Genomic DNA, 55,963 nt, shown 5'->3' on the forward strand with positions numbered 1-55,963 from the left:
ACCGCGCTGGCCGTACGGCACCACTGGCGGCTTCTCGTCCCGCTCGGCCTGGTGGGCGTGGCGGGGTGCCAGACGTTCTACTTCGTGGCGGCCTCGCGTCTGCCGGTCGGGGTGGCGATCCTGCTGGAGTTCACCGGCCCGGTGCTCGTGGTCGGCTGGACGCGTTTCGTGCTGCGCACCCCCCTCCCGCGCTCGGCCGCGCTCGGGGTGGCGATCGCGCTGGCCGGGCTCACCTGCGTGGTCGAGGTCTGGTCGGGGCTGCGGCTGGACCTGCTCGGCGTGCTGGCCGGGCTCGCCGCGGCGGCCTGCCAGGCGGCGTTCTTCCTGCTCGCCGACCGGGCGAGCGGCCGGATCGACCCGCTGGTGATGACCGCCGGCGGGTTCGCGGTCGGGGCGGTGACCATGGCCCTGGTCGTCCCGCCGTGGCATGTCCCCTGGCACGTGATAGGGGGGAACGTGGCGTTCGGCGACCACACCGCGCCCGGCTGGCTCCTGCTCACGCTGCTGGTGCTGGTCAGCACCGTCATCGCGTACGTCGCCAGCGTGGCGGCCGTGCACCGGCTGTCGGCGCCGATCGCGGGCGCGGTGGGCTATGTGGAGGCGGTCGCCGCGTCGGTGTTCGCCTGGCTGACTCTGGGCGAGCACCTGTCCCCGGTCCAGATCGCGGGCGGAGTGATCGTGCTGGCCGGCGCGTTCGTCGCCCAGCGCTCGGTCGCCGCGCGCGAGCCGGTGCCCGGGGAGGTGCTCGTCGTCGAGCCCGCCGTCGTCACGCGTGCCGGCGGATGAACGTCCGGGTGCCGGCCGTCACGGCGGCCACCGCGAACGCCAGCGACACCACCACGCCGGCCGCGAGGGCGCCCGAGGCGTAGTGGCCGGCGAAGGCCGCGCGCAGTCCCTCGACCACGTAGCGGAAGGGCGTCGCGCGAGAGATCGCGTCCAGCCAGCCCGGCGCCGTCGACATCGGCAGCAGCGCCCCCGACAGCAGCAGCATCGGCACGATGAACGTACTGGCCATCGGCGCGAACATCTCCTGCCGCCGCAGCACGAGTGCGAAGGCGTACGACAGCGAGGCGAGGCTGACGGCCAGCGGCACCAGCAGCGCCACGCCGATGAGCAGCCCGGCCACCGGCACGCGGAAGCCGAAGGCGAACCCGAGCGCGACGACCAGGGCCGACTGGCCCAGCAGCACGACGACGTTGGTCAGGACCCGGCCCAGCAGCAGCGCGGTGCGGCCGGCCGGGGTGACCCGCTGCCGTTCGAGCACGCCGAAGCGCGCGTCGAAGACGATGCCGAACCCGGCCAGGCCCGCGCTGAGCAGGGCGAGCTGCATCAGCACGCCGGGGACGAACACCTGCCAGCTGTCCGGCCCGAGGTAGGCGCTCAGCAGCGGGCCGAACAATGCGAGGTTGAGGACGGGCTGGACCGCGCCGAAGACCAGGCCGGCCTTGCCGCCCATCGTCAGCCGTAGCTGGTGGCAGAAGATCAGCCAGATGTCACGCAGCACGGGAGCCCTCCCGGGCGGTGAGGGCCAGGAAGACGTCGTCGAGGGTCGGCCGGGTGAGCCGGATCGAGCGCGGCCGTACGCCCCCGGCGTCCAGGGCCCGGGTGAGCTCGAGGAGGATGCGGTCGCCGTGCTCGGCGGTGATGCGGAGCGTGTCGCCGCTGACCTGCACGTTCCGTACGGCGGTCAGGCCGGAAAGCGCGGCGCGGGCCTGGCCGGCGTCGCCGTCGATCTCCACGGTGACGATGTCGCCGGACAGCCTGCGCTTGAGGTCGTCGGGGGTGCCCTCACCGACGATCCGGCCCTGGTCGATGACGAGGATCCGGTCGCACAGCGCGTCCGCCTCGTCCAGGTAGTGCGTCGTCAGGAAGACCGCGGTGCCGTGCCCGTCGCGCAGCCGCCGGACGTCGCGCCAGACCTCGGCGCGGCTCTGCGGGTCCAGCCCGGTGGTCGGCTCGTCCAGGAAGAGCAGCTCCGGCGTGTGGACGATGCCCAGCGCGATGTCGAGACGGCGTTTCTGCCCGCCGGACAGCGTCCCGATCACGCGGTCGGTGAGGCCGAACCGCTCCAGCAGCGCGCGTGAGCGGGCCTCCGGGTCCGGCACCCGGTACAGCCGCGCCTGCAGGAGGAGCTCGCGCATCGCGGTGCAGGCGGGGTTGGTGCCGCCGCCCTGGGCGACGTAGCCGATCCGGCGCCGTACGGCGGCCGGGTCGCCGGTCAGGTCGCGGCCGGCGACGGTCGCCGTGCCGGCGGTGGGGTGGAGCAGGGTCGTGAGCATTCGCAGCGTCGTCGTCTTGCCCGCGCCGTTCGGGCCCAGGAAGCCGACGATCTCTCCCGCGTCAACGGTCAGGTCGACGCCGCGTACCGCCTCGGCGCCAGAAAAGGACTTGGCGAGGCCACGCGCCTCGATGACGTGTTCCATGCGGTCGACCCTGGCACATTTTTGGTGTCACTACAAATTTTAAGTGACACCAAGATGGATACGATCGACGGATGGCGGAGGAACTGAGCCTGCGCGAGCGCAAGAAGCGGGAGACCCGCGAGCGCATCGCGGACGTGGCCATGGGCCTGTTCATGCTGCGCGGCTTCGACCGGGTCACCGTCGCCGAGGTCGCCGACGCCGCCGGGGTGTCGGTCAACACGGTGTTCAACTACTTCCGTACCAAGGAGGACCTCTTCTTCGACCGGCAGGAGGCCGCCGTCGAGAGCCTCGGCCGCGTCGTGGCCGCCCGCGCCCCGGGCGAGTCGGCCGTCGAGGCGGTACGCCGCGACTTCGAGGCCGCGCTGGACCAGCGCGACTGGCGGTACGGCATCACCGGCGGCGCCCCGGACTTCTTCCGCATGGTGACCGAGAGCCCGGCCCTGTCGACCCGGATCCGCGAGATGGGCGCGCTGCGCGAGGAGTACCTCGCCCGCGTCCTCGCCGAGGAGACCGACGCCGGCCCCGACGACCCGACGCCACGGCTCGTCGCCGCCCAGCTCGTGGCGCTGACCCGTACGGTCTCAGAGGAGTTCCTGCGGCGCCGCCTGGCCGGAGAGCGCGTGGAGACCGCCGTCCCGGCGGCACGCGCCGCCGCCGGCCGCGCCTTCGACCTGCTCGAGTCCGGCGTCGGCGACTACGCGGTGAAGGCCACGTCCTCCCAGCCTTGACGGCGCGCGAACCCGGGTAGGTGCCTGGTAGGGGTCCGGGCGGCACGCCCGGAAAGGGGGGATCCGGTTGAGAGTCGTCGTCGATCTCACGCGCTGTCAGGGGTATGGCCAGTGCGTCTTCATGGCGCCCGAGGTCTTCGCCATGAGCGGCCGTGAGGCGCTCGCCTACGATCCCGACCCGCCCGAGGCGCTGCGCGAGCACGTCCTGCGGGCCGCGGCGGCCTGCCCGGTCCAGGCCCTGCACGTCGACCGCGTCTGCGCGCCGGACCCGGACCGCGCCCCCGGCCCGTACCCGGCCCAGGGCGATGACGGTTTCACCGGCCGCGTCGTCATCGTCGGTGCCTCCCTGGCGGGCCTGCGGGCCGCCGCGGTGCTGCGCCGGGAGGGGTTCACCGGCACGCTGACGATGATCGGCGACGAGCCGGGGGAGCCCTACGACCGGCCGCCGCTGTCCAAGCAGGTCCTCACCGGCCAGGTGGCCGCGAACGGCACCTCGCTGCCCCGGCTCGCCGACCTGGGCGCCGAATGGCTGTGCGGGGTGCCCGCCACCGGCCTCGACCTGGACCGCCGCCGGGTCATCCTCGCCGACGGCCGCGACGTCACCTTCGACCGCCTGCTCATCGCCACCGGCACCCGCGCCCGGCCCTGGCCCGACGCCGCGGAGGCCGCGCTCGACGGGGTCTTCACGCTCCGTACGGCCGAGGACGCCACGCGCCTGCGGCGGCGGCTCGCGTCCGGCACCGGCCGGGTCCTGGTCATCGGGGCCGGCTTCACCGGCTCGGAGATCGCCTCGGTCTGCCGGCAGCTCGGCCGCCCGGTGACCGTCGCCGAACGCGGCCCGGCGCCGCTGGTCGGCGCACTCGGCGGCGTGGTCGGCTCGGTGGCGGCCGACCTGCAGCGCGCGCACGGCGTGGACCTGCGCTGCGGCGTCAGCGTCACGGCCCTGGAAGGCGACCCCGAGGACGGCGGCCGGCTGCGGCGCGCCCGGTTGTCCGACGGCGACGTGCTCGAGGTCGACCTGGCCGTCGCCGCGCTCGGCGCGCTCCGCAACGTCGAGTGGCTGGAGGGCTCGGGCCTGGCGGCCGGGCCGTGGGGGGTCGCCTGCGACACGGGCTGCCGCGTCTTCGACATCAACGGCCTGGTCACCGACGACGTCTTCGCCGCGGGGGACGTGGCACGCCTGCCCCACCCGGTCTACGAATACCAGTTCCTGACCCTGGAGCACTGGGGGAGTGCCGTCGCCCAGGCCGAGGTCGCCGCGCACAACATGGTCAGCGGCCAGAGCCGCCGCTGGCCCCACCTGGCCCTGCCGGTCTTCTGGTCCAGCCAGTTCGGCATCGAGATCAAGTCCGTGGGCGTCCCGACGTTCGCCGACGAGGTGATGATCACCCAGGGTGCCGCCGAGGAGTTCCGGTTCGTCGCCGTGTACGGCTACCGCGGGCGGGTCACCGCCGCCGTCACCTTCGACCAGGGCACGTGGCTGGAGTTCTACCAGGGCCTGATCGAACAGGCCGCACCGTTCCCGCCGCGGTTCCGCACCGTCCACGGAGCCGGTGCGCCGTCACCGGTCCCGGCCGGGGTGCCCGACCGGGTCGCCGCCGGCCACGGCGCGACCGTCGTCGTGACCGGCCACGACCCGGCCGAACGCCGCGCCTCACTCGTGCACCGGCCCGTACGTCGCTGACCATGAAAGGAGGCCTCGCATGACCGAGAGCCACGCGTTCGGGCGGATTCTCGACCACGCCGGCCGCGCCGACCCGTACCCGCTGTACGCCGAGCTCCGCAAGACGCCCGTGGCGCCACAGGAGGACGGCAGCTACGTCGTCAGCACCTACCACGAGATCGTCGCGCTGCTGCACGACCCGCGCATCAGCTCGGACCGCCGCAACCTCGACGACCGCTTCGACGCCCGCGAGTTCGGCGCGCCCGGCCAGGAGCCAGCCTTCATCGCACTCGACCCGCCCGAGCACGACCGGCTGCGCGGGCTGGCGATGCGCCACTTCGGGCCGCCGGACGCACCGGACCGGCTCGAGCGGCTCCGCCCGGAGCTGGGCGCGATCGTGACCGGTCTGATCGACGCCCTCGCCGGTCAGCACCGCGCCGACCTGGTCGAGGCGGTCGCCTACCCGTTCCCGGTGGCGGTGATCTGCCGGCTGCTCGGCGTACCGCCCGGGGACGAGCCGCGGTTCCACGTGTGGTCCACCGAGATCGTCGACTCGGTCGGGCCCGGAGAGAACGACATGGCCTCGCGCCAGAGCCACCGGGAGCGGGCCGCCACCGCGCTCAACGGCTACCTGGCCGGCCTCGCCGAGGCCCGCCGCGGCGCCCCCGGTGATGACCTGCTGTCCGGCCTGCTCACCCGTGACCGCGACGGCGCGTGCATGTCGCCGGCCGAGGTGGTCAGCACCGCGACGCTGCTGCTGATCGCCGGGCACGAGACCACCGTCAACCTCATCGCCAACGGCGTCCTCACCCTGCTGCGCCACCCGGCCCTTCTGGAGCGGCTGCGCCGCGAACCGGGCCTGGTCGTGGGGGTGGTGGAGGAGCTCCTGCGGTACGAGCCGCCGGTGCACTTCCCGGCGACGCGGGTGGCGCTGGACGACATCACCATCGGCGAGGTCACGATCCCGCGCGGCGCGCCGATCGTGCTCGCGCTCGCCGCGGGCAACCGTGACCCGGACTACGTCCAAGCGCCCGAGCGCTTCGACCCGTGCCGCGAGGCCAACCAGCACCTGGGCTTCGGCGGCGGCCTGCACTACTGCTTCGGCGCGCCGCTGGCCCGGCTGGAGACCCAGATCGCATTGGGAGAGCTCGCACGGCGGCTGCGGAAGCCCCGGCTGGTCGCCGACCCGCCGCCGTACCGGCCGAGCTCCTCACTGCGCGGCCCCCGGCACCTGCTGGTCGACTTCGACGGCATCGGCCCCTGACGGATCACCCGCGCGCGAGCGTCCACGCGGTGATCGTGAAGGTCAGCGTGTACGACGACGTCAGCTTCACCAGCTTCAGCGCGTTGACCTGGTTGGGCCGGACCGTCACCAGGCAGATGTGCATGCCCTTCGCCAGATCGTCGAAGGACAGCTGGGTGATCGGTTGCCTGTCGATCGCCTTCAGGCAGGTGGCGGCGTCCGGCGTGGAGGAGACGACCGCGAAGGACGCGTCGTCGCCGGGGGTGAGAACCGGCCGCTCCCCGGGCAGGCGTACACCAGGTCATCGGTGTCCTCGCTGCCGAGGTCGACCTTGGGACCCGAGGCCGAGAGCGTCACGCCCCGATCCCAGTACGTGTCGCACCCCTCTCCCGGGACGGTGAACCGGGCGTCCTCGTAGACCACAGTGGGGGACCGGGAGGCCAGAGCCGACGCGCTCGGGGGCCGGCCCGAGTGTTCCTTGTCCGATACGGCGGCCAGAACGTAGACCAAGACGACGAGGGCGATGGCGATGGCGATGACCCCGGGCACCGGGACCCCGCGTCGCCAGGCGCGTTTCGGCGGCGGTGGCAGCCAAGGGGGCCGTGGCCAAGGGGGCGGCACGGGCCAGAAGACCCTCGTCGGGTACGTCGGAGGCGGGCCCGGCGGCGGAGGCGGCAGCGGGACGGCCGAAGCGGCGAACGACGCGAACGCGTCGGCGATGACCGGCGGCAGCCATGGGGCGATCCGCATCGTCTGCCCCGCGGTCTGGGCGCGGGCGAACTCCACGATCTCCTGCGGCGCCGGCCGTTCGCCGTCCTGCTTGGCGAGGCAGCGTTCGAGGAGATCGCGCAGAGCGTCGGGGCAGCCGCCGAGCTCCGGCGATTCGTTGATGATCCGGTAGAACAGCGCGTCCTGGTGACCCTCGCCGAAGGCGGTCCGCCCGGTCGCCGCGTACATCGTGAGCTGGCCGAGCGCGAAGACGTCGGTCCGCGACGTCACCGGCCGGCCGAGGATCTGCTCGGGCGCCATGTACGTCGGCGTGCCCACTCGTACGCCCGTCCGCGTCGCCGAGGTGGACTCGGCGGCGTGGGTGATCCCGAAGTCGATCACGCGCGGGCCGTCGTCGGCCAAGAGCACGTTCGCGGGCTTCAGGTCGCGGTGGACCAGACCGGCCGCGTGGATCGTGATGAGCGCCTCGGCGGCTCCGGCCAGCAACCGGCAGACCGTCGGAACCGGCAGCGGCCCGTGCTCGGCCACCGCCTCCTGTAACGACGGTCCCGGCACGTATGCGGTCGCCAGCCACGGCAGAGCCGCCTCGGCGTCGGAGTCCACGACCGGCGCGGTGTAGATGCCCTGCACCCGCTGGGCCGCCGCGACCTCCTGCCGGAACCTGCGCCGGAACTCGTCGTCCTCGGCGAACTCGGGCCGCAAGACCTTGATCGCGATCGCCCTGCCACCCGGGGTGAAGGACAGGTAGACCCGGCCCATCCCGCCCATGCCCAGCCTGGCGCGCAGGAGGTAACCAGAGATCATCGTCGGATCGTCCGCCGCGAGCGGGGAGAAACGGGCCAAGGCCCCTCCCAGAGTCGAACAACGCCCCCCTGATCCGCGAGCCTAACCCGGCGCCGGCCGACATCGCCCTTTCGGCCGCCAGACGGTGGTTTCGGCCTTTTCCGGAAGTGCTTTCGCGCAACCGGTTGCCAGGTCGCGGGGTTCTTCTGCGGACCTGTCCACGACATCCGGAGGATCCGTGTCACCCCCCTCGCATCGGCGGCGGCTCCTCGCCGTGCTGCTCATCGGCCAGTTCATGGCCAACATCGACGTCGCGATCGTCAACGTCGCCGGCCCCGCGATCCGGCACGGGCTGCACGCCTCCGGCGGCGCGCTGGAGTTCGTCGTCTCCGGTTACACGCTGGCCTACGCCGTGCTGCTGGTGACCGGCGCGCGGCTCGGCGACACCCGCGGCCACCGGCGCATGTTCCTGGCCGGGCTGGGCGGTTTCACGCTCGCCTCGCTGGCCTGCGGCCTGGCGCCGGAGGAGTACACACTGATCGTGGCCCGGATCCTCCAGGGCTCGGCGGCGGCGCTGATGGTGCCCCAGGTACTGTCCGGGATCCACGTGCACTTCTCCGGGCCGGCCCGCGCTCGCGCCCAGGCCATGCTCGTGCTCGCGCTGTCCGGCGGCGCGGTGGCCGGGCAGGTGCTCGGCGGCGTGCTCGTCAGTGCGGACCTGTTCGGCCTCGGCTGGCGGCCGGTCTTCCTCATCAACGTGCCGATCGGCGTCCTGCTGCTCGCCGCCGGGGCGCGGGTGCTGCCCGCCGACCGCGGCGGCGCGGCCAAGCGGCTCGACCTCGGCGGTGTGGCGCTGCTGTCGGCTGCGGTCCTGCTCGCCGTCGTGCCGCTGGTGTTCGGCCGGGACCTGCACTGGCCCGCCTGGACCTGGGTGAGCATGGCGGCGAGCGTGCCCGTGCTCGCGGCGTTCGTCGGCCGGCAGCGACGCGTCGCATCGCGCGGCGGCGACCCGCTGCTGAACCTGGACGTGCTCACCCGCCCCCTCGTACGGCGGACGATGACGGCGCACTTCGCCGCCACCGGCACGTACTTCTCGATGCTGTTCGTCGTGGCCGTCCACCTCCAGCAGGGCCTGGGTCGCAGCCCGCTGTACTCGGGGATGGCGCTGGTCTCGTGGGTGGCCGCGTTCGGTGTCGCCGGGCCGCTGTCCGCGCGGTTGCCGGCCATCCTGCGATGGCACGCCGCGCCGGTCGCGTACGTCATCCTCGCCGCGGCCTACCTCGCCCTCGGCCTGGCCGGGGCGGGCGGTACGGCGATGATCGTCCTGCTCGGCGTCGGCGGTTTCGGCCTTGGGATGGGGTTCACCGCGCAGCTCGGGCGGCTGACCTCGGCGCTGCCCGCGCGGTACGCGCCCGACGTCAGCGGCCTGGTCAACACGACCGCGCAACTGTCGGCCATGGTCGGCGTCGCGACGTTCGGCACGCTCTACCTGGCCATGGCGGGCCGGCCCGCGCACGCCTTCACCGTGGTCATGGCCGCCTTCGCCGCCACGGCGCTGGTCGCGGCCGTGTCCGCGCACGCCGCCGGCCGGGCGGTCGGCGCGGAGGTGGACGCCGGCCTGGCCGCCGTACCCGGAGAGACGGCCACGCCGGTCCGGTGACAGGCCCTAGCATGACCGAGATGTCCGACCTGACGCCTCCGGGCTGGTACGAGGACCCGTACGGCACGCCAGGCCTGATGCGCTGGTGGGACGGCCGGGAGTGGACGGAGGCGGCTCCGCCGGCGGGCCGCGGCGCGCTCCCGTGGCTGCTCGCCGCGGGTTCGGGCGTCCTCGTCATCGTGGCCGTCGTGGTCGCGACCCTGTTCGTCCTCCGCGACGAAGGAGGCGGCGGGGGCGAGCGCGGCACCTCCACCGTGCCGGTGCCGCCCTCGCCGGCGAACCGGTCGGCGGTCACCGGCACGGTCATCGACGCGTCGTCGGGCCTGTCCTACGCCCGGCTGGGCTCTCCGTGGACGGCCGCCGACAGCGGGTGGCTACGCCCGGACCTGTTCAGCGCGGGCGAGGTGTCGGTCGTGCAGTCGCCGTTCGAGCAGTACGCGAGTTTTAACGCGACCAGCCTGTCCGGCGTGCCGCGGACGGCCGAGAGCAGCGGCTACACCGGTCCGCGCGACCTGCCGGCCGTCGGGCGGCGCGTCACCGCCCGCATCCTCACCGAGCACTTCGCCATGGCCAAGACCCGGACGACGCTGTCCTCCGCGGCCCGTACGGTCGGCGGGCACCGGGCCTGGCTCGAACGGTTCCGGCTCGACTTCACCGAGGCCCGGTCGCGCGGCTGGAAGTTCACCGCCGACACGGTGGCGATCCTCATCGTCGACCGCGGCGACCGGCGGCTGGGGGAACTGTGGGTCTCGGTCCCCGACTCGTTCCCGGACCAGGGCGACCTCGACCAGGTGCTCGACTCGGTCACGGTGAGCTGACCGGCGCCCCGTCGATCGCGGGGCCGATGTTCCTGACCACGCCGGGCCAGCCGCCGCCCATGAAGCGGCGCGAGTACGCCTGGTAGGGGTCGTCCGGGTCGAAGCCGTCGTGTTCGAGGAACAGGCGGGTGCCCTCGCCCTCGGGTTCGAGGGTGAACGTCACCGTGGAGTCGAGCCCGCTCTCGTCGGAGGGCGCGGCGCACCAGCTGATCTTGAGCATGCGCTCGGGCTCGAAGCCGAGCACCTCGCTGTGCCCGGTGCCGCCGAAGCCCGCCTTCGGCAGCGGCGTGCCCTGGAAGAGGAAACGGTGCCCGACCTCGAGGCGGAAGTCGTTCGGCATGAGCCAGCGGGCCAGCAGGTCCGGCTCGGTCAGCGCACGCCACACCGCGGCGGGCGGGTGCGGCAGGAACTCATCGACGCGGATCGTCCTCGGGTCCTCGGTCACGGGTTCTCCTCATTCATCGGTACGGCCAGGCCGACGAATATAGGTAGGAGATCTCCTACCTGTCAATCGTAGGGAATCTCCTACCCGTATGCCCGATACGCGGTGACTGTGGCATGCTCCCGTTCATGTTCAGGCGGCTGATCGCGGGGATCCTCGCACCCGTCATCGTGCTCGTCGGCTTCTACCTGTGGGGCAACGGCCACCCGTACACGGTCACCCGGTCCGTGGAGATCGCGGCGTCCGCCGCGAAGGTGTGGGACGTGCTGACCGACCTGCCCGCCTACGACCACTGGAACCCCGAGATCACCTCCGCGGAGGGCCACCTGGCCAAGGACGCCACGCTGACCCTCCGCGTCCGCTCCGGCGGTGGCACCGACACCGTCCGCCCGTCCGTGACGATCGTGACGCCGGGCCGCGAGCTGCGCTGGCAGAGCCGGTTCCGCGACATCGGCCACCTGGCCGACGGCGAACAGCGGTTCACGATCGAGGCGGCCGGCCCCGACCGGGTGCGGTTCACCCAGGCCCAGACCTTCCGCGGCATCGCCGTGCCGTTCATGCACGGCACACTGGCGTCGAGCTGCTCCCGCTTCGACGCGATGAACGCCGCGCTGAAGACCCGCGCCGAGTCGAAGAAGGGCTAAAGGTCTAGCCGCCAGTCGTTGCAGCGCATGGCGTGCCCCGGCGGATACTCGAAGTCGCACTCACCCAGGAGGGAGAAGCCGAGCTTGCGGCAGATCGCGTTGGACGCGGGATGGCCGGCCGACGGATAGGCGTGGAGATAACGGTGCCGGCGCTCGGCGCGGGCGGCGGCGACCACGGCGACGCCGGCCGCGGTGGCCAGCCCCCGGCCCGCGAACTCCGGCAGGACGCTCCAGCCGGTCTCATAGACGGTCTCGCCGCGCCAGGCACGCTCCCAGTACCCGATGCTGCCCACGACCTCGCCGCCCGGGAGTGCGACGACCCGGAACATCACGCCGTCTTCCCCCGGGTCGAGATAGCGCCGGTGGCGCTTGAGGATCTGCTCCTCGGTCTCCGGCCCGCCGAGGTGCGTCATCATCTCGGGCGCGTTGAGGCGCCGCAGAAGGTCGAGATCGTCGTCGGACCAGGGCTCGATCCGTACCGGTGAGGCGGTCATGCCGGTATGCTACCGGCATACAAAAGTTTGTCGAGAGAAAACTTCGGAGTCCATGACCACCGACGCCCACCCCCCGATCGGGCCACGCCTGCGACGCGCCAGGCGGGAACGCCGGCTGACGATCGAGCAGCTCGCCAGGGCCACCGGGCTGACCAAGGGCTTCCTCTCCCAGGTGGAGCGCGACCGCGCCAACGTGTCCGTGGCCTCCCTGCTGAGGATCTGCGACGTACTCGGCGTCCGCGTCGGGGAGCTGTTCGACGACGAGCAGTTCGGCCTGGTCACGGCCGAGCAGAGAGCCGCGCTCCACTTCGGCGGGACCGGGGTACGCGACTTCCTCCTCACCCCGCGGTCGAACCGGCGCATCCAGGTCCTCCACTCGACCGTGGCGCCCGGCGGGAACAACGAAGAGGACGGCGAGCCCGCCTACCGGACCATCTCCGACGCGCAGTTCATCCACGTCACGAAGGGCGAGTTCGAGATCGCCCTCGACGGCGAGGTGTTCCGCCTGCGGGCCGGCGATTCGCTCACCTTCACGGGCCGCGAACGCAAGACCTGGCGCAACCCGTCGGCCGAGGACACCGAGCTGCTGTGGATGCTCACCCCCTCGCTGTTCTGACGCGGTCGCAAGCACCGCGAGGCCCTCCCCGGCCACACCGTCCTCGGACCAGGCCGAGCCCGAGTAAGACCGGTTCACCTCCTGACGGGTCGCCCGCCGCTGCGGGACTCGCGCGGCACTACCGGGGCGTGCTCGCCGGCGGCGCCGTGGTCCGGCCCTCGGCCGGAGCCGGCCGGTTTCGGAGAAGAAGCGCGATGACGCTTCGGACGGTGAGGAAGGTCACCGGACTCTCGCATGTCCTGCACGGCCAGGAGCTTCCGGTAGAGATCGGGGTTTCCCGCCGCGCGGGCCATGACACGGTCCATCGACCGCTGAGCGATGTGTGCCGTGATCCCCTGACGGTCGTCGACCCACGCCTCGTCGGTGCTGGTCGCCATCGTCCACGGTAGGCGGATGACTCTCGCGGCTCGGTTCTGGAACCGCAGGACGTGCTCCCCACGGTCCAGGGATCGGGCCAGCTCGAGTGCCTGCAAGGCCGCGACGGTTATTCCCTGTGCATAGACCGGGTTGAACACGCACACGGCGTCGCCGATTGCCGCGAGCCCTTCAGGCCATTCCTTGCACCGGTGGATGACTTTCCAGCGGTTTCCGAGATTGGCGAAGTGGTGGATCGGCCCGATCGGGTGGTGGCCGTGGATGAAGTCGGCGACCGCGCGCTGGGGGAGGCTTGCGGCGAACCGGGTGAACTCCTCTTCCCGCGGCGGGCATCCGTCGACGCCGAAGAGCGTGAGGATGCTCGTGTCGTTCTCCAGAAGGCCGAACGCGCCGCCCCGTCGTCTTCGGGGTGCGTGACAGTGGTTTCCCACGATCGCCAGATCGCCTTCCGGGCGCCCCGCGTACAGGCGCGAGGTGTAGGACATCCGCGGGTTCGCGGACAGCTCGCGTGGTGCTGGGATTCCTGCGTCGCCGATCCAGCGGACGAGTCGCGACGCTCGCCCGGAAGCGTCCATCACAAGGTCGGCCTCGATGCTGCGGGTCACGTCACCGGCCGTTCCGGTGACGCCTCGGACCTTCCTGCGATCGGCCCAGAGGAGGTCATCCACCCGGAACCCGTCGACGTAGTCCACGTTGTCGAGGGCCATGACCTGCTCTCGCAGCTGCTGGTCCAGGATCGGGCGGCTGAAGGACTGCACGCGGACGCCGCTTCGGACGGTCGGAGTCCAAAAGATGTGCTCCCATTCCTCATCACCGCGCAGGACCTGGTGGAGGCCGGTGAGAATCGGCTTACGGCCGCTGCACCGTCCGGTTCCAACCCGGGAGTCGTTTTCGGGAACGGTAGATAAAGACATGTGACACGAAAGGCTGAGGCGGCCGAATCGAGCCGACTTGACACCTCTTATCGTTGCAAGAGTCTGCACTCTGACCGCCTGTCGCGCAAGATCAAACTTGCAGAGCGCTTCCCGGCAACTGGTCAGTAAGGCCGTGACCAGTGAGCCTTTCCGTTATGCGTTCGCTTCGCGGATCTGTAGGACGCGGAGGCCGTGCGCGCCCGCTCAGTAGGTCAGGGTCGAACGCGACAACGGCGGCGAAGAGCGATAGAAAGGCACGCGGAACGAAAGGCCATTCGAGCGGGAAGGAGAACAGTTATTAAGATCAAGCTCCTCGACAAGAAGCAGACCACGGGTGTCGGCGGCGAGGGCCGGCAACCGTCCTCCCCGCCGCGCCATCGGACAAGGGAAGAGATGACCCTTGCGCCCTTTTAGTTCCCGTTCCGCGGCATACGTTCTCGTTCCACCACCGTAGGCGAACCCTCGGCGTCCTGGAGTCGTGCTCAAGGTAGATTCGTCGCGGACCGTGGAACATCGTGCGGCATCGGATCTGAGATCGATGGTCGGTGGAACGGAGACAACGACCGTGACTGACGCGTCCGCCACGTACGGGTCGCCTGATCGCACCGACGTACGGATCCTCCGCGGTGTGGTGCTGCCCCGGGTGACCTCCGCGGCCGCCGCCGAGCTGTTCTCCACCGGCGAGGTCCGCCCGACCGCCGCCCTCGAGGTGCTGGGCGATCCGGTCGTGGCCGAGCCGGAGCGCCCCCTCCCGGCGTGGGAGGCGCCGCGCCCGCCCTCTGCCAGGCGCGGCGGGCGCGCGCTCCTCGGGGCCGGCGCACTCGTCGGCGCCGCGATCGTCGTGGGGCTCCTCATCGTGTGGTTCCCCCACGATGAGCATCCGACCCAATCCGTGGCCAGGCCCGGGGCCGGCACGCTCCCACGCGTGACGCCCAGCGGCCCCACGGAGGCCACCACGACGCCCGGCCCGGTCTCGACCGGCGTACGCGAGCGGAAGGGCGCGGCCCCGGCGCCGACCACGTCCAGCCCGGCCGCGCACCGGAAGTTCTCGGTCGTGGCCGGCCCCGGGTGCACCGGCGGCGCCTACGCCCGGGTCGGGTACTACACCGACGGCAGGTCGGGCTGGCTCGCCGGGTCGCAGGGCTACGCCGCCGCGGGCTGTGACGGACGCTTCGACTCCCTGCCGATGTCGGGGACCACCACGGGCGACGACCCGGGCCTGTGGGCGCGGTGGACGTTCGACCCCGGGTCGCACCACCACTGCAAGGTCGCCGTCTTCACACCGGACAACGGCAGCAGGGTCTACGTCGGCGGGAGCCCCGCGCACTACTCCGTCCACCTCGTGAGCGGCGACACCGCGGTCACCGGATTCCACATCGACCAGCCGCACACCCTCGGACGATGGGTCACCGGCCGGTCGTTCACCGCGCCGAGCGCGTTCTACGTCCGCCTGGACAACACCGGCAAGGACTGGTCGGGCGACACCAAGACCTACGCCCACGTCGCCGCCGCCCAGGTCCACGTCGTCTGCACCTGACCCGGCCCCGGGGTCAGTGCACGGAGAAGCCGCCGTCGATGAAGATCGACTGGCCGGTGACGTACGACGACGCCGCGCTCGCGAGGAAGACCGCCGCGCCCGCGAAGTCGCCGGGCAGGCCGTTGCGGCCGATGAGCGTACGGGCCGCCATGGCGGCGTGGCGGTCCGCCGGGATGTGGGTGACCAGCGGCGTCACGACGAAGCCCGGCACCAGCGCGTTGCAGCAGACGCCGCGCGCCGACCACGCCTCGGCCTGGGAGCGGGTCAGCGCGACCAGGCCGCCCTTGGAGGCGCCGTACGCTCCGCTGTTGCCGAACGCGCGGAAGGACTGCTGGGAGGCGACGTTGATGATCCGCCCGTGACCGCGCTCGGCCATGCCGGGCCCGTACCGCTGGCCGAGCAGGAACGGCGCGTCGAGGTTGACCGCCATCGTCTGGTCCCAGGCCGGCTCGTCGAGCTCGTCCATGTGCGGGCGCAGGTTGATGCCCGCGCAGTTGACCAGGATGTCCGGCTCGCCGAACGGGCGCGCGGCCTCGTCGCCCGCGCGGTGCGCCTGCGCGCGCTCGCCCAGGTCGGCGACGACATACGCGGTGCGGTCGCCGAGCTCGGCGGCCGTCTCGCGCAGCCCGGCCTCGCGGCGGGCGATGAGGACGACGCTCGCCCCCGCTCCCGCGAGGGCGGCCGCGATGGCGCGGCCGATCCCGGAGCTGCCGCCGGTCACGACGGCGACCCGGCCGGTCAGCCCGAACGTCTCCTCGAGAAAGCCCGTCACGGGCGCACACGCTATCCCGTCGCGACTTCCGGCCGGGACGGTCGGACATAATTCGACGTCGGACACCGTCAGAGGGAGGCCGTGCTGGACACCGTCGTCGCCGAGGCCGTCTCGGTCGTGTCACTGCTGGCGGTGCTGGCCTTCGCGGTCGCCCGCCCGCGGCGGCTGCCGGAGGCGGTCGCGGCGGTCCCGGCCGCGGGCCTGGTCATCGCGATCGGCGCGGTGTCGCTCTCGGAGGCGTGGTCGCAGGTCAGGAGTCTGCTTCCGGTCGTCGGGTTCCTCGCGGCGATTCTGGTGCTGGCGCAGCTGTGCGACGACGAAGGGCTGTTCACCGCCGCCGGGGACCTGATGGCGCGCGCCTGCCGCGGCGATCCGCGGCGGCTCCTGGCCGGCGTGTTCGTGGTGGCCTCGCTGGTCACCGCGGCGCTGAGCCTGGACGCCACGGTCGTCCTGCTCACGCCGGTGGTGTTCGCCACGGCCGCGCGCTCGGGCGTGCGGCCGCGGCCGCACGTGTACGCCTGCACGCACCTGGCCAACGCGGCGTCGCTGCTGCTGCCGGTCTCGAACCTGACGAACCTGCTGGCGTTCTCCGCGAGCGGCCTGTCCTTCGCGCGGTTCGCCGCGCTGATGGCGCTGCCGTGGCTGGCCGCCGTCGCGGTGGAGTACATCGTCTTCCGCCTCTTCTTCCGTACCGACCTGGCGGCCCGCACCGGCGGCGTCGAGGCGGCGGCGCCCCCGGACGTGCCGGTGTTCACGCTGGTGGTGCTGGCGCTCACCCTCGCCGGGTTCGCGCTGGTCTCCCTGGCCGGGCTGAGCCCCGCGTGGGCTGCGCTGGGCGGCGCGGCCGTATTGGCCGTACGCGCGCTGTCGCGGCGGCGCACCACCGTACGCGGCGTCGTGAGCGCGGCCGGGCCGCTGTTCTGCGTGTTCGTGCTCGCGCTCGGCGTCGTGGTCAAGGCCGTGGTGGACAACGGGCTGGGCGACGCGGCCGGGCGGATCCTGCCGCACGGGTCGAGCCTGCTCGCGCTGCTGGCCGTGGCGGCGGTCGCGGCGGTCCTGGCCAACCTGATCAACAACCTGCCGGCCGTGCTGGCGCTGGTGCCGCTGGTCTCGGCGGGCGGGGCCGGCCCGGTGCTCGCCGCGCTGATCGGGGTGAACCTGGGGCCCAACCTGACTTATGTCGGGTCGCTGGCGACGCTGCTGTGGCGCCGGGTCCTGCACGAACGGGACGAGGAACCGGCGCTGGGCGACTTCACTCGCCTGGGCCTTGCGGCGGTTCCGGCGACATTGGTGGCCGCGACGGTGGCACTCTGGGCGATGCTGAAGGTGATCGGAGCCTGATCGGAGGCCGGGGCATGTCGGTGGTCATCTGGGTGACCGAGGGAACCTGGCAGGCCGCGGTGGACGCCGCGCGTACGCTCGGTCCGCCCGGCGCGGAGTTCACCCTGCTGCACGTCACCGGGGACGACGTGGCCGGGGCCGCGCGCGGGGCGTTCGCCGGGCTTCTGGGCCGGGGCCGCTCGGGCCGCGACCCGGGCGACCGGCTGGAAAAACTGGCCGAGACCGCCGCCGGAGAGCTCCTGGAGGCCGCCGCCGGCCGCCTGGGCCACCCGGCGGAGGTCGTACGGCGGCGCGGCCGGGTGGAGCAGGAGGTCGTACGCGCCGCCGAGGACGCGGAGCTGCTGATCTGCGCCCGCGACGGCGACCGCGAACGCCTCGGGCCGCGCAGCCTGGGCCATGCGACCCGCTTCGTCGTCGACCACGCCCCGTGCCCGGTCCTGGTGGTCTGGCCCCAGGAGCCCCCGGGCCTGGACTCCATGCCCCCGCCGCCCCCGCACCCGCCGCACTGACCGCGTGCGAGACAGACCCTAAGGCCGGAGCACGATCTTGCCGTGGGGGTGCCGGCGCTCCAGCTCGCGGAACGCGTCCCGTACCCGATCCAGCGGGTAGGTGCGGGCGATCGACACCTCGAGCTCCCCGCGCGCGGCGAGCCGGGCCAGTTCGCCGACCACGACCGCGCACGCCGCGGCACCCTCGCCGTCGGTCCGCGCGCCGACCTTGGCGGCGGCCTGCCAGTCGTGGATCGTGTCGATCCGCTGAGGCCGTACGCCGAGCTCCACCGCCAGGTCCACGTAGCCGTCGCCGGCCGTGTCGATGAACGCGTCGACGTTCCCGCCACAGGCTTGCCGGATTCGCCCGGCGACACCCTCCCCGTACGCGACCGGGACGACACCGTGATCCTTCAGCCAGGCGTGGTTCGGCTCACTCGCCAGCCCGATCACCGTGGCGCCGCGCCGCCGCGCGAGCTGTCCGGCGAGAGACCCGACGCCGCCCGCCGCACCGGACACGACGACCGTGTCGCCCGGTCCTGGGTCGACCGCGAACACGGTGGCGTACGCGGTCGTGCCGGCCACGTACAGCGACCCGGCCACGTCCCAGGGCAGCTCCTCCGGTCGGGGGGTCAGGTTCACGTCGTCGACCACGACGTACTCCGCGTGGCTCGCCCGGCCGTGGGTGAAGCCGAGGACCTCGTCGCCCACCGCGACGCCCCGTACCTCCGGGCCGACCTCCACCACGACGCCGGCCAGATCGCTGCCCTGCCCGGAGGGGAACGTCGCCGGCCAGCGCTCGTGCCGCGCGCCCTGCCGGATCATCGTCTCGCCCGGCTGGATCCCGGCCGCGCGGACCTCGACCAGCGCCTGCCCGGGGCCGGGCGCCGGGCGCTCCACCTCCTCCACCCGCAGGACGTCGATCCCGCCGTACTCGTGGAACCGCACTGCCTTCATCGCGTGATCACCCCGTTCGGATAGGCCTCGATGGCCACGCGTCGATCGTGCCGTTGCCTGCGGAGATTCGGGAGCGGAGCGTTCTGCCTAGGATCGGCGGTCCGAGGATGCGATCGGCGGACGGTGGTATCACTACCGGCATGGGGATGCACCGCGACGACCTCGCCGACTTCCTGCGCCGGTCCCGGGCCCGGCTGACTCCACGGGACGTCGGCCTGACCGAGGGGCCGAGGAGGCGTACGCCGGGACTGCGCCGCGAGGAGGTCGCGGTGCTCGCCGGGATGTCGGCCGACTACTACATGCGGCTGGAGCAGGCCAGGAGCCCGCAGCCCTCGGTCCAGATGCTCGCCGCGCTGACGCGCGCGCTGCGGCTGACCGTCGACGAGCGGGACCACCTGTACCTTCTCGCCGGGCACCGCCCGCCGGAGGGGGCGCGGGCCGGGGAGTACCTACGGCCGAGCCTGCTGTACGTCCTCGACCGGCTCGACGGCGTTCCGGTCCAGGTCCTGAGCGACCTGGGCGACCTGCTGGCGCAGAACGACATGGCACAGGCGCTGTTCGGGTGCGTGTGCACGGTGGCCCGGGAGGACCGCAACATCGTGCTGCGGTGGTTCACCGAACCGGACGTACGGAGCCGCTTCGCGGCCGAGGAGCACGACGACCAGGCCCGGCAACTGGTCGCCGACCTGCGCGCCGCGGTGGGCCACCGCGGCGACGACGAGGCGTCCCTCGCCCTCGTCACGCGGCTCCGCGCGGCCAGCGCCGAGTTCACGGCGCTCTGGGACCGGCACGAGGTCGCGGTGCGCAGGTCACATCCGTACCGGCTCCTCCATCCCGAGCTCGGCCGGATCGAATTCGACTGCGAGGTCCTGGCGACGCCCGCGGCGGACCAGCGGCTGCGGGTCTTCACCCCGCCGCCCGGCGGCACCGAGGCGCTGGAGATGCTGCGCGTGCTCGGCCCGCGGCACCGGCACGACACCACCGCGCCGCGTACGTCCGCGGAACGCCCGTAGAGCTCGTCACATGCGTTCGGGCGCCGTGACTCCGAGGAGGCCCAGGCCGTTGCGCAGGACGGTGCGTGCCGCCTCGGACAGGACGAGCCGGGCGCGGGTGAGATCGGTGGCCGGTTCCTCGCCCAGGGGCAGGATCCGGCAGGCGTCGTAGAAGCGGTGGAAGGTTCCGGACAGGCGTTCGAGGTGGCGGGCGACATGGTGCACCTCGCGCTGCTCCGCCGCGGCGCTCACGACGCCGGGGAACTCCGCGAGCAGGCCGAGCAGGTCCGACTCGCGCTCGTGGGTGAGGAGTTCCGGCCGGAAGTCGCCGCCCCCGATGCCCCTGGCGGCGGCCTTCCTGGCGACCGCGCACATCCGCGCGTGGGCGTACTGCACGTAGTAGACCGGGTTGTCGTTGCTCTTGCGGGTCAGGACGTCCACGTCCAGGTCGATGGCCGAGTCCGCGCTCGCGCGGGCGAGCGCGTAGCGCGCCGCGTCGACGCCGACGGCCTCCACCAGGTCCTCCAGGGTCAGTACGGCGCGGCGGGTCGGTCCGGATGCCGCAGATGACATTGCCGCCGAGACGTTCCTGGCCGCGTTCCGGCATGAGTGCCGGAAGTACGGGCGGCGCGCTGGCCCGGCTTTCTCCCGGCGACCGGGACGTGCTGCTTCTGATCGCGCTCGCCGACCTGGCGTATGAGGACGTCGCGCAGGCCCTGGGCGCACACACCGTCGAAGAGCAGCGTCGCCTACTGATTCGCCCAGTTCCAGACCGGAGTAGCGACCGTCGTCATGGGCAGGGCCGGTCGCTACGTGGTCTACCAGCGCCGTGAGAAAAAGGACCGGACCGACGCCCACAGCCCCCCGCGAACGACCGCCGAGACCAAGGCCGGCCGCGACGGCCTTCAACGCCGCCTTCGGCGACGGCTCGCTGGAGGAGCTGCGCGCCCTCCCGACGGACCCGGCCCGGCTGCGGGCCCATTTCCTGAATGACACGCAAAGGAGCCAGGAGGCCAGGCAGAACTGTCGGTCGCCGGACCGATGGGCCTTCGACGCGGCCGGGCACCTGCTGGATGATGGCCATGACCAGGGAGTCAAGGCCGCCGACCGGCCCGCACAGGAGCGATCGTCTGGTCCAGGTTCGAGATGAACAGCACCAGCATCACGCCGCGTTCGGCGGGAGCCCGCTGCGGCTCCTCCAGCGGATGTCTACTCGGGCGGGGTTTGGTCTGGGGTCGGTATGGCCGGTTCGGGTGTGGTGTCTCGGCGGTTTTTCACCTGCTGGGTCACGATGACCATGATGACGAGTGCGATGGAGGCCCATAGGCCGTAGTGGGAGATGGTTTTGGCGATGTTGACCGCGTCTTGTCCGAGGTAGTAGCCGAGTCCGGTGAGCAGGCTGATCCACAGTAGGGCGCCGAGGGTGTCCAGGAGTAGGAATGTCAGTAGGCGCATGCCGGTCCAGCCTGCGATGACGAACAGTAGTGCGGCGGGGATCGGTAGGTAGTAGGCGAGGATGACGCCGAGCCATCCGAGTCGGTGACCGTACTTTTCGGCTCGTGTGACGAGTCGATGGCCGCGGCGGGTGCGGCCGGCGAAGATGGTGAGCATGCCGCGGCCCCAGCGTCGGCCTGCCCACCAGTAGAACGGGTCGAACATGATCATGCCGGGGACGGCGGCGAGGACGGCGAGGGCGATGGGGGCTTGGCCGATGCGGGCGAACGCGCCGGCGGTCACGATTGAGGTCATGCTGCCGGTGAGGAGTTCGAGCAGGATGGGGTGGTGGCCGATGAGGAGCGGGCGGATCGGGATGAGGGCCAGGGCGTACAGGCCGCTGGCCGCGATGCCGAACCAGCAGATGAGGTCGGCGCGTTGTGGCCGGCCGGTCCAGGGCAGGCCCGGTTGTGCGGGCTGCTCAGTCTTCGGAGCCTCGTCCTCGGCCGTCGTCATCTTCTGATCGTAGGCGGCCACCACCGCACCCCACCGCACCCCGGCCGCCCCGGAGCGTCCCGAGGCGCGTGGATCAAGGAAGGCCCACGCTCTGGAGACGGGTCCAGGCTCCGTAGTGGATGTTGCCCAGGACCATGCTGTGACTCTCCCGCACCGCCCGTTCCAGCGTCGCGACGAGCCCGTCGTCGACGACCAGGCCGTCGGGCAGGGCGATGCCGGCCTCGCCCAAGAGCGGTTCGACGGCCTGGACGGCGCTCCCGAGCCAGGTGAAGACCGTGGAGCCGGCTTTCCCGCCCGCCATGGCCCCGGAGTCGACATCCGGCCACGGCAGGCCCGCGTCCAGGAACACGCGGGTGAGGTGCCGGCCGAAGTCCGGGGTTATCCGGTGGGCGCGGAACAGCGCGCTGAGCAAGGCGAAGCAATCGTCCCAGAGTGGGCAGCGCGGGACGCTGGCGTCCGTGTTGGAGACGTCCATGTCGTGCATGACGACGATGCCGCCGGGGCGGAGGAACCCGGCCAGGCGGCGCAGCGCGGCGGCCGGGTCCGGCAGGTACTGCAGGACGAACCGGCCGACCAACGCGTCGAACGGCTGTCGCGTGGGGCCGGAACCCGCCGGATCGAACTCCGACAGATCGGCATTCGCGAAGGTCACGAGGTCGGTGTATCCGCCAGAGGCGGCGCGCCCACGTGCCGCCTCAACCGCGGCGGGATCGCGTTCGACGCCGACGACTCGCCCGCCGGGGCCGACGATCTCCGCGGCGATGAACGCGACATCGCCCAGGCCCGACCCGACGTCCAGGACGGACATGCCCTCGGTGAGTCCGGCGCGGCGCAGTAACCGCGCCGTCCAGGGGCGCACGTAGGACGCCTGGATGAGCAGCCTGCGCTGTTCGAGCGCCGCGTGGCCGAGGAGATAACCGCTTGCGTGCTCCGGCGTGTCAGGCATGAAAACCGCCTCCGGGGGTGGGGCCGGATGTCGTTGAACGGTACGTCAGGCGGCCCCCGCACGGCGGCCCGGCAGGGTGATGTCGAATTCTCGCTAGCACGAGTACGTGACCACAGGCGATGCTTGGGTCATGCATGAGGACGTGGAACGCTGCGTACGCGCCGTCCAGTCGAAGGACGCGCGCTTCGACGGCTGGTTCTTCACCGCGGTGCTCACCACCGGGATCTACTGCCGGCCGAGCTGCCCGGTCGTACCGCCCAAAGAGCAGAACATGCGCTTCTACCCGAGCGCGGCCGCCGCCCAGCAGGCCGGCTTCCGTGCGTGCAAGCGCTGCCGCCCGGACGCCAGCCCCGGCTCACCGCAGTGGAACGAGCGCGCCGACCTGGTGGCCCGCGCCATGCGACTGATCGCCGACGGTGTCATCGACCGCGAGGGCGTGCCCGGCCTGGCCTCGCGCCTCGGCTACAGCACCCGGCAGATCGAACGCCAGCTCCACGCCGAGCTCGGCGCCGGCCCGCTGGCGCTCGCCCGTGCCCAGCGCGCCCAGACCGCCCGGCTGCTCATCGAGACCAGCAGGCTGCCGATGAGCGACGTCGCCTTCGCTGCGGGGTTCTCCAGCATCCGGGCGTTCAACGACACGGTGCGCGAGGTCTTCGCGCTGTCGCCGTCGGAGCTGCGGGCGCGCCTCGGGCGCGGGCACCCGGCGGAGACCTCCGGGACCCTGTCCCTCCGGCTACCGTTCCGTACTCCGCTGTGCCCGGACAACCTGTTCGGCCACCTCGCCGCGACCGGGGTGCCCGGCGTCGAGGAGTGGCGCGACGGCGCGTACCGGCGCACGCTGCGCCTCCCACACGGGCCCGGGGTCGTCTCCCTGCGGCCGACGCCGGACCACATCGCCTGCCGGCTGACCCTCACCGACCTGCGCGACCTGTCGATCGCGATCAGCAGGTGCCGCTGGACGCTCGACCTGGACGCCGATCCGGTGGCCGTCGACGAGCTGCTCCGGCAGGACCCGGTGCTGGCCCCGTACGTGAACAAGCACCCGGGACGGCGCGTGCCGCGCACCGTGGACGGCCCCGAACTCGCCATCCGCGCCGTACTCGGCCAGCAGGTTTCCACCGCCGCCGCGCGTACGCACGCGAAACGCCTGGTCACCACGCACGGCGAGCCCGTCACCGACCCCGAGGGCGAACTGACGCACCTGTTCCCGGACCCGGCCGCGCTGGCCGCCCTGGACCCCGCGTCGCTGGCGTTCCCGAAGTCACGCCGTACGACCCTGACGACGCTGGCCGGCGCCCTCGCCGCCGAGGAGATCGACCTGGGCCCGGGCAGCGACTGGAGCCGGGCGCGCGAGCGGCTCGCCACACTGCCCGGGATCGGCCCCTGGACCATCGAGACGATCGCCATGCGCGCCCTCGGCGACCCGGACGCCTTCATCGCCACCGACCTCGGCGTACGCATGGCGGCCCGCATGCTCGACCTGCCCACCACCCCGGCGGCGCTGGTCCGCCACGCGGCGGCCTGGCGGCCTTGGCGGTCCTACGCCGTCCAGTACCTGTGGGCCACCGGCGACCACGCCATCAACCGTCTGCCCTCCTGAAAGGACCCCGGATGCGCCGCCTCGCGCACACCACGACCGACAGCCCCGTCGGCCCGCTCACCCTCGTCGCCGCGGACGGCGCGCTGACCGGCCTGTACATGGACCGGCAGAGGTACCGGCCGGAGACCGAGACGTTCGGCGAACGCGACCACGCGCCGTTCGCGCAGGCGGTCGAGCAGCTGGAGGAGTACTTCGCCGGCCGGCTGACGGAGTTCGACCTGCCGCTGGCCTTCGTCGGCACGCCGTTCCAGCGGCTGGTCTGGGAGGCGCTGCTGAAGGTCCCGTACGGGCGGACCGTGTCGTACGGGCAGCTCGCGGACCGGCTCGGCCGGCCGACCGCGGCACGCGCCGTGGGCCTGGCCAACGGCCACAACCCGATCAGCATCATCGTGCCGTGCCACCGCGTCGTCGGCTCGAAGGGCGACCTGACCGGCTACGGCGGCGGGCTGGAGCGCAAGCGGCATCTGCTGGACTTCGAGCGGACGGTCACGACGACACGCGTCAGGACGTGAGACCCGCCCGGGCACGCCACTCGTCCGCGAGCATCGCGTAGACCACCTCGTCGGTCCACTCGCCCTTGACGATCTCGTTCTGGACCAGGTGGGCCTCGCGGCGCATCCCGAGGCGTTCGAGCACCCGCGCCGAGGCGGTGTTGCGCGCGTCGAGGCGGCCGACGACCCGGTGCAGGCCGTACGCCTCGAAGCCGAGCCGCAGCACCACCTCGGCGGCCTCGGTCGCGTAGCCGTGGCCGCCGAAGTCGGGGTGGAAGATGTAGCCGATCTCGCCCTGGCGGTGCTCGCGGCTGACCCAGATCAGCTGGACGTCGCCGATGAGCTTGCCGGTCTCGGGCAGCACCACGGCGAGGGTGAGGTTGTCGCCCTCCTCGCTCAGCCCGGAGGCGGCGATCTTCATGGCCAGCGATCCCCGGGCCTGGGTGTGGTCCCGCACGCCCCAGTAGAGGTAGCGCGTCACGTCCGGGCGGGACTGGATGTCGTGAACGTCGTCGAGGTCGTCTTCGGTGTAGAGCCGCAGGAGGAGCCGGTCGGTCGTGATCGGCAGGTCGGGAGTCACCATCCCGGCCATGCTATTGACCTGCCGGGTCGGGAAGGCAAACGATTTACCGGCGGGGGTCCCCTGAGGCAGGCTGGAGGACATGCTCATCACGACCGGCGCGGACGTCGCCGAGCAGACCCGCGCGTACAACCAGTCCCTGTCCAAGGTCCTCGCGGCCATGCCCGCGCACCACGAGGTGGACGACCCGGCCGCCTCGCGTGCGGCGCGCGCCCGTGGCGAAGGGGCGTTCCCCGCCCCGGTGACGCTGCCGGAGGGGCAGGATCGTACGGTCCCGGGGCGCGCCGGGGACGTACCCGTACGCGTGTTCACCCCGCCCGTCGTACGCGGCGTGTACCTCCACATCCACGGCGGCGGCTGGACGCTCGGCACGGCCGCGGCCCAGGACGTCCTGCTGTGGCGCCTCGCCCAGGCGGCCGAGCTCGCGGTGGTGAGCGTGGACTACCGCCTCGCGCCCGAGCACCCCTACCCGGCCGGGCCCGACGACTGCGAGGACGCGGCGCGGTGGCTGGTCGCGGGCGCCGCGCGGGAGTTCGGCACCGACCGGCTGGCCATCGGCGGCGAGTCTGCGGGCGCGCACCTGGCGGTCGTGACGCTGCTGCGCCTCGGCGACCAGGCGGCGGCGTTCCGCGCCGCGCAGCTGACCTTCGGCGCCTATGACCTGTCGATGACGCCGAGCCAGCGGCAGTGGGGCGAGCTGAACCTCTCGCTGTCCACACCGATCATGGCCTGGTTCTACGACCAGTTCCTGCCGGGGACTAGCGCGGAGGAGCGCCGGCGGCCCGACGTCTCGCCGCTGTACGCCGACCTGTCCGGCCTGCCGCCGGCCCGGTTCGTCGTCGGCACCCAGGATCCGCTGCTGGACGACACGCTGTTCATGGCGGCGCGCTGGGAGGCGGCCGGCAACGGGGCCGTGCTGGAGGTGGTCGCCGAGGCCGCCCACGGCTTCCTGCAGTTCCCGCTGAAGGTCGCCGAGCGGGAGCTCGCGGCGCAGGAGGAGTACCTCGCCAAGGCCGTCGCCGGCTGAGTCACCAGTGCGCGGGGCGCGTAAGCGCCGGCGGGAGGCCCGTACGCGCGTCGCCGCGCGCGGCGTCGAGCTGGGACTGGGTCACGAAGAGCCCGCCGGCCAGGTCCGCTCCGCGCAGGTCGGCGTCCCGCAGGTCGGCTCCGGTGAGGTCGGCCCTGGTCAGGCGGGCCTCGCGCAGGTCCGCGCCGATGAGGTAGGCCCCGCGCAGGCTCGCGCCGGTGAGATCGGCGCCGCGCAGGCTCGCGCCGATCAGGTCGCCGCCGGCGTGGTCCTTGCCGTCCGCGCCGCGGGCGAGCGTGGCGGCGCGGCGCAGCAGGGCGTTGACCTCGCGGCGGCGGGCGGCCACGTCGAGCGCGCGCAGGGTCTCGGGCGGCTCGCGGGTGAGGCGCTCGACGGACTCACGTGCCCGGGTGAGGTCGGCGTGGAGCTCGCGGGCCGCGGGCAGGGTGATCGCCTCCGTGAGGTACCAGAGGAGTTCGTGCAGGTCACGCATTACCGGGAACACCGCGAACATCGAGGCGGCGGTCTCCGGATCCTGCCGCCAGTCGCGGCCGGCGAAGGTGACCTGGGAGACCTTCTGGCCCGCGCCGAAGCAGTCATAGACGGTGCAGCCCTTGAACCCCTGCGCCCGCAGCCGCGTGTGGATGCCGCAGCGGAGGTCCTGCCGCAGGTTGGGGCAGGACCTCCCGGCCTTCTTGCCGATGGCGAAGTCGGCCGAGGCGGAGAAGGCCGGCGCGACGCAGCACAGCGCGAAGCAGTTCGCGCAGTCGGCTCGGAGCTCGTGAAGGCCCATGTCAGACCTCCCCGTATGAGCTGAATGCGCCGGTCGAGGTTAATTTAGCCGACCTGGGCTATGTGGGCGGGGTACGGTCCGCGCCGATGGCGACGCCGACGATCGTGCAGGGCACGGTGCCGCGGTTGTGCCAGACGTGCCGGGTGCCGTTCTGGATGAGCACGTCACCCGCCCGCAACACCGTCTGCTCGCCGTCGTCGAGTGGTGTGCATCCCGTGGCGCCGGGCTCATTCGCGGCCATCGCGCCCGGCATCCGCCGCTCCAGATCCTCCAGCGCCGCGGCCACATCCAGATCCGGAGGCGGGATCGGTTCACCTGGCGGGACCGTGTTGATCATGAAGCGCGACGTTCTCCAGGCCGTCCAGCCGCTGGCACCGTCGGTGCACCTGAGCCTGCTCGGCGACCGCAACGACCCCGGGTCCAGGACGCGGTCCGCCAGGTGAACGAAGCCGGCTCGAACTCCTGGCCCGTAGCTACCGCGAGCTCGGCCTGCCGCCGGACCGGGCGACGTCTCGGGCGCGGGTCGGCCACGTGGCCATCCTCGGGCTGCTGCACCTGGCCCAGACCGATCCGGACGCCCCGCACTCGCCGACGAGACGTTCGCCATCTTCCTGCCGTCATGACGCCGCACTCCTGACGAACTCCGCGATGGCCCAGGCCAGTGCCTCCGGCCGGTCCAGGGGGAGGAGGGTGAGGCTGTCGTCGATCTCGACAAGGCGGCCGTACGGGAGGAGTCCGGCGAGGCGCCGGCCGTGACCGGGTGGCATCACCCGGTCCTCGCTCGCCCACACCACGAGGACGGGACGGTCGAAGCCGGGCAGCCGCTCGGCCGCCGTGAGCAGGAGCCCGGTGTCCGCGCCGGCCGCCCGCAGCATCCGTACGGTGTCGCGGCGGATCTCCGGCCGGGTCAGGACCGGCCGCATCCACCGCGCCGTGGCGGCGTCACCCCGCTTGGTCAGCCACCCGAACGCGATCGGCAGCCGCCGGACCATCCGAAGCCGCATCTGCTGCATGAACAGCCCGAACAACCCGGGGGAGAGGCGGCCGGCGGCCACGAGTGTCCTGCCGGTCAGGCCGGGCGGGAAGTTGTCGAACGCGTCGCAGGAGGCCAGCACGGCCCGCCCGACGCGTTCGCCGCCCTCGGCCATGATCAGCTGGACGAGCGCGCCGCCGGTGTCGTTGCCGGCGAGGGTGACCTCGCGCAGGTCGAGGCGGTCGAGGTACTCCGTCACCAGCCGGGCGATCCCGGGCAGCGACAGGTCCGCGTCGGCGCGCATCGGGTGGCGGTGCGCGCCGAGCGGCAGCGTGGGCACGAGGCACCGGTGGCCGGGCGACAGCTCGGCCACCGGCCCGTCCCACAGCGAGGCGTCCATCATGAACCCGTGCAGCAGCACGAGCACCGGACCCTCGCCGCCGGTGTCCTCGTACTCGATCGTCCCGGCGGACAGCTCGATCGTCGTCATGTCAGCGCGGCTCGGCGGAGAGAGTGACGTCCAGGTCGACCAGGTGGCGGCGCAGGAAGTCCACCTCGGCCTCGACGGCCCGCTCGTGTTCGCCGAGGAACGGCGCGTAGTGCCCGCCCGGCACCCGTACGAGCTCGGCGCGGGGAGCGCGGCCCGCGGCGTCGACGGCCGGTTGCGCGAGCGCGGTCTGGTCCTGGTCCGCCACCAGGACGAGCAGCGGGCAGCGAATCCCGGCCGCGAGACGGCCGGGCCGGTAGGTCGCGATGCCCGGCACGGAGCGGGCCGCGATCTCCTGCCGCCACTCGGGATACCGGTTGCCGGGGTTGAGCGCCCGGTCGCCGTCGAGGCTGTCGGGGGTCGTCAGGAGCGTGACGGTGCCCGGCTCGGCGGCGAGCGGCACCAGCAGCGGCCGGCGGCGGGGGAGCAGGTCCAGCAGGACCCGGCCGGTGAGACGCAGCGTCGCGAGCGGCCGCTGGAACTTCGAGGCCGCGCGCGCGGCGGCCAGGCCGTCGGCGTTCGGCGTCTGCGCGATCGCCGCCGCCGTCCGTGAGTCGCGCGCCGCGATCTCGAAGACGTGGCCGCCCGACAGGGAGAAGCCCCAGACCGCGAGCCGGGCCGGGTCGACCTCCGGCAGGGTCGCGGCGTAGGTGAGCGCGGCCCCCCAGTCGGCGACCTGGCTCTTGACGCGGACGACCTGGCGCGGCCGGCCTCCGCTCTCACCGAGGCGGCGGTAGTCGAAGGCGAGGACGGAGAAGCCCGCCTCGTGGAACCGCTTCGCGAACGGGTCGGTGCCCGGTTCCTTGGTGACCCCGCCACCGCCGGCCATGATCACGCACGCGCCGTTGGTGCCCGGGTAGTGCCAGGCGGCGCACTCCACGTCGCCGCTGACGAATCGGGCCTTCTTCCGGTCTTCCGGCATGCCGACCTCCACGTGGTTCTTCTCGTTGCTCTCCAAGAAGTGAACCACGTGGTTCGCAAAGTACGTACGGGGGGTCTCCCGCGGTTATTCGGCCGCCGCCTCCTCGCGTTCGAGCGCGCGGGCCAGGGCCTCGAAGCCCGCGGCGATCCCGGCGGTGTCACCGCTGGTCCGCGCGTCGACCAGGAAGCCCCGCAGCGTCGCGAGGATCATCTCGGCGACCTCGAGCCGGCGCCGCTCGGACCAGTGCTCGGGGCAGATGGACAGCAGAGTCGGGAGGTACTGGCGTGAGGCGCCCCGGCCGAGCTCGGCGTAGCGGTCGGAGTCGTACATCGCCAGGCCGATCGCCTGGTCGAGCACGCGCGCCTCCTCGCCGACCAGGACGGGCCACACGGCGCGTACCCAGTCGGCCAGGCTGCGGCGTCCCGGCTCCGCGGTCGCCACGGCGAGCGCCCGTTCGATGCGCCGGTCGCGCAGCTTGAAGATGGCCTGTATGAGCAGGTCATCGGCGCTGTCGAAGTGGTAGAGCAGCACCTTGTGCGTCGCGCCGGCGGCCCGCGCGGCACGCCGGAGGGAGAAGTCCACGAGCCCGTTGACCGCCAGGTCGTCGGTGACCCGTTCGAGAAGCTCGCGCCGCCGGGCCTCGCCGCGCGGCGACCCCGCCGAACGCCGGTAGCCCGCACGCCCGTCGTTCACGTCCACGACCGGTCATCCTCACACATGGCTCGGCCGTACGAGGGCGGTGGCGAGTTCGGTCAGCTGGGCACGCCGTTCGGGGGAGAGGTGCTCGGTGAGCGCGATGACGCGGCGGCCGATCTCGGCGCCGCAGTCTTCGGTGAGCCGCCGGCCGAAGGGGGTGAGGGAGACCAGCACGGCGCGGCCGTCGTGGGGGGAGGGTGAGCGCTGGACCAGGCCGCGTTTCTCGGCGCGGGTCACCAGGCCGGTCATGGAGGACTTGTCCAGGCCGAGGTGGCGGCCGAGCTCCAGCATGCCGGCCTGCCGGTCGCGCAGGACGCCCAGGAGCCTGACCTGGGTGATCGACAGGTCCTGTTCGGCGCCGGCGGCGGACAGGATGCCCTGCACCAGGAAGGACAGCTGCACCAGGGCGTCCACCGGATTCAGGGGGTCCTCGGGCGGGGTGGTCATGGTGACCAGCGTACTTGACCTAGTACGTGGCACAAACTATCTTCAAAAGTAGTACGTGACACAAACCATCTTGCGCCTCCGGAACGGGAGAACCCCTCATGCACGCCGCAGTCGTCCACTCCTTCGACAGCCCGCCCCGCTTCGACAGCTTCCCGACCCCGTCCGCGTCGGGGGAGCACGAGATCCTGGTCGACGTCCTGGCCGCCGGCCTGCACCCGCGGGTGCGCTCGGCCGCCGACGGCAGCCACTACACCTCCGAGGGCACGCTGCCGCTGATCCCCGGCGTCGACGCGGTCGGCCGTACGCCCGAGGGCGAGCTGATCTACTTCGTCGCTCCCGACGACGCCCTGGGCACGATGGCCGAGCACGCCGTCGTCGACCGCCGCCGGGCGATCACCCTGCCGGCCGGCGCCGACCCGGCCACCGTCGCCGCCGCCATGAACCCGGCGATGTCCTCCTGGGTGGCGCTGCGCCGCCGCGTCTCCTTCCGGCCCGGCGGCTCGGTCCTGGTCCTGGGCGCCACCGGCAACGCCGGGCAGCTCGCCGTCCAGATCGCGGGGCGCCTCGGCGCCGCCCGGGTGATCGGCGCCGGCCGCGACCCGCAGCGCCTGGACCTGCTGAAGGGCCTCGGCGCGGACGAGGTCGTCGCCCTGGACGGCGACGACGCCTTCGACCGGCTCGGGCGGGCGGCCGGGGACGTCGACGTCGTGATCGACTATCTGTGGGGTACGCCCACCGAGCAGGCCATGCCCGCGCTGCTGACCGCCCGTACGGATCGCTCGAAGGCCCTGACCTGGATCCAGATCGGCTCGATGGCGGGCCGTGAGATCACCTTGCCCTCGTTCCTGCTGCGCGCGGGGAACCTCACGGTCATGGGCAGCGGACAGGGCTCCGTGACCACCGCCGGCATCGTCGCCGAGCTGCCGTCACTGGCCGAGGAGATCGCCTCCGGCGCCCTGGCCGTGGACCCGCTGCCGGTACCGCTGAACCAGGTCGAGCGGGCCTGGAACACCCCGGTCGCCCCCGGCCGCCGCGTCGTCCTGACCCCCTGATCCGACGTCACACGGGGGGCGTTTCGCTACGCTTGGCCGCCGTTTGATCCGGCTGGGAGCTGATAGCGCATGACGTCGGTCGACGAGACGATCCTCACCGCCGTACACGGCCTCGCCGAACGCCTCGATGAAGACCGATCCGAGCCGGCCGAGCTCGCGGCGTCGTTGCCGGGCTCCCTCGATGGTCCGCCGGAGGCGGCGCTGGCCCTGGCGCACCTCTATCTCCGGCTGCGGGCCCACATCCGGCCCCGTCCCTGGCCGCGGTGGCGTGAGGCGGACCTGCCGGCCCGGGTCCAGATCGCCTGGCTGAGCGCCGAGATCGCCGACCGTCCGGAGACCCTGCGGGACGAGCCCGCGGGCGAACTGCTCTACCAGGCCGTCCACGGGATCGACGTGGCCGACGTGGACGAACCGGAGAGCCTTGTCCGGGAGCTGTCGGGCCGGCCCGATCCCGTGTTGCGGGCCGAGGCGCTGCGGGTCACCCGCCAGGCCGTGCGCACCGGCCTGCTGGCACCGGAACGAGCCCGGACGCTCGTGGTCCGGCTCGCCGGGGAACCCGGCGTGGATGCCGCCCCGGCGGCGCTGCGTGAGCTGGCCGAACCCTGGGCCGCGTTGGATCCGCTGCCACGAGAGCATCTGTACCGGCTCCTCGGGACCGGCGCCGCCTGCTCGGCGGCGATCGAGGTCGCGGCCCGCCACGGGCATCAGGACGTGCTCCGCAGCGTGGCCGCCGACCTTGATCGGCCCCCGGCGCTCCGGCGGCGCGCGCTGGAGCTGCTCGGGGACCTGACGAGCCGCGAGGACATCCGCGCCCTCGTGGACCTCGCCGCCACCGACCCGCTCCTGCTCGCCGGGCCGGTCGTCCGGTGCCTGCGCGGGCTGCACCGGCGCGGACACTTCCCGGCGGGCGAGGACGCACCGGTGATCGTGCGCCTGGCCATCGCCGACCACTCGGTGCCCGCGAACGAGGTCGCCACCATCTTGTTCTCGTGCCGGCGCGAGACGCTCCAGGAGCTGACGACGGCGGCCGTGGACGATCCGCACTGGCCCCGGCGGCTCGAACTCCTGACCGCCCTGACCGCTCAGGGCACCGGGGACCTTCCGGCGGGGGAGAAGGTCACCGATCTCCTGCGCACCGCGCCGGATCCGCGCCCGTTCCTGCAAGCGATCCGCGCGCTGCGCCATACGGCCGCCGAGGAGACCGTCATCGCCGCGCTCCCCCGATCACCCGCGGCGGCGCTGGAGGCTCTTGAGGCCGTGGGCGGAGCCCGGACGGTCACGGCCCTGCGAGACGGGCTGGGCCTGAACGGACCGGACGCCGCCGGCACTGTGGCGCCTTACCTGCGGCCGGTCCGCCACCGGGCCCTGGAAGTGCTGTGGCATCTCACCGAGGACCCCGACCGGCGACAGCAGATCCTCGTTCGGCTCGACCCGCGGGATCTGCCTCGCCGGATCGCCGCCGACCTCGGCGGCCCGGACGAACGGGAACTGGCGTTGCTCCGCGCGGGCCTGGACCCGGACCGGCCCGTCGCCGCCCTGTGCGAGCTGGCGCGCAACGGCGGTTCCCGTACGGTGCCGGCCATCGCCGACCTTCTGCTGCGGGTCGTGTCGGACCTGGCGGCGTCCTGGACGCCGGGCGCCTCCGGCGGCGAACCCGCGCTGCCGCAGGAGGTCGTCGCGGCCATTCGTGACCTCGGTGGTCGCCTCCACGAGAGAGCGAAGATCCGGCCGCGCTGCCTTCTGGACGCCGCGGACGCACGCGAGGCCTCCGAGGCGCTCGTCGCGAGCATCGCGCTCGACCTGCTGGACCGCCCCGCGCTCACGGCGGCCGAGCAGATGATCCTCCTCGACCTGCTCCTCCAGACCCCCCACCGTGGAATCCGGTCACGAGTACATCCGCTGCTACGCCACCGTGACCGCCACGTCCGCAAGCACGTGATCGCGCTACTCGCCCGCGACGCCGACGGCGAGGACGCACAGGCACTGTCGGCGAGCCTGATCCCGCTCACCACCGCCCCCGACGTACAGACCGTACGCCAGGCACTGCTCGCGCTCGGGCACGCGCGCGCTCACTGGGCCGCCGCGGCGATCGCGGCCTGCCTCGACCACCCCAACATGAACGTCAAGAAGACCGCCGCGACCTCGCTGGCCCGTGCCGGCGCCCCCGTGGCCGTGCCGAAGCTGCTGTCGTGGCTCGGCAGGCACGACAACCCGGGCCTGCGCGACGCGCTCGCCGAGGCGTTGCGGACGATCCTCGGCGACGCCTACGCCGCCACCGTCGTCGCCGCGGCCGACCGCGCCGCCGACGACCGTACCCGCACTCTGCTGCTGACCGGCCTCGACCGCTCGCTGTCCGCGCGTGCCGTCGGAGCTCTGGCCGACCAGGGGTCACCGGCCGGGGCCACCCTGCTCTCGCTCGTCGCCGCGGGCCGGCTCACCCTCGGTTCGGGTACGGCCACGGAACTGGCGGACCGGATGGCCGCCTACGGCATCACACCGCCGGCCGGTCATGAACCGCCGGACGCGGCACCGGACGCCGAGCTCGACGCCCTGGCGAGCCGCGGCTGGAACACCGAGGTCGCACGGCGCCTCGCGGAAAGGTACGAACGGGATCCCGGCGAGCCGGCCGCCGAACGGCTGGCCGGGCTCCGGCCGATGCTGGCACGCTGGCTGGAACTGGCCGGCGAGGAGCCGGAACACCGCGGCCGGGTCCTGGGGTTCACGCTGCGGCTCTGCCCCCCGCCGTGGACCGACGGCGAGATGGAGACCTTCGCGCGGTCGGTACGGACGCTGGTCGCCGGTTTGGCCGAGGTCGGCGACGGTGACCGTCTCCTCACACTGCTCGAGGACGCGGTGGTGCGGCTGCCCTCCGCCGAAGGGTTCGACGTCGCCACGCGGATTCGCGCGCTGCCGCCGGAGGCTGCGGGCAGCCGGTCCGCGCTGGTGGTGCTGCGCCGATGCGGCGCGGTGCTGACCCGCACCGATCTCGCGCGGGCGCTGGCCGCCGCGCGTACGGGGGCGAACCCGTGGCTGGCCGAGGAAGAGGTGTTGCGGGAGGCGTTCGGGCCACCCGAACCGATCACCGCCGCGCCCGAGCGCCCCGCCGTACGCCGATGGCGGGAGGCCCTCGCCGCAGCCGTCCGCACCCCCGACGCCCTCCGGCGATTCCGCGCCGCGGACCGGCCCGGCCTCGACCCTCATTCACGGGACCGGCTCAACGCGCTGCTCGGCGTCTTCCCCGCCGCCGGCGCCGGGGTCCGCGACGTACTGCTGGACTGGATGCTCGAACTGCAGCCGCTCGACGCACCGTCGTGGACCATCGCGGAGGACGCCCGCCGGCCCGCGCCGACCGCCGGCGATCGGGACCGGCCCCGCTCGGCGGCCCTGCGCGAGCACCTGCTGGAGATGCTGGACGATCCCGCGCGGGGGCAGCGCGAAACCGCGGCCCGCGCCCTGCTGAGCTGGCCCGAACCCCGGTTCCGGCTCACGGTGCTGCGCGCCTTCCTCGACGGCCGGGTCGACCTCACCGTCACCTCGGATCTCGCGCACGCCCTGACCCTCATGGGCGAGACCGAACTCCGCGAGACCGGCGGCGACGCGGCTCGCGAACGGATCGCCCGCGTCGCCGCACATCTGCGGCCACCCGACGTGGAACGGCTCATCCCCGTGCTGTTGTCATGGTGGGAACACGGCGGACCCTCCCTTCACGCGTCGGCCTGGCGGGCGTTGCGCACGGCGGCCCCCGACGTCCTGGCCGAGACCCTGTCCAGACGCCTCGAAACCGGGGCCTGGGGCCTGCTCGATCTCATCTCCGGCGTCGCGCTGCTGCGTACCCCCGCGCTGGCGCGGGTGCACCGGCGGCTGCGCGACGAAGGACGCGCGGACCTCGCGGACAAGATCCTGCTGGCGGAAGGGCCGCTGCGCCATCCCGACGCGGCCCGGCAGGACTCCGCCGCTCTCTCGGCACTCCGCGGCCGAAGCCGTGTTCCGGCTGCCCGGGAACATCGGCCGTCCCGGGCGGAACTGCTCGACCTGGCCCGTACCGGGAGCCCCGAGCAGATCCGCCGGGCGCTGACCCTGCTCGCCGAGCGTCACGAAGCCGACCCTGCCCGCGATCCCGAACTCGAGGGACTGCTCGCCGGGTCGCTCGGCCATCCCGAGGCGAGAGTCCGGCTGCACGCTCACCGGATCTCCCGCAGGGTGCTGGACCACGAGGACTACCTGGAACAGACCTCGCTGCTCCTCGACGACCGGCAGCCCGACATCGTGCGCTCGGCGGTCAAGACCCTGTGCCACGCGGGGTGGAGGCCGGCCGTCCCCGCACTGGTCGGTCTGCTCACGCACTCCCACACGGCAGTCCGGAGGGCCGCCTCCGACGGACTCGCGCTCTTCGGCGCGCCGGCGATCCCCGCGCTCAGGCACGCCGCCGGCCGGGCACGCCCGGACAAACGACACCTCTACACCACCGTGCTCGAGAAGATCGCCACTGACCTGGAACCCGACGGCCGGCAGGCATGACCTCCGTCACAGCGCGTACTCCGGAAGCGGGCCGGGTCCCTTGGCCTGGCCGAGGCGGTCCATCGCGGTGAGGGCCCGCATCACCGGCAGTCGCGAGAGGGTGTCGCGGGCCCACCGCCCGCCCGCGGTCCTCGGCACGATGAGGCGGACGTTGGGGCCGATCCGCTGCTTCTTGCGGACCAGGGCGCGGTGGCCGTCGTGGAAGCGGGGGAAGGCGACCCGGTGGTCTCCGCCGGCGGCGGCGAGCTCCCCGGCCAGCCGGTACGCGCCGACCAGGGCCAGTTCGGCGCCCGCGCCCGAGGCGGGGGAGGCGCACCAGGCGGCGTCGCCCGCCAGCCCCACCCGGCCACGGGACCAGGACTCCATGTGCACCTGGCCGAGGGCGTCGAAGTAGAAGTCCGGGTCGGCGAGGGCGGCCTTCAGCAGGTCGCCGGTGCGCCAGGACCGCTCATTCGCGAACGCCTCTTCGATCAGTCGCTTGTGCTGGGCGACGTCACGATGGTCATAGGTCAGCGGCGCGGAGCGGAAGACGAAGTAGGCCTTGGCCTGGGCGTGGTTGCCGGACCGGTAGATCCCGGCCATCTTGCCCGGCGTGTTGAACATCGTCACCCAGCGGTTCTCGCCGAGGGAGGCGTCGGTGTCGGCGAAGGCGAAGTAGTGGCCCTTGTGCCGTACGAACCGCTCCTCCCCGCCGAAGGCCAGGCGGCGGACGGTGGAGTGCGTGCCGTCGGCGCCGATGACCAGGTCGAAGCGGCGGTCGGGCGCGCGCTCGAAGGCGACCGTCACGCCGTCCTCGTCCTGTTCCAGACGCCGGATGGAGTCGCCGAACAGGTACTCCGCGTCGGCCGTCTCGTGCAGCATCGCCACCAGGTCGCCGCGCATGATCTCCACTGCGCCGGGCTCGTCGGTGCCGATGCGCGCGACGGCGCGGTCGGCGGCGTCGACGAACTTCATGCCCCGTACGTCGGCGGCCGCCGCGCGAACGGCCGGCAGAATGCCCATGCGCTCCACGACCGCGATGGCCTGGCCGCGCACGTCGACGCCGTTGCCGCCGGCGCGCAGCGCGGGAGCGCGTTCGACGACGGTGGGCCGGAATCCGTACCTGGCCAGCCAGTGGGCCAGCGTCAGCCCGGCGATACTCGCCCCGGAGATCAGAACGTCCACAGGAGTCCCCCTCGCGTACGATAAGTGGAATACGTGTTCCAGATTATGTGGAAGGGGCGTTCCATTTGTCAACGAACCCCGGGCGGCGGCGCCGCCGGGCCGACGCCGTACGCAACCGCGAGCTCGCCCTGGAGGCGGCCACGGCCCTGCTCGCCGAGCCGGACGCCACCCTCACCGTCGAGGCCATCGCCCAACGGGCGGGCCTGGGCGCTGCCACCGTCGTCCGCGCCTTCGGCGGCAAGAACGCCCTCATGGACGCCGCGGTCGCCGGCCTGCTCGAACCCGTGGTCCGGCGCGCCCGTGAGCTGCTGGAGACCGCGAGCGCCGAGCAGGCGCTGCGGACCTTCCTCGCCGAGCTGATCGCCTTCCAGTCCGCGCACCACGCCATCAGCGGCCAGCTGTTCGGCCTCGACCTGCCCGCCACCACGGCCCTGCGAAAGCGGCTGGTGGAGACCGCGGAGGAGATGATCATCGAGGCGCAACGGGACGGCACGATCCGTACGGACCTCGAGCCCGCCGTGATCACCACCCTGATCGGCGAGACCGCCTACGCGATCGCCCGTACACGGCCGGCGTCCGAAGAACTCACCGGCGCCTTCATCGCCGTCATGATGGACGGCCTGCGGCCCCCGGTGATCGGCTCGCCGACGGCCATCATCTAGCGCAGGGTCGCGATGCCGGCCAGGAAGATGTCGACGCCGGCGAGGAACTGCTCGCGGTCGTCGTGCTCGGGCAGCCGCGTCGCCGCCGCGTGCGTGAACGGGTACCGGCCAGGATCCAGCTGCGCCCACTGCTCGGCGACGGTGGCCAGGTAGGCCGCTCGGTCCGGGTCGCCGCCGGCGCGGCGCCGGGCGTTCGCGGCGTTCTGCCCGGCGACGCCGAGGACGTAGTTCACGAGCGCGCCGGCCGCGTCGAAGAGCGCTCGCTCGGGGACGGCGAGCGCGTCCAGCAGCCGGCCGATGCTCTCGTAGAACTCCAGCAGCGTGGGCCGCCACGGCTGCCGGGAGAGTTCGGCGCCGACCCAGGGGTGCGCGTCGATCGCGTCGAACAGGCCCAGTGCGACGCTGCGCAGGGCCTCCCGCGGGTCCGCGTCGACGACCACGCCGGCCAGCACTCGGGTGACGATGTCGTCGGTGGCTGCCGCGAGCAGGTCGCCCTTGTCCGCGACGTGGTGGTAGATCGCTCCGTAGCCGGTGTTCAGGCGAGTGGTCAGCGCACGCAGTGTCAGCGCGGTCTCGCCGCCGTCGTCCAGAAGGTCGGTCGCGGTCTGGATGATCAGCTCCCTGGACAGCGCGTCCGTGCGCCGCGGAGATCTTTTCGCCATGGTCCTCAGTGTGACAGCAATGGATCGCCGATCCAAAGCGGTGCTAGCGTGTTGGAGCAGCGATCCAACATGGATCACCTGGGGAGGAAGTCCATGCCGACATCGGTCACGATCATCGGAGCAGGTCTGGGCGGGCTTGTGCTGGCCCGCGTCCTGCACGTGCACGGCATCCCGGCCACGGTCTATGAGGCGGAGCCCTCGCCGGACGCGCGCCGTCAGGGCGGGCTGCTCGACATCCACCCCCGGAACGGCCGGCCGGCGCTGGAGGCGGCCGGCCTGGCCGAGGAGTTCCGGGGGCTCGTCCTGCCCGGCCGCGAGTCGTACCGGATCCTGGACCAGGCGGGGACCGTGCTCCTCGACCTGCCCGACGACGGCACCGGCCAGCGCCCCGAGGTGTCGCGCGGCGCGCTGCGGCAGACGCTGCTCGACGCGCTTCCACCCGGTACCGTCCGGTGGGGGCACGAGGTCACCGAGGTGCGGGCCCTCGACGAGAGCCGTCATGAGGTCACCTTCGCCGACGGCACCACCGTTGTCGCGAGCCCGCTCGTCGGCGCCGACGGCGCCTGGTCGCGGGTACGCCCGGTGCTGTCCGGCGTCACCCCCGACTACGTCGGCGTCTCCGTCGTTGAGACGTTCCTGTTCGACGGCGACACCCGCCATCCCACCGCCGCGGAAGTGGTCGGCGCCGGATCGATGTTCGCGCTCGCGCCGGGCCGCGGACTCCTGGGTCATCGGGAGGGCGGCGGGACCCTGCACGTCTACGCGCAGCTGACGAAACCCGAGGACTGGCTCGCCGGCCTCGACCTCACCGACGCCGCGACCCTGACCGCGCGGGTCGTGAAGGAGTACGACGGCTGGGCCCCGGAACTCACCGCCCTGATCACCGACAGTGACACCCCGCCGGTCCTGCGCCGCCTCTTCACGCTGCCGGCCGGGCACCGCTGGGACCGTGTGCCGGGCGTGACCCTGCTCGGCGACGCCGCCCACCTCAGGCCGCCGAACGGTGAGGGCGCCAACCTGGCCATGTTGGACGGCGCCACGCTCGGCCAGGCCCTCGCCGCGCACCCTGACGATGTGGAGGCCGCGCTCGCCGAGCACGAACAGGGCATGTTCTCCCGCGCCGGCGTCGTGGCGGCGGACGACGACATGTACACGATCATGATCGGTGACGACGCGCCCCACAGCATGCTCGCCCTGATGACCGGAGCCGGGCAGGCGGCGCCTTCGCCGCCGTCATGACGGACGGTCTGCGGCCCCGGTGAGCGGCCCGCACGTCGGCGCGTTTGTGCGGACCCCACAACATCGGCAGCGAAACACGCTAAGTCCCCGCCTTTCCGGTATCGGGGCCCAGCCGAGAGGATGTACGCCGGTTGCGGCGGGGACGGCCGCCGTGCTCACCGGCTCCGAAAGGCCCGCTCAGTGTTCAGTCGTGTCGCCATTGTCAACCGCGGTGAAGCCGCCATGCGGCTCATCCACGCCGTTCGGGACCTGTCCGCCGAGACGGGGACGCGGATCGAGACCGTGGCCCTGTACACCGACTCGGACCGGACGGCCACGTTCGTCCGCGAGGCGGACATCGCCTACGACCTCGGGGCCGCCGCGAACCGCCCCTACCTCGACCACGCGGTCCTCAGGCAGGCCCTGATCGAGACCGGCGCGGACGCGGCGTGGGTCGGCTGGGGCTTCGTGGCCGAGGACCCCGCGTTCGCCGACCTGTGCGCCGAGATCGGCGTGACCTTCGTCGGCCCGAGCGGCGAGGCCATGCGCAGGCTCGGCGACAAGATCGGCTCGAAGCTGATCGCCGAAGAGGTCGGGGTGCCCGTCGCGCCGTGGAGCCGCGGCCCGGTGGAGACGCTGGAGGAGGCGAAGGCCGCGGCGGAACACATCGGCTACCCGCTGATGCTGAAGGCGACCGCGGGCGGCGGCGGCCGCGGCATCCGGAAGGTCTCCGACGCCGAGGAGCTCACGCATGCCTACGAGCTGACGCGCCAGGAGGCCAAGCGCGCGTTCGGCAGCGGCGTCGTGTTCCTCGAACGCCTGGTGACCGGCGCCCGGCACGTCGAGGTGCAGGTCATCGCCGACGGGCAGGGCACCGCGTGGGCGCTGGGCGTACGCGACTGCTCCGTGCAGCGCCGCAACCAGAAGATCATCGAGGAGTCCGCGTCCCCGGTCCTGGGCGCCGAGCAGGTCGCCGAGCTGAAGGCGGCGGCCGAGCGGCTCGTGCTCGCGGTCGACTACCAGGGCGCGGGCACCATCGAGTTCCTGTACCACCCCGGCGAGCGGCTGTTCGCGTTCCTCGAGGTCAATACCCGTCTGCAGGTCGAGCACCCGATCACCGAAATCACCACCGGCGTCGACCTGGTGAAGGCCCAGCTGCGCGTCGCGGCCGGAGACAAGCTCGACGGCGACGCGCCGGAGGAGTGGGGGCACGCCGTCGAGGCGCGCCTCAACGCCGAGGACCCCGACCGCGACTTCGCCCCCTCGCCCGGCCGGATCGCGCGGCTGACGCTGCCCAGCGGCCCCGGCATCCGCGTCGACACCGGGTTCAGCGAGGGCGACACGATCCCCGCCGACTTCGACTCCATGATCGCCAAGATCATCGCGCACGGCCGTGACCGTGCCGAGGCGCTGGCCCGCCTGCGCCGGGCGATGACCGAGACGGTCGTCATCATCGAGGGCGGCGTGACGAACAAGAGTTTCGTCCGTCTGCTCCTCGACGAGCCCGCGGTGATCGACGGGTCCGCCGACACCGGCTGGATCGACCGCGTACGCGCCGAGGGCGCCCTCGTCTCCCACCGGCACTCCTCGATCGCACTGATCGCCGCCGCCATCGAGGCCTACGACGACGAGGAGATCGTGACGCGGCAGCGCTTCCTGTCCACCGCGCACGGCGGACGCCCGCAGTCACAGCACGAGAGCGGCCGTACGCTGGAGCTCAAGCTCCGCGACGTCGGCTACCGCCTCCAGGTCGCCCGTACCGGCCGCCACCGGTTCCGCATCGGCATCTCGGCCGGCGGCCCCGAGCACGCGGCCGACGTCGACACCGAGCGCTTCGACGAGCACAGCGGCCAGCTCACCGTGAACGGCGTCCGGTTCAAGGTCGTCACGAGCGTGCACGGCCCGATCCACCTGGTCGAGGTCGACGGCATCACGCACCGGATCAGCCGCGACGAGGGCGGAATCGTCCGCTCGCCCGTGCCCGCCCTCGTGGTGGCCACACCGCTGCGGGCCGGCGACGAGGCCGAGGCCGGCGCGCCGCTGCTCGTCGTCGAGAGCATGAAGATGGAGACCGTGCTACGCGCGCCGTTCCGCTGCCGCGTACGGGAGCTGGTGGTCTCGGTCGGCAGCCAGGTGGAGGCGGGCGCCCGCCTGCTCCGCCTGGAACCCCTGGAAGACGGGGACGAGGCGGCCGGTCCCGCGGCGGCGGCGAAAGAGGTCGACCTGGAGCTGCCGTCCGAGCCCGCGGACGTGCCGGCGGCCGAGCGGGCCGAGCGTGGCCTGCAGGACCTGCGCAGCCTCCTGCTCGGCTACGACATCGACGCGCGGGACGAGAAACGCCTGCTCGCGGGCTACCTGACCGCACGCGCCGAGCTCGTCGTGGAGGGCCGGCTCGACCTCGCCGGCGAGGTCGAGCTGCTGCGCCTGTTCGCCGACCTGAGCGAGCTGAGCCGCAACCGGCCCGCCGGCGAGGAGTCCCGGTCCGACTCCTCGGTGCACAGCCCCCGCGAGTACTTCCACATCTTCCTGCAGCACCTCGACTCGGAGCGGGCCGGGCTGTCGGAGAGCTTCCAGCAGCGGCTCACGCTCGTGCTGTCCCGGTACGGCGTCGAGAGCCTGGACCGTACGCCGGAGCTGGAGGACGCGGTCTTCCGCATCTTCCTGGCCCAGCAGCGCGCGTCCGCCGACATCGCCGTGGTGTCGAGCCTGCTGCGCCGGTGGGTGACCGAGGCGCCGCCCGCCGAGGCGGACCGCCTCACCGTCGGCCTGATGCTCGAACACCTCGTCGCCGCCACCCAGGTACGGTTCCCGGCCGTCGCCGACCTGGCGCGCGGCGTCGTGTTCGCGTGGTTCGCCCAGCCGTTGCTGCGCCGTACCCGCGCCAAGGTCTACACCACCGTGCGCAAGCACCTGCGCCACCTCGACCGGCACCCGGACGCGCCCGACCGCGCCGAGCGGATCTCCGCGATGGTCGCCAGCGCCGAGCCGCTCGTCCGGCTGGTCGCCCAGCGGATCGGCCGCGCGGGCGCGGACCCCGCGCCGCTGCTGGAGGTGCTGACCCGCCGTTACTACGGCAACCGCGCGCTCAGCGACGTACGGGTGAGCAAGGTGGCGGGCTGCACGTTCGTCGTCGCCGACCACCGCACCGCGACCGGCAACGGCCGCGTCGTGACCACCGCGGTCGACTTCCCGGCGCTGGCCGAGGTGGTCCAGCCGGTCGGCGAGCTCGCCGGCGGCGGCGAACTGGCCGCCGACATCTATCTGACCTGGGCGAACGGCCCGAGCGACCCCGACGAGATGGCCGCGCTGCTGCGCGAGGTCCTCGCCGCGCAGCAGCCCTCGCACCGGATCGGCCGCATCACCACGACCGTCGCGGGCCACCGCGGCGCCGTGATGCATCACCACTTCACGTTCCGGCCGTCCGCGGACGGTTTCGTGGAGGAACGGCTCCTGCGCGGCCTGCACCCGCGCATCGCCGAGCGCATGCAGCTCGAGCGGCTGCGCGACTTCGACCTCACCCGGCTGCCCGCGCCCGACGAGGAGGTCTACCTCTTCCGTGCCACGGCGCGTCAGAACCCCTCCGACGAGCGTCTCGTCGCCCTGGGCCAGGTCCGCGACCTGACCCCGCTGCGCGACGACGACGGCAAGCTCGTCGCGCTGCCCGCGGCCGAGAACGTCCTGGCCACGTGCCTCGACGCGATCCGCCGCGCCGAGAAGCCCGGCGCCAAGACCTCCGCGATGAACCGCATCGTCATCTACGTGTGGCCGCCGACCGACCTTTCGGCCGAGGACCTGGACACCGTGGCCAAGCGCGGCCTGCCGGCGACGGCGGGCGCCGGCCTGGAGGAGGTGCTGTTCCTCGGCCGGCGCCGCGACGGCGGCACGGGCGAGCTCGTCGACATCGCCGTCCAGATCGGCTACGACGTGGGCTCCGGCGTACGGCTGTCCATCATCCCGCCGCCGACCGAGCCCATCGAGCCGCTGGACGACTACCGCCAGGAGGTACTGCGCGCCCACGGCCGCGGCACCCACCACCCGTACGAGCTGACCGGCGTGCTCGCCGGGCCGTTCGGCTCGTTCACCGAGTACGACCTGGACGAGAACGCGGCGCTGGTGCCGGTGAACCGGCCCAAGGGCCGCAACACCGCCGCGATCGTGGCGGGTGTCGTCAGCACGCCCACGCCGCGCCACCCGGAGGGCATGACCCGCGTCGTGCTGCTGGGCGACCCGACGAAGGCGCTCGGCGCGCTGTCCGAACCCGAGTGCGCACGGGTGATCGCCGCGCTGGACCTGGCCGAGCGGATGCGGGTGCCGCTGGAGTGGCTCACGGTCTCGGCCGGCGCCCGGATCTCGATGTCGTCCGGCACCGAGAACATGGACTGGGTGGCCGCCGCGCTGAAGCGGATCGTGACCTTCACCCAGGACGGCGGCGAGATCAACATCGTCGTCGCGGGCATCAACGTCGGCGCCCAGCCGTACTGGAACGCCGAGGCCACCATGCTCATGCACACCAAGGGCATCCTGGTGATGACGCCGGACTCGGCGATGGTGCTGACGGGCAAGCAGGCCCTCGACTTCTCCGGCGGAGTGTCCGCCGAGGACAACTACGGCATCGGCGGGTACGACCGGATCATGGGCCCGAACGGCCAGGCGCAGTACTGGGCCCCCGACCTCCGCGGCGCGCGCGAGGTCCTGATGGCGCACTACGACCACACCTACGTCGCGCCGGGGGAGAGCGGGCCGCGCAAGACGGTCACCGGCGACCCATTGGACCGCGACGTGTCGACGTACCCGCACGCCGCGCCGGACAGCGACTTCGCGACCGTGGGCGAGATCTTCTCCGTCGCGTCCAACCCGGACCGCAAGAAGCCGTTCGACATCCGTACGGTCATGCGCGCCCTGTCCGACCAGGACCACCCGGTGCTGGAGCGGTGGGCGGGCATGGCCGACGCGGACACCTCCGCCGTACAGGACGTCCATCTCGGCGGCCGGCCGGTCTGCCTGGTGGGCATCGAGTCCCGGTCCGTACCCCGGCGCGGGTTCCCGCCCACCGACGGCCCGGACACTTACACCGCGGGCACGCTGTTCCCGCGGTCGTCCAAGAAGGTCGCCCGCGCCATCAACGCCGCCAGCGGCAACCGCCCGCTGGTCGTGCTGGCCAACCTGTCCGGTTTCGACGGGTCGCCGGAGTCGATGCGCAAGCTGCAGCTGGAGTACGGCGCGGAGATCGGCCGCGCGGTGGTGAACTTCCAGGGCCCGATCGTGTTCTGTGTGATCTCGCGGTACCACGGTGGCGCGTTCGTGGTCTTCTCCAAGGCGCTGAACCCGAACATGACCGTGCTCGCGGTCGAGGGTTCGTTCGCCTCGGTGCTGGGCGGCGCCCCGGCCGCCGCGGTGGTCTTCGCCCGCGACGTCGACAAGCGGACCGGCAACGACCCTCGCGTGCTGGAGCTCGCCGCCCGCGTCGCGGAGGCGCCGGCGGCGACACGGGTCGCGCTGGCCGCGGAGCTGGCCGAGCTGCGGTCCTCGGTACGGGCGGAGAAGCTCACCGAGGTCGCCACCGAGTTCGACCGGGTGCACAGCATCCAGCGGGCGGTCGAGGTCGGGTCGGTGGACGCGATCATCAGCTGCGCGGAGCTGCGGCCGCAGATCATCGAGGCGGTAGAGAAGGGCCTCGCGCGCCAGTCCTGAGTTCCCTTACGGCCGTTCTTCCTGGGCTTCGGCGTGCCGGGCGCGGAGTTCGGCGGTGACGGCGCGTTCGCGCTGGGCGTCGGCGTCGGCGCGGGCCGTGGCGCGCTCGCGTTCGAGGTCTTCGGCGCGGGCCTGAGCGGCGCGCAGGGCCAGGCGGGCCTCGTCCAGCTCCAGGCGGAGCCGTTCGGCCGCGTCGCGGGAGTCGGCGGTCTCGGCGCGGAGGCGCTCGGCCTCGGTCTGGGCGGTGTCGCGGGCGGCGGCGGCCGACGCACGTTCGGTGTCGGCGACGGCCGCGCGCGCCTCGGCCCGGTCGCGGCCGGCCTCGGCGGCCTCCGCGCGTGCCTGGGCGGCGGCGCCGTCGCGTTCGGCCCGCGCGCGGGCGGTGTTCGCCTCGGCGAGTGATTCGCGTTCCCGCTCCGCCTCGCGCTCGGCCTGCTCGGCGCGCCGTCCGGCCTCGTCGGCGGTACGGCGCGCCGTCTCGGCGTCGTGCTCGGCGCGCCTGGCCGCCTGCTCGGCGGTCTCCATTCGCTCGACGGCGCGCCGTACCTCCTCGGCGGCCTCGTCCCGCGCCTCTCGTACGGCCTGTTCGGCGTCGTGCTCGGCGCGGTGTACGAGCCGTTCGGCCTCCTCGCGTACGCGTTCGGCCTCGGCGGTGGCCTGCTCTGCCTCGGTCTGAGCCGCGGCCTGCTGGGTCTCGGCCTGCTCGGCGCGCTGCTCGGCCTCGCGTACGCGTTCGGCGGCCTGTTCGGCATCGGCCTGGGCGCGCTGGGCGAGTTCGGCCGCTTCTTCGCTGGCGGCCATGGCGGAGGCGACGCGGGACTGGGCCTGGGCGCGTTCGGCGCTGAGCCGCGCCTCGACGCCGCGCGGGGAGAGCTCGGCGTCGAGCGCGTTCGCGAGCGGCGCGATCGCGGAGGCGAGACCCTGCTCCATCCGCTCGTACAGGTCCTCGGCGCGAGCCAGGGCCCCTTCGAGGCCGGGGACCGTACGGCGGAGCTCGCGATCGCGCTTGGCCCGCGCCTGACAGTCGCTGCCGAGGCAGTAGGCGCGCGGCCGGCCACGCCCGGTGCGCTGCGGCACGGGGCGCCCGCAGTAGCGGCAGGGCCGTTCGGCCTCCTCGACGGTCCGTACGGCTTCGTCGTCGGTCATGGGGTCTCTCGTTCTCGCTGTCGGCGTCTTGCTGGGAACGCCAGGCTAGCTTATTTTCTGTTTTTCTGTTTCTAGAAAATAATAATCTCCAGAAAAGCTTGGTCGGTAACTCACGAGAATGTATATTCCCGCAAGTTACGGATCGGATCTGACGCGATGTTGCGACCGTTGACTGGTGGCTTCAGCGCGGTGTGCCGGTCAGGACGGCGAGCGCCCCGACAGTTCCGGAGGTGAGGGCGGCGTAGCCGGAGATCGATCCGGACTCGTGGTGATTGCGGCGGCGTTGCCGGCCGCTTCGCGCGGACCGATTCCTCAGAGGAGCTCTGCGCGTAGGGCGATGTCGAAGCCGGCGCCGGTGCGTGCCAGGCCCACCAGGAGGATGCCGGCCCATTCGAGGGCGTGGGTCATCTCGAGGTCTCCCGCGTCGAGGGGCCGCATGTCCAGGCTCTCCAGAAAAGCCGCGACACGTGCCTTCGCCTCGGCGTCGTCGCCGGCGAAGAACACGTCCAGGGGTTTGTCTTCGGCGAGGACGCCGCCGAAGATCGAGTTGAAGGCCTTCACGACGTGTGCGTCCTTCGGAGCGGCGGCGGAGATCTGCTGGGACACCGAGTTGCCCGCGTTGGTCACGAGTCCGCTGGCGTCGGCGTTGAACGGGTTGGTGATGTCGATGAGGATCTTGCCGGCGAGCGCGTCGCCGTAGTGCGCGACCACGTCGACCGCGGCGGCGTACAGGACGGCCACGATGACGATGTCACCCGCCGGCCTCGCGCCGAACGTGCCGACGGTGGCTCCGTTGCCGATCCGGTCGGCGAGCGACTGAGCCTTGGCGGCGTTGCGGCTCATGAGCTCGATGGTGTGGCCGTGCTCGGCCACCCGGGTGCCGATGGCGGTGGCCATGGTGCCCGAGCCGATGATGCTGATGGTGGTCATGACGTGTGTTCCCTTGCTGTTTACGGGATCAGGGGTCTTGCCGGTGTGCTGGGCCACGAGGCGTCGAAGGTTCGCCCGCGGCCCACCCGTAGCCGACACCCGGTGGCTCTGACGACCACCGGCGGAGCGCTCAGATCACCGTGGTGCCGCCGTCGACGACCAACTCCATGCCGTTGACATAGCTCGAGTCGTCAGAGGCGAGGAACAACGCGACCGACGCGATCTCTTCAGGGCGGCCCATCTCTCGCCGCGGGATCACGGATTCGAACTGCGACTTCATCTGCTCGTCCATCACTTCCTCCAGAATCGGCGTGGCGACCTGGCCGGGGGTCAGCACGTTCACCCGGATCCTTCTGTCCCTCAACTCGGACACCCACACCCGTGCGTAGGCGGGCAGCACGGCCTTGCTCGCCGCGTACACGCTCCAGTCGGGGTAGCCCCGGAGCGACGCGTTCGACCCGGTCATGACGATCGAGCCGCCATCGTTGAACAGCGGCAGCGCCTTCTGGACCGTGAACAGCGTGCCGCGCGCGTTCAGCGAGAAGGCGGCGTCGAACTGCTCCTCGGTGATCTCGCCGAGCCTGCCCTGCTCGCCCATCCCGGCACTTGCCCACAACACGTCGACCGTGCCCTTTTCCTGCTTGACCGTCTCGAACAAGCGGTCCAGATCGTCGAGGTCGGCCGAATCGCCCTGCACGCCGGTCACGTTCCGGCCGATCAGCTTGACCGCTTGGTCCAGCGCGTCCTGCCGTCGGCCCGAAACGAAGACGTGAGCTCCTTCATCAACGAACGACTTCGCACCGGCCAGTGCCATCCCGCTTGTCGCGCCTGTGATCACCGCGACCTTGCCGTCGAGCTTTCCCACGACCACTCCATTCACATGCCGTACCGATGTTATGTACACCGATCTGTGTACTCAACGTATCGAACGGTCGCACGAGGTGCAAGCTATGTACACCGAGCCGTACCCAAGTGAGCTACGCTGGGCGTGTGACAGAGTTGGAGAAGGGGCCGCTGGGCCTGCGCCGAGGCAGGGGCGCACGAGAGCGCATCCTCAGCGCGTCACGACAACTGTTCCGCGATCAGGGCATCAACTGCACCGGCTTGGACCAGCTCTGCGCGGTGGCCGGGGTGTCCAAGCGCACGCTCTACCAGCACTTCAGCGGCAAGGACGAGCTGATCGCCGAATGCCTGCGCCGATTCGATCCCGACATCCTGCCCGAGGTGTTCGACCGCACCGACCTCACGCCTCGCGAACGACTCCTCGCCGCGTTCGACGTGCACTCGCCCCTGTGCCCCTTCATCGCGGCGGCCGTCGAGATCCCCGACCCGGGCCACTCGGCACGCACCCTCGCCCGCGACTACAAAAAGGCCTTTGCCGCCCGGCTCACCGAGGCCGCCCGCGAGGCCGGCGCCACCGACCCCGAACAGCTCGGCGAGCAACTGGCGCTGCTCCTGGACGGTGCCTCGGCCCGCAGCCGGGTCCTCAACGCCGAAGCGTTCACCACAGCCGCCGCAATAGCGGCCGTCCTCGTCGACAACGCCATGCCCGCGGCAGCGGCACCACAACGGAGATTCACCGACGACCGCTGATCTCCCACGCGGCTTGCCCGAAGCCGGCGTCGGCGGGTTCCGGTTCCGGGTGGTGTACCTGGTGCAGGGCCCGCCGGCACGGTGCGAGACCACTCGGCAGGGGCGAGGGAAGGCCTTGCCTGAGCGCAGAGCCGCGCCTCCGAATCGATGAGGTGATCCGTGTCCCACAGTCGGGCCGTGTCGTCCGCGCCGCCGGTGGCGAGGGTCTTGGCGTCGACGCTGCTGGTCTGGTCGAGGCGGCCGATCGATGTTCGCGGTGGTCTGGAGTGCTCAGTGGAGGACGGTGAGCAGGCCCTCGACGCCGCGGCGGAACGCGGCGGCGACGCTGTCGACGCCGTCGAGGTGGGCGCCGGACATCGCCCCGTCGCGCATCATGACGAAGTGCCGTGCGGCGTGCTGGGGATCGGGGCGTCGCGGTGAGGTTCCGAAAACTTGGGCGAACAGCTCGGCGAGCGTGGTCACGTACCAGGTCCGGTGCTCGATGACCACTTGGTGCACCCGGTCGTCGGGGTCGGGGTACTCGGCGGCGGCCTTGAGGAAGGCACACCCGCGGAACTCCGGCGTGGTCAGGTCGTCGGCGACGGCGGTCCCGATCGCGCGCAGGGCGTCGGCCGGTGACGGGGCGGCCTCTTTGGCGGCCTGCACGCCGGCCCGGATGGCGGTGTCGACGCCGTACAGGTAGGCGACCACGAGGTCTTCCTTCGAGGGGAAGTGCCGGTAGAACGTCGCCCGCGTGGCCGGGGCCTCGGCGAGGATCCGCTCGACCCCGACGGCGCGGATGCCTTCGCGGTAGAACAGCGCGCTGGCCGTGGACAGCAGGCGTTCGCGTGCCTCGGAGCGCCGGGGCCCTTCCGAGCCGCCGCCGTCCGGGTGGTCGGACGCGGGGCGGGTCGATGTGGCCATGATCGCATTTTAGCAGAAAGAACGATCGGTCTTGCGTTCCGTGAGGCATCATGCCAGGCTGCGTACTGCAAGAGAGAACGGTCTTTCTCTCAGAAGGACCCGCCACGATCCGCACGAAGGGAACCGTCATGACCACCGCTACCACCGCCGCCCGGGCTACGACCGGTGTCGCACCGACACTTCGGCGCCTCTACTTCGTACGATTCGGGTTCGCCCTCGTCTGGGCGGTCCTGCTGTTCCTGACCGGGTCGAGCATCGGCCCGCTGAGCGCGGCGCTACTCGTGCTGTACCCGGTGTTCGACGTGGCCGCCGCGGTCGTCGATGCCCGCTCCTCGCGGGTCGACGGGTCCGCCGCAGGTCTTTACGTCAACATCGCGATCAGCGCCGTCGCGGCCGTCGGACTCGCCGTCGCCCTCACCTCGGGCATCCCGGCCGTCCTGCGGGTCTGGGGCATCTGGGCCGTGCTGGCCGGCATCGTGCAGCTCGTCGTGGCCAGCCGTCGGCGGCGGCTGGGGGGACAGTGGGCGATGATCGCCAGCGGGGGCATCTCCGTACTGGCCGGCGCGTCGTTCTTCGTCATGGCGTCGCGCGACGGGGCTTCTCTGTCCAACGTGGCCGGCTACGCCCTGCTCGGTGGCATCTTCTTCCTGGTCTCGGCGCTGCGCCTCGGCCGCGCCGGATGAGCAGACCCGATGCGACCTGCACGACCACTCGCGCGTACGGTCATGCGCCCGGTGGCCCCGGGCGCCGGTCGGCTACGGCCCAGCACTGCCGGAAGCCGCGGGAGAGCCGGTCCACCTCGTGCCGGTTGAAGATGCACACATTGCCCACGAGCTCGGCCTGGGCGTTCATTTGGCCCTGCCAGGCCGACCGCTCGTCCCAGACGGCGTAGTTCAGGTGCAGCGCGGCGTCGACGGCGCCGCTCTGGACGAGCGCCACCTGAACGCCGGCCAGGCGTTGTTCCTCGACCAGGGCCGTCAAGTCGGGGGTGAGCAGGTCGTAGACGAACACTCGCCTGATCCGGACGCCCCGGCTCAGGGCGGCCTCGTTGGCCGCCCAGTAGCGCCGTGCCCAGTAGCTCGTCCACCAGTGCGGTTCGCTGATCGTGTTGGTGACGGCGTCGACCGTCTCCCGGCACCCCTCGATCCCGGCCATGAGCTGTTCGTAGTCATGTCGAGGCCGGATCATCCGTCCCCTGCCCAGTTCTTCGAGTTCCTCCGCCGCCGCCCGGATCTGCCGTTGCGCCTCGGCTTCCAAGGCACTGCCCGGGTAGCGCCGTACGATGTCCGCCGTGGCGGCGGCCGTCCGGGTGACCAGTCCGGGCAGCCAGTCGGCCGCCTCCAGCGCCTGCCGGAGCCGGTAGCGGCGCTCGGCCCGGGCCGAGGCGTCGAGCACCAGGGACAGGGTGGTCCCCATCAGCCCGGCCAGCAGCGACTCGACTCCGCTCGCCGCTCCGGTCAGGTCCAGTGCGACGCTGAGACCGCACGAGACGAACACGCCGACTAACGCGATCGGATCGGCGTTCCGGACCAGGCTCACGATCCCGCTCTTCGGCACTCGATCGAGGCCGTGGCCCGGGCCGTCCTGGTCACCCCGCACCACGGGGCCACCTCGTCTTCATCGGAGGCCGGGACGGGACCGTGCGTGCGCGCCCGCGACGGCCAGGTCCACCCGTCTCCGGTTCATTCATCCATTGCACCGCGCCGTCACCGCTCGCAGGGGGCGTTAGCCGGATATGGACAGCCGCCCACCGAATTCACTAAGGCTGGCTTATAAAGTAGCCTTAGCAAATGAACGACGACCTGGACCCCGAGGGAGTCGCCTCGGCACTGCTGGCGAGCATCAGCGTGTTGGTACGGCGGGTGCACCAAGTGCCGATCGACGGCGGACTCACGATTCCCGAACGGACCGCGCTGTCGCACCTGGACCGCTCGGGGCCCACCACGTCCTCGGCGCTGGCCCGGGAGGTGCAGATCACCGCGCAGGCGATGGGGGCGACGCTCGGCACACTGCGCGCCCGTGGCCTGGTCGAACGCCGGCCGGACCCGGACGACGGCAGGCGCGTGGTGCTGACCGTGACCGACGCCGGTCTGCAGGCGCTGAAGGACAAGCGCAACGCGCGGACCGAGCTTCTCGCCCGGGCACTGACGAGCAGCGGCGCGTTCACCCCGGCCGAGCTGGCGCGGCTCGCCGCGGCCGCGCCGCTGCTGGAGCGGCTGGCCCAGAACATCTGAACTACGGCGGAAGCACGAGGAGGCAAGACCGATGACGGCTCCCCCCGAGACGCGCCCCGGTGACCGGTACAAGGCGGACGGCTCCATCGTGCTGATCGCCCTCCACCTCGACCATGGGCAGCGCGCCCGGACCGCAAGCGGCCGCCACCGGCGACCGACCGACAGGAGAACCGACCACCATGACACTGACAACGATCGACCCCACGGCGGCGCTCGTCGTGATCGACCTGCAGAAGGGCATCGTCTCGGCCCACAACGACGGTCCCGTCGTCGAACAGGCGGCCCACCTGGCCACTGAGTTCCGCCGGCACGGCCTTCCCGTGGTCCTGGTCAACGTCGTCGGACGCGCACCGGGGCGTACGGAGGCCGGATGGTCCGGCGGCACACCGCCGCCCGGCTGGACCGACCTCATCGACGAACTCGACGTCCAGCCGACCGACCACCTGATCACCAAGCGGCGGCGCAGCGCGTTCCACGACACCGGCCTCGACACCCTCCTGCGGGACCTGGGCGTCACCCAGGTCGTGCTCGCCGGAATCTCGACCAGCGCGGGCGTAGAGTCGACCGCCCGCTCGGCCTCCGACCACGGCTACAACGTCGTCCTGGCCACCGACGCCATGAGCGACCCCGACACCGACGCCCACCGCCACAGCGTCGAGCGCGTCTTCCCCAAGCTCGGCGAGACCGCCACCACCGCCGAGGTCCTCGACCGGGTCGAGGCGACACGATGACCCTGCTCGGCCGACTCCTGAAGAACCGCAGAGCAGGCGAGACCCACACGGCGTGGAACCTGCCCGGCCTGCAGGGCCCCGAACTCCTGACCCTCACCAGCCGAAGCTTCGGCGACGGCGATGCCATGCCGCGGGAGCACGGCGCGAAGCCCATCGGCGGCGGCGACCTGTCTCCCCACCTGGCCTGGACGCCGCCGCCGCCCGGCACCGCGCAGCTCCTCCTGGTCGTCGAGGACATCGACGTCCCCGTGGGCAAGCCCGCCGTGCACTGCCTCGCCCTGATCGACCCGGCCGTCGAGCACCTCGACGCCGGAGCCCTCGACGCGCGGAAGCCCTCCGCGGGGGTGCGGGCGCTCCGTTCCACCATCGGACGGGGCTACCACGGCCCCGCGCCCATCAAGGGCCACGGGCCGCACCGCTACGTCTTCCAGCTGTTCGCCCTCTCGGCCGCCGTGGACAGCGCCCCCGGTACGACGCCGGTGGACCGGGCGCGGCCTCGCGCCCTCCTGCCCGCCATCACCGCACCCGTACTCGACCGCGGCCGGCTGACCGGCGTCTTCGAACGCTGACCCCGGCCCGTACCGGTCACACGGCGTCGTGGGCCAGCAGGCTGTGACGGGACCGCGCCGCCACCTTTGACACGCATGCTAGCACCTGCCAATATTTGTTAGCACGTGCCTAGGGGGATTATGGACACCTCGGACCTGACCGGAGACGAGCTGCTGCAGGTGCTGTCGACGCTCGCCAGCCCGCACCGGATGCGGGTACTCGCGGCGCTCGTCGACGGACGCGCCTATGTGTCGCAGCTGGCCCGGCACCTCGGGATCAGCCGGGCGCTGCTCCAAGTGCACCTCCGCAAGCTGGAGAAGGCCGGTCTCGTCACCGCGCAGCTCGAACTGTCCGACGAGGGCAAGGCCCTGAAGTTCTACGAGGCGGCACCGTTCGTCCTCCACCTCACCCCCGGGTCGATCGCCACCGCCGCGACGACCCTGACCGACGCCGCGGCCGGCCACGGCGCCCCACCGAAAGGATCCGAGTAAATGGACATCGCAACGGCAACCCTGCTGATTCTCGGTGCCATCGTGATCGCGTTGATCTGGTTCGCCGCGACACGGCTGCGCGCCGCCGACAGCGTGCACTACCGCACCGTCGCCACTCGCGGCGCCGACGCTCAGGAGGAGACGAACAAGCAGCTCGGCGACATTCAGGCGCAGCTGACCGACATGAACCGCCGGATCGCCCAGGTCGAACGCATCCTCCAGGACGCCGAATGACGGTCGTGGGCCTGCCGCGCCCGCCGGCCGGCGTGAGCGCGGCCACCGTCGTCAACGTGCCCAACGCCGTCACGCTCGTACGTACCGTCGCCGCCGTGTGTCTCGCCTCGGCCGCGATCACTACGAACAGCACAGCGCTGCTGGTCGCGGCATACCTGACGTACTGGGCCGGTGACGTCCTCGACGGACTCCTGGCCCGATCGCTGGGGCAGGAGACGCGGGCGGGGGCCGTGTTCGACATCCTCGCCGACCGTGCCTGCACCTCCGTGTGCGTGGCCGGAATGTTGATGACCAGACCCGGCATGGCGGTTCCCATCACCGTGTTCTTCATCCAGTTCATGGTGGTGGACAGCCTTCTGAGCCTGGCGTTCCTGCGCTGGCCGCTGCTGAGCCCCAACTACTTCGTCCAGGTCAGCGCCGGCATCCATCGCTGGAACTGGTCTCCGCCCGCCAAGGCCCTCAACACGGGAGCCGTCGTCGTGCTCGTCGTGGTGAGCACGTCACCCATCGCTCCCACCGTCTTCGCCGTGGCCGTGACGGTGGTCAAGGTGGTCTCTCTGCTGGCGCTGCTGCGCCTGCCCGATCCCCGCGCGGAGGATGCCCCGTGATCGCGGAGTGCGCGACCACGCTGCTGGTCGGCGCCGCTTCGGCCTTCCTCCCGGTGACCCCGGTCGAGCCCTACGTGATCGCCGTCGTCGCGACCACGGGCGGCGCCGGCTGGATCCTGGGGACGGCCGCCGGAGCCGGCCAGGCCGCGGGCAAACTGCTCATCTTCCTGGCTGCCCGCGGCACTCTGCGCTCGGCATGGGTACGGCGGCATCTCACCCCGGCGGCACGTCGGCCCCGGCTCCGCGAGCGTACGAAGGCCCAGGCGCCGCCGGGCGTGGTCAAGCGCTGGACCACGAAGGCGATCACCCGGCTCGACCGGCCGCGGCAGGCCACCACCGTCGTCTTCACCAGCGCGGTCACCGGGCTGCCTCCATTGCTCATCACCAGCGTCTACGCCGCCCGTACGTCGATGAGCGCAGTCGTGTTCGGCATGACGTGTCTCGCGGGCCGCGCCATCAGGTTCAGCCTGGTGGCGTCCGTACCCGGCCTCCTCGGTCTCCTTCACCTGCATCTCTGACGAAGGCTCGGGGAAAGGGTTGGACGGGACGGTGCCCGGGCTTGTAGCTTGCCGTTGACCGTGACACCGCCCGAGGAGGTGAGACCCATGAACGCTGTAGCGATGTGGGTGCTCCGCCTTCCCGTCACGATCGGGCGATTGACGTAGGTGTCGCCGGGAGCGCCTCGACAACCTGGCACTCCCGAAAGGCAACACCGATGCACTCTCCCCATTTCCCCGCCGAGCCGCCCCGCGCGTTCGATGTGATCATCGCCGGGTGCGGGCCGACCGGTGCGATGCTGGCCGCCGAACTGCGGCTGCACGACGTGCGGGTACTCGTCCTGGAGAAGGAAACCGAGCCCGTGTCGTTCGTCCGGATCGTCGGGCTGCATGTCCGCAGTCTCGAGCTGATGGCGATGCGCGGACTGCTGGATCGCATTCTCGAACGCGGAAGACGGCGTCCGGTCGGCGGTGTGTTCGCCGCCATCGCCAAGCCCACGCCCGAGGGCCTGGATTCGGCGTACGCCTATCTGCTGGGCATCCCGCAGC

General features: G+C 72.3%; 55 protein-coding genes (2 of these 55 only partly in view). 30 read left to right on the forward strand and 25 right to left on the reverse strand.

The annotated features are described in order from the left end of the window. On the forward strand, positions 1-786 hold the 3' portion of the coding sequence (locus QWU11_RS26665) for a DMT family transporter (protein ID WP_290117157.1). Its footprint begins 192 nt before the window's first position; only the last 786 of its 978 coding nucleotides appear in the window; its start codon lies beyond the left edge, outside the window; the stop codon is at positions 784-786. Here the strand turns inward: QWU11_RS26665 and QWU11_RS26670 are convergent. After that, positions 767-1,504 carry an ABC transporter permease gene (locus QWU11_RS26670; RefSeq protein ID WP_290117158.1) on the reverse strand — a complete coding sequence of 246 codons (738 nt, stop codon included), beginning with the start codon at positions 1,502-1,504 and terminating at the stop codon, positions 767-769. The two genes, QWU11_RS26665 and QWU11_RS26670, sit on opposite strands and share 20 nt — an antisense overlap. After that, positions 1,494-2,423 carry an ATP-binding cassette domain-containing protein gene (locus QWU11_RS26675; RefSeq protein WP_290117159.1) on the reverse strand — a complete coding sequence of 310 codons (930 nt, stop codon included), beginning with the start codon at positions 2,421-2,423 and terminating at the stop codon, positions 1,494-1,496. Before QWU11_RS26675 ends, QWU11_RS26670 begins: the two co-directional genes overlap by 11 nt. A 71-nt stretch (positions 2,424-2,494) precedes the next feature. Here QWU11_RS26675 and QWU11_RS26680 point away from each other — a divergent pair, with 71 nt between their 5' ends. The 3 genes from QWU11_RS26680 (at position 2,495) to QWU11_RS26690 (ending at position 6,078) form a co-directional block, all read left to right on the forward strand. Then, positions 2,495-3,151: a TetR/AcrR family transcriptional regulator gene (locus tag QWU11_RS26680; RefSeq protein WP_290117160.1), complete on the forward strand. Its 657-nt coding sequence runs from the start codon at positions 2,495-2,497 to the stop codon at positions 3,149-3,151. A 67-nt stretch (positions 3,152-3,218) separates the two neighbouring features. Continuing rightward, a complete protein-coding gene (locus QWU11_RS26685; RefSeq protein WP_290117161.1) occupies positions 3,219-4,835 on the forward strand; it encodes an FAD-dependent oxidoreductase in 1,617 nt (538 codons plus the stop codon). A 19-nt stretch (positions 4,836-4,854) separates the two neighbouring features. Next, entirely contained in the window at positions 4,855-6,078 is a 1,224-nt protein-coding gene (locus QWU11_RS26690) for a cytochrome P450 (protein WP_290117162.1), read from the forward strand. 180 nt (positions 6,079-6,258) lie between these two features. Here QWU11_RS26690 and QWU11_RS26695 read toward each other — a convergent pair whose 3' ends face one another. After that, positions 6,259-7,590, reverse strand: coding sequence for a serine/threonine-protein kinase (locus QWU11_RS26695; protein WP_290117163.1), 1,332 nt, complete (start codon positions 7,588-7,590; stop codon positions 6,259-6,261). 217 nt (positions 7,591-7,807) lie between these two features. On the opposite strand from QWU11_RS26695, the gene QWU11_RS26700 reads away from it, so the two are divergent. Beyond that, a complete protein-coding gene (locus tag QWU11_RS26700) occupies positions 7,808-9,229 on the forward strand; it encodes an MFS transporter (RefSeq protein ID WP_290117164.1) in 1,422 nt (473 codons plus the stop codon). 20 nt (positions 9,230-9,249) lie between these two features. Beyond that, positions 9,250-10,047 (forward strand): DUF2510 domain-containing protein, encoded by a 798-nt coding sequence (locus QWU11_RS26705; protein WP_290117165.1) that lies wholly within the window; start codon positions 9,250-9,252, stop codon positions 10,045-10,047. Here the strand turns inward: QWU11_RS26705 and QWU11_RS26710 are convergent. Then, positions 10,034-10,492: an SRPBCC domain-containing protein gene (locus QWU11_RS26710; RefSeq protein WP_290117166.1), complete on the reverse strand. Its 459-nt coding sequence runs from the start codon at positions 10,490-10,492 to the stop codon at positions 10,034-10,036. The two genes, QWU11_RS26705 and QWU11_RS26710, sit on opposite strands and share 14 nt — an antisense overlap. Positions 10,493-10,617: 125 nt before the next feature. Here QWU11_RS26710 and QWU11_RS26715 point away from each other — a divergent pair, with 125 nt between their 5' ends. Then, positions 10,618-11,133: an SRPBCC domain-containing protein gene (locus tag QWU11_RS26715; protein WP_290117167.1), complete on the forward strand. Its 516-nt coding sequence runs from the start codon at positions 10,618-10,620 to the stop codon at positions 11,131-11,133. Here the strand turns inward: QWU11_RS26715 and QWU11_RS26720 are convergent. Next, the gene (locus tag QWU11_RS26720) at positions 11,130-11,627 is read right to left on the reverse strand and encodes a GNAT family N-acetyltransferase (RefSeq protein WP_290117168.1); all 498 of its coding nucleotides are present in this window, start codon (positions 11,625-11,627) and stop codon (positions 11,130-11,132) included. The genes QWU11_RS26715 and QWU11_RS26720 overlap by 4 nt on opposite strands. 52 nt (positions 11,628-11,679) lie before the next feature. On the opposite strand from QWU11_RS26720, the gene QWU11_RS26725 reads away from it, so the two are divergent. Continuing rightward, positions 11,680-12,243, forward strand: coding sequence for an XRE family transcriptional regulator (locus QWU11_RS26725; RefSeq protein WP_290117169.1), 564 nt, complete (start codon positions 11,680-11,682; stop codon positions 12,241-12,243). A gap of 74 nt (positions 12,244-12,317) precedes the next feature. On the opposite strand, the gene QWU11_RS26730 is transcribed toward QWU11_RS26725, so the two are convergent. Then, entirely contained in the window at positions 12,318-13,601 is a 1,284-nt protein-coding gene (locus QWU11_RS26730) for a hypothetical protein (protein WP_290117170.1), read from the reverse strand. Between the two features lie 496 nt (positions 13,602-14,097). Between QWU11_RS26730 and QWU11_RS26735 the strand changes: the two genes are divergently transcribed. Next, positions 14,098-15,069 (forward strand): hypothetical protein, encoded by a 972-nt coding sequence (locus QWU11_RS26735; RefSeq protein WP_290117171.1) that lies wholly within the window; start codon positions 14,098-14,100, stop codon positions 15,067-15,069. 13 nt (positions 15,070-15,082) lie between these two features. Here QWU11_RS26735 and QWU11_RS26740 read toward each other — a convergent pair whose 3' ends face one another. Continuing rightward, positions 15,083-15,841, reverse strand: coding sequence for an SDR family oxidoreductase (locus QWU11_RS26740; protein ID WP_290117172.1), 759 nt, complete (start codon positions 15,839-15,841; stop codon positions 15,083-15,085). Positions 15,842-15,922: 81 nt separating this feature from the next. Here QWU11_RS26740 and QWU11_RS26745 point away from each other — a divergent pair, with 81 nt between their 5' ends. Next, positions 15,923-17,182, forward strand: a complete 1,260-nt coding sequence (locus QWU11_RS26745; RefSeq protein ID WP_290117173.1) for an SLC13 family permease — start codon at positions 15,923-15,925, stop codon at positions 17,180-17,182. 14 nt (positions 17,183-17,196) lie between these two features. After that, positions 17,197-17,691 carry a universal stress protein gene (locus QWU11_RS26750; protein ID WP_290117174.1) on the forward strand — a complete coding sequence of 165 codons (495 nt, stop codon included), beginning with the start codon at positions 17,197-17,199 and terminating at the stop codon, positions 17,689-17,691. An 18-nt stretch (positions 17,692-17,709) separates the two neighbouring features. Here QWU11_RS26750 and QWU11_RS26755 read toward each other — a convergent pair whose 3' ends face one another. Beyond that, positions 17,710-18,627: an NADP-dependent oxidoreductase gene (locus tag QWU11_RS26755; protein WP_290117175.1), complete on the reverse strand. Its 918-nt coding sequence runs from the start codon at positions 18,625-18,627 to the stop codon at positions 17,710-17,712. Positions 18,628-18,767: 140 nt separating this feature from the next. Between QWU11_RS26755 and QWU11_RS26760 the strand changes: the two genes are divergently transcribed. Then, positions 18,768-19,640, forward strand: coding sequence for a helix-turn-helix transcriptional regulator (locus QWU11_RS26760; protein WP_290117176.1), 873 nt, complete (start codon positions 18,768-18,770; stop codon positions 19,638-19,640). A gap of 6 nt (positions 19,641-19,646) precedes the next feature. On the opposite strand, the gene QWU11_RS26765 is transcribed toward QWU11_RS26760, so the two are convergent. The 3 genes from QWU11_RS26765 to QWU11_RS26775 form a co-directional block, all read right to left on the reverse strand. Next, positions 19,647-20,192, reverse strand: coding sequence for a DALR anticodon-binding domain-containing protein (locus QWU11_RS26765; RefSeq protein WP_290117177.1), 546 nt, complete (start codon positions 20,190-20,192; stop codon positions 19,647-19,649). Positions 20,193-20,828: 636 nt separating this feature from the next. Next, positions 20,829-21,569: a VTT domain-containing protein gene (locus tag QWU11_RS26770; RefSeq protein ID WP_290117178.1), complete on the reverse strand. Its 741-nt coding sequence runs from the start codon at positions 21,567-21,569 to the stop codon at positions 20,829-20,831. A gap of 73 nt (positions 21,570-21,642) precedes the next feature. Further along, positions 21,643-22,515 (reverse strand): methyltransferase domain-containing protein, encoded by an 873-nt coding sequence (locus QWU11_RS26775; RefSeq protein ID WP_290117179.1) that lies wholly within the window; start codon positions 22,513-22,515, stop codon positions 21,643-21,645. Positions 22,516-22,645: 130 nt separating this feature from the next. Between QWU11_RS26775 and QWU11_RS26780 the strand changes: the two genes are divergently transcribed. Then, entirely contained in the window at positions 22,646-24,115 is a 1,470-nt protein-coding gene (locus QWU11_RS26780) for an AlkA N-terminal domain-containing protein (RefSeq protein WP_290117180.1), read from the forward strand. Positions 24,116-24,126: 11 nt separating this feature from the next. After that, positions 24,127-24,627 (forward strand): methylated-DNA--[protein]-cysteine S-methyltransferase, encoded by a 501-nt coding sequence (locus tag QWU11_RS26785; protein ID WP_290117181.1) that lies wholly within the window; start codon positions 24,127-24,129, stop codon positions 24,625-24,627. On the opposite strand, the gene QWU11_RS26790 is transcribed toward QWU11_RS26785, so the two are convergent. Then, a complete protein-coding gene (locus tag QWU11_RS26790; RefSeq protein ID WP_290117182.1) occupies positions 24,617-25,189 on the reverse strand; it encodes a GNAT family protein in 573 nt (190 codons plus the stop codon). The two genes, QWU11_RS26785 and QWU11_RS26790, sit on opposite strands and share 11 nt — an antisense overlap. Positions 25,190-25,268: 79 nt before the next feature. Between QWU11_RS26790 and QWU11_RS26795 the strand changes: the two genes are divergently transcribed. Then, entirely contained in the window at positions 25,269-26,213 is a 945-nt protein-coding gene (locus QWU11_RS26795) for an alpha/beta hydrolase (protein ID WP_290117183.1), read from the forward strand. 1 nt (position 26,214) lies between these two features. Here QWU11_RS26795 and QWU11_RS26800 read toward each other — a convergent pair whose 3' ends face one another. From QWU11_RS26800 to QWU11_RS26825, 6 genes are all read right to left on the reverse strand, one after another. After that, entirely contained in the window at positions 26,215-27,006 is a 792-nt protein-coding gene (locus QWU11_RS26800; RefSeq protein ID WP_290117184.1) for a pentapeptide repeat-containing protein, read from the reverse strand. Between the two features lie 58 nt (positions 27,007-27,064). Then, positions 27,065-27,343, reverse strand: coding sequence for a hypothetical protein (locus QWU11_RS26805; protein WP_290117185.1), 279 nt, complete (start codon positions 27,341-27,343; stop codon positions 27,065-27,067). Positions 27,344-27,623: 280 nt separating this feature from the next. Next, entirely contained in the window at positions 27,624-28,469 is an 846-nt protein-coding gene (locus tag QWU11_RS26810; RefSeq protein ID WP_290117186.1) for an alpha/beta hydrolase, read from the reverse strand. 1 nt (position 28,470) lies between these two features. Then, positions 28,471-29,436 (reverse strand): alpha/beta hydrolase, encoded by a 966-nt coding sequence (locus tag QWU11_RS26815; protein ID WP_290117187.1) that lies wholly within the window; start codon positions 29,434-29,436, stop codon positions 28,471-28,473. 36 nt (positions 29,437-29,472) lie between these two features. Beyond that, positions 29,473-30,087 carry a hypothetical protein gene (locus QWU11_RS26820; protein ID WP_290117188.1) on the reverse strand — a complete coding sequence of 205 codons (615 nt, stop codon included), beginning with the start codon at positions 30,085-30,087 and terminating at the stop codon, positions 29,473-29,475. A 12-nt stretch (positions 30,088-30,099) separates the two neighbouring features. Continuing rightward, positions 30,100-30,531 (reverse strand): MarR family winged helix-turn-helix transcriptional regulator, encoded by a 432-nt coding sequence (locus QWU11_RS26825; RefSeq protein ID WP_290117189.1) that lies wholly within the window; start codon positions 30,529-30,531, stop codon positions 30,100-30,102. A 98-nt stretch (positions 30,532-30,629) separates the two neighbouring features. Here QWU11_RS26825 and QWU11_RS26830 point away from each other — a divergent pair, with 98 nt between their 5' ends. Then, positions 30,630-31,583: a zinc-binding alcohol dehydrogenase family protein gene (locus QWU11_RS26830; RefSeq protein WP_290117190.1), complete on the forward strand. Its 954-nt coding sequence runs from the start codon at positions 30,630-30,632 to the stop codon at positions 31,581-31,583. 69 nt (positions 31,584-31,652) lie between these two features. Beyond that, positions 31,653-36,101, forward strand: a complete 4,449-nt coding sequence (locus QWU11_RS26835) for a HEAT repeat domain-containing protein (RefSeq protein WP_290117191.1) — start codon at positions 31,653-31,655, stop codon at positions 36,099-36,101. Positions 36,102-36,107: 6 nt separating this feature from the next. Here QWU11_RS26835 and QWU11_RS26840 read toward each other — a convergent pair whose 3' ends face one another. Beyond that, complete coding sequence (locus QWU11_RS26840; protein ID WP_290117192.1) at positions 36,108-37,265, reverse strand: FAD-dependent monooxygenase; 1,158 nt, start codon at positions 37,263-37,265, stop codon at positions 36,108-36,110. 65 nt (positions 37,266-37,330) lie between these two features. On the opposite strand from QWU11_RS26840, the gene QWU11_RS26845 reads away from it, so the two are divergent. Further along, positions 37,331-37,927, forward strand: coding sequence for a TetR family transcriptional regulator (locus tag QWU11_RS26845; protein WP_290117193.1), 597 nt, complete (start codon positions 37,331-37,333; stop codon positions 37,925-37,927). Here QWU11_RS26845 and QWU11_RS26850 read toward each other — a convergent pair. Next, on the reverse strand, positions 37,924-38,589 hold the full coding sequence (locus QWU11_RS26850) for a TetR/AcrR family transcriptional regulator C-terminal domain-containing protein (protein ID WP_290117194.1): 666 nt from the start codon (positions 38,587-38,589) through the stop codon (positions 37,924-37,926). The genes QWU11_RS26845 and QWU11_RS26850 overlap by 4 nt on opposite strands. A 93-nt stretch (positions 38,590-38,682) precedes the next feature. On the opposite strand from QWU11_RS26850, the gene QWU11_RS26855 reads away from it, so the two are divergent. Both QWU11_RS26855 and QWU11_RS26860 read left to right on the forward strand, forming a co-directional pair. Next, positions 38,683-39,828, forward strand: a complete 1,146-nt coding sequence (locus tag QWU11_RS26855; protein ID WP_290117195.1) for an NAD(P)/FAD-dependent oxidoreductase — start codon at positions 38,683-38,685, stop codon at positions 39,826-39,828. A 180-nt stretch (positions 39,829-40,008) separates the two neighbouring features. After that, entirely contained in the window at positions 40,009-45,498 is a 5,490-nt protein-coding gene (locus QWU11_RS26860; RefSeq protein ID WP_290117196.1) for a carboxyl transferase domain-containing protein, read from the forward strand. A 6-nt stretch (positions 45,499-45,504) separates the two neighbouring features. Here the strand turns inward: QWU11_RS26860 and QWU11_RS26865 are convergent, their stop codons facing one another. The 3 genes from QWU11_RS26865 to QWU11_RS26875 form a co-directional block, all read right to left on the reverse strand. Continuing rightward, positions 45,505-46,644: a hypothetical protein gene (locus QWU11_RS26865; RefSeq protein ID WP_290117197.1), complete on the reverse strand. Its 1,140-nt coding sequence runs from the start codon at positions 46,642-46,644 to the stop codon at positions 45,505-45,507. Between the two features lie 312 nt (positions 46,645-46,956). Continuing rightward, positions 46,957-47,574, reverse strand: a complete 618-nt coding sequence (locus QWU11_RS26870) for an NAD(P)-binding domain-containing protein (protein WP_290117198.1) — start codon at positions 47,572-47,574, stop codon at positions 46,957-46,959. A 130-nt stretch (positions 47,575-47,704) separates the two neighbouring features. Further along, the gene (locus QWU11_RS26875; RefSeq protein ID WP_290117199.1) at positions 47,705-48,439 is read right to left on the reverse strand and encodes an SDR family oxidoreductase; all 735 of its coding nucleotides are present in this window, start codon (positions 48,437-48,439) and stop codon (positions 47,705-47,707) included. Between the two features lie 125 nt (positions 48,440-48,564). Between QWU11_RS26875 and QWU11_RS26880 the strand changes: the two genes are divergently transcribed. Next, the gene (locus tag QWU11_RS26880) at positions 48,565-49,167 is read left to right on the forward strand and encodes a TetR/AcrR family transcriptional regulator (RefSeq protein ID WP_290117200.1); all 603 of its coding nucleotides are present in this window, start codon (positions 48,565-48,567) and stop codon (positions 49,165-49,167) included. Between the two features lie 270 nt (positions 49,168-49,437). Here the strand turns inward: QWU11_RS26880 and QWU11_RS26885 are convergent, their stop codons facing one another. Next, positions 49,438-50,070 carry a TetR/AcrR family transcriptional regulator gene (locus QWU11_RS26885; RefSeq protein WP_290117201.1) on the reverse strand — a complete coding sequence of 211 codons (633 nt, stop codon included), beginning with the start codon at positions 50,068-50,070 and terminating at the stop codon, positions 49,438-49,440. A gap of 128 nt (positions 50,071-50,198) precedes the next feature. Here QWU11_RS26885 and QWU11_RS26890 point away from each other — a divergent pair, with 128 nt between their 5' ends. Continuing rightward, positions 50,199-50,753, forward strand: coding sequence for a hypothetical protein (locus QWU11_RS26890; protein WP_290117202.1), 555 nt, complete (start codon positions 50,199-50,201; stop codon positions 50,751-50,753). Between the two features lie 40 nt (positions 50,754-50,793). Here QWU11_RS26890 and QWU11_RS26895 read toward each other — a convergent pair whose 3' ends face one another. Beyond that, positions 50,794-51,672: a hypothetical protein gene (locus QWU11_RS26895; protein WP_290117203.1), complete on the reverse strand. Its 879-nt coding sequence runs from the start codon at positions 51,670-51,672 to the stop codon at positions 50,794-50,796. A 188-nt stretch (positions 51,673-51,860) separates the two neighbouring features. On the opposite strand from QWU11_RS26895, the gene QWU11_RS26900 reads away from it, so the two are divergent. The 8 genes from QWU11_RS26900 to rox form a co-directional block, all read left to right on the forward strand. Next, entirely contained in the window at positions 51,861-52,304 is a 444-nt protein-coding gene (locus QWU11_RS26900; protein ID WP_290117204.1) for a MarR family winged helix-turn-helix transcriptional regulator, read from the forward strand. A 179-nt stretch (positions 52,305-52,483) separates the two neighbouring features. Further along, positions 52,484-53,035, forward strand: a complete 552-nt coding sequence (locus QWU11_RS26905) for an isochorismatase family protein (RefSeq protein ID WP_290117205.1) — start codon at positions 52,484-52,486, stop codon at positions 53,033-53,035. After that, the gene (locus QWU11_RS26910) at positions 53,032-53,604 is read left to right on the forward strand and encodes a YbhB/YbcL family Raf kinase inhibitor-like protein (protein WP_290117206.1); all 573 of its coding nucleotides are present in this window, start codon (positions 53,032-53,034) and stop codon (positions 53,602-53,604) included. The genes QWU11_RS26905 and QWU11_RS26910 overlap by 4 nt, the downstream gene beginning before the upstream one ends. A gap of 120 nt (positions 53,605-53,724) precedes the next feature. Then, positions 53,725-54,075, forward strand: a complete 351-nt coding sequence (locus QWU11_RS26915) for a winged helix-turn-helix domain-containing protein (RefSeq protein ID WP_290117207.1) — start codon at positions 53,725-53,727, stop codon at positions 54,073-54,075. Continuing rightward, positions 54,076-54,309: a hypothetical protein gene (locus QWU11_RS26920; RefSeq protein ID WP_290117208.1), complete on the forward strand. Its 234-nt coding sequence runs from the start codon at positions 54,076-54,078 to the stop codon at positions 54,307-54,309. Continuing rightward, positions 54,306-54,917, forward strand: coding sequence for a CDP-alcohol phosphatidyltransferase family protein (locus QWU11_RS26925; protein WP_290117209.1), 612 nt, complete (start codon positions 54,306-54,308; stop codon positions 54,915-54,917). Before QWU11_RS26920 ends, QWU11_RS26925 begins: the two co-directional genes overlap by 4 nt. After that, positions 54,914-55,435: a hypothetical protein gene (locus tag QWU11_RS26930; RefSeq protein WP_290117210.1), complete on the forward strand. Its 522-nt coding sequence runs from the start codon at positions 54,914-54,916 to the stop codon at positions 55,433-55,435. The genes QWU11_RS26925 and QWU11_RS26930 overlap by 4 nt, the downstream gene beginning before the upstream one ends. A 197-nt stretch (positions 55,436-55,632) precedes the next feature. Further along, a protein-coding gene (gene rox, locus QWU11_RS26935; RefSeq protein ID WP_290117211.1) for a rifampin monooxygenase crosses the window boundary here: on the forward strand, positions 55,633-55,963 show its beginning. 1,127 nt of this gene lie beyond the right edge of the window; 331 of the gene's 1,458 nt are visible here — the first part of the coding sequence; it begins with the start codon at positions 55,633-55,635; its stop codon lies off the right edge, out of view.

This window comes from Actinomadura sp. DC4 (genome assembly GCF_030406325.1).
Taxonomy (GTDB): domain Bacteria; phylum Actinomycetota; class Actinomycetes; order Streptosporangiales; family Streptosporangiaceae; genus Actinoallomurus.

Excerpts from the sequence above, each read along its gene's own strand:
- QWU11_RS26900 (WP_290117204.1), top strand. The coding sequence starts at position 51,861 with ATGAACGACGACCTGGACCCCGAGGGAGTCGCCTCGGCACTGCTGGCG.
- QWU11_RS26805 (WP_290117185.1), bottom strand. The coding sequence starts at position 27,343 with ATGATCAACACGGTCCCGCCAGGTGAACCGATCCCGCCTCCGGATCTG.
- QWU11_RS26765 (WP_290117177.1), bottom strand. The coding sequence starts at position 20,192 with ATGTCATCTGCGGCATCCGGACCGACCCGCCGCGCCGTACTGACCCTG.
- QWU11_RS26715 (WP_290117167.1), top strand. The coding sequence starts at position 10,618 with ATGTTCAGGCGGCTGATCGCGGGGATCCTCGCACCCGTCATCGTGCTC.
- QWU11_RS26810 (WP_290117186.1), bottom strand. The coding sequence starts at position 28,469 with ATGACGACGATCGAGCTGTCCGCCGGGACGATCGAGTACGAGGACACC.
- QWU11_RS26870 (WP_290117198.1), bottom strand. The coding sequence starts at position 47,574 with ATGACCACCATCAGCATCATCGGCTCGGGCACCATGGCCACCGCCATC.
- QWU11_RS26825 (WP_290117189.1), bottom strand. The coding sequence starts at position 30,531 with ATGACCACCCCGCCCGAGGACCCCCTGAATCCGGTGGACGCCCTGGTG.
- QWU11_RS26755 (WP_290117175.1), bottom strand. The coding sequence starts at position 18,627 with ATGAAGGCAGTGCGGTTCCACGAGTACGGCGGGATCGACGTCCTGCGG.
- QWU11_RS26785 (WP_290117181.1), top strand. The coding sequence starts at position 24,127 with ATGCGCCGCCTCGCGCACACCACGACCGACAGCCCCGTCGGCCCGCTC.
- QWU11_RS26850 (WP_290117194.1), bottom strand. The coding sequence starts at position 38,589 with ATGGCGAAAAGATCTCCGCGGCGCACGGACGCGCTGTCCAGGGAGCTG.
- QWU11_RS26795 (WP_290117183.1), top strand. The coding sequence starts at position 25,269 with ATGCTCATCACGACCGGCGCGGACGTCGCCGAGCAGACCCGCGCGTAC.
- QWU11_RS26675 (WP_290117159.1), bottom strand. The coding sequence starts at position 2,423 with ATGGAACACGTCATCGAGGCGCGTGGCCTCGCCAAGTCCTTTTCTGGC.
- QWU11_RS26925 (WP_290117209.1), top strand. The coding sequence starts at position 54,306 with ATGACGGTCGTGGGCCTGCCGCGCCCGCCGGCCGGCGTGAGCGCGGCC.
- QWU11_RS26770 (WP_290117178.1), bottom strand. The coding sequence starts at position 21,569 with ATGACGACGGCCGAGGACGAGGCTCCGAAGACTGAGCAGCCCGCACAA.
- QWU11_RS26775 (WP_290117179.1), bottom strand. The coding sequence starts at position 22,515 with ATGCCTGACACGCCGGAGCACGCAAGCGGTTATCTCCTCGGCCACGCG.
- QWU11_RS26920 (WP_290117208.1), top strand. The coding sequence starts at position 54,076 with ATGGACATCGCAACGGCAACCCTGCTGATTCTCGGTGCCATCGTGATC.
- QWU11_RS26855 (WP_290117195.1), top strand. The coding sequence starts at position 38,683 with ATGCCGACATCGGTCACGATCATCGGAGCAGGTCTGGGCGGGCTTGTG.
- QWU11_RS26720 (WP_290117168.1), bottom strand. The coding sequence starts at position 11,627 with ATGACCGCCTCACCGGTACGGATCGAGCCCTGGTCCGACGACGATCTC.
- QWU11_RS26905 (WP_290117205.1), top strand. The coding sequence starts at position 52,484 with ATGACACTGACAACGATCGACCCCACGGCGGCGCTCGTCGTGATCGAC.
- QWU11_RS26725 (WP_290117169.1), top strand. The coding sequence starts at position 11,680 with ATGACCACCGACGCCCACCCCCCGATCGGGCCACGCCTGCGACGCGCC.
- QWU11_RS26885 (WP_290117201.1), bottom strand. The coding sequence starts at position 50,070 with ATGGCCACATCGACCCGCCCCGCGTCCGACCACCCGGACGGCGGCGGC.
- QWU11_RS26690 (WP_290117162.1), top strand. The coding sequence starts at position 4,855 with ATGACCGAGAGCCACGCGTTCGGGCGGATTCTCGACCACGCCGGCCGC.
- QWU11_RS26865 (WP_290117197.1), bottom strand. The coding sequence starts at position 46,644 with ATGACCGACGACGAAGCCGTACGGACCGTCGAGGAGGCCGAACGGCCC.
- QWU11_RS26835 (WP_290117191.1), top strand. The coding sequence starts at position 31,653 with ATGACGTCGGTCGACGAGACGATCCTCACCGCCGTACACGGCCTCGCC.
- QWU11_RS26800 (WP_290117184.1), bottom strand. The coding sequence starts at position 27,006 with ATGGGCCTTCACGAGCTCCGAGCCGACTGCGCGAACTGCTTCGCGCTG.
- QWU11_RS26760 (WP_290117176.1), top strand. The coding sequence starts at position 18,768 with ATGGGGATGCACCGCGACGACCTCGCCGACTTCCTGCGCCGGTCCCGG.
- QWU11_RS26915 (WP_290117207.1), top strand. The coding sequence starts at position 53,725 with ATGGACACCTCGGACCTGACCGGAGACGAGCTGCTGCAGGTGCTGTCG.
- QWU11_RS26830 (WP_290117190.1), top strand. The coding sequence starts at position 30,630 with ATGCACGCCGCAGTCGTCCACTCCTTCGACAGCCCGCCCCGCTTCGAC.
- QWU11_RS26780 (WP_290117180.1), top strand. The coding sequence starts at position 22,646 with ATGCATGAGGACGTGGAACGCTGCGTACGCGCCGTCCAGTCGAAGGAC.
- QWU11_RS26790 (WP_290117182.1), bottom strand. The coding sequence starts at position 25,189 with ATGGTGACTCCCGACCTGCCGATCACGACCGACCGGCTCCTCCTGCGG.
- QWU11_RS26890 (WP_290117202.1), top strand. The coding sequence starts at position 50,199 with ATGACCACCGCTACCACCGCCGCCCGGGCTACGACCGGTGTCGCACCG.
- QWU11_RS26695 (WP_290117163.1), bottom strand. The coding sequence starts at position 7,590 with ATGATCTCTGGTTACCTCCTGCGCGCCAGGCTGGGCATGGGCGGGATG.
- QWU11_RS26680 (WP_290117160.1), top strand. The coding sequence starts at position 2,495 with ATGGCGGAGGAACTGAGCCTGCGCGAGCGCAAGAAGCGGGAGACCCGC.
- QWU11_RS26910 (WP_290117206.1), top strand. The coding sequence starts at position 53,032 with ATGACCCTGCTCGGCCGACTCCTGAAGAACCGCAGAGCAGGCGAGACC.
- QWU11_RS26750 (WP_290117174.1), top strand. The coding sequence starts at position 17,197 with ATGTCGGTGGTCATCTGGGTGACCGAGGGAACCTGGCAGGCCGCGGTG.
- QWU11_RS26705 (WP_290117165.1), top strand. The coding sequence starts at position 9,250 with ATGTCCGACCTGACGCCTCCGGGCTGGTACGAGGACCCGTACGGCACG.